Origin of the sequence: Halomonas salinarum (assembly GCF_012062845.1) — a bacterium.
Classification (GTDB): Bacteria; Pseudomonadota; Gammaproteobacteria; order Pseudomonadales; family Halomonadaceae; genus Onishia; species Onishia salinarum.
Genome location: NZ_WWNB01000005.1, coordinates 1 through 57305 on the forward strand (window position 1 = coordinate 1; position 57305 = coordinate 57305).

The 57305-nt window shown below is 59.3% G+C and carries 52 protein-coding genes and 1 tRNA gene (1 of these 53 running past the window's edge); 22 read left to right on the top strand and 31 right to left on the bottom strand.

Going from position 1 to position 57305, the window contains the following annotated elements; genetic code table 11:
* Positions 1-348 precede the first annotated feature (348 nt).
* The 4 genes from pepN to rimI form a co-directional block, all read right to left on the bottom strand.
* Positions 349-2988 carry an aminopeptidase N gene (gene pepN / locus HF027_RS05240; protein ID WP_168013573.1) on the bottom strand — a complete coding sequence of 880 codons (2640 nt, stop codon included), beginning with the start codon at positions 2986-2988 and terminating at the stop codon, positions 349-351.
* 58 nt (positions 2989-3046) lie between these two features.
* Positions 3047-3493: a YbaN family protein gene (locus HF027_RS05245; RefSeq protein WP_168013575.1), complete on the bottom strand. Its 447-nt coding sequence runs from the start codon at positions 3491-3493 to the stop codon at positions 3047-3049.
* 195 nt (positions 3494-3688) lie between these two features.
* Complete coding sequence (locus tag HF027_RS05250) at positions 3689-4174, bottom strand: YajQ family cyclic di-GMP-binding protein (protein ID WP_168013577.1); 486 nt, start codon at positions 4172-4174, stop codon at positions 3689-3691.
* Between the two features lie 85 nt (positions 4175-4259).
* Positions 4260-4742, bottom strand: coding sequence for a ribosomal protein S18-alanine N-acetyltransferase (gene rimI, locus HF027_RS05255; RefSeq protein WP_168013579.1), 483 nt, complete (start codon positions 4740-4742; stop codon positions 4260-4262).
* Between the two features lie 171 nt (positions 4743-4913).
* Between rimI and HF027_RS05260 the strand changes: the two genes are divergently transcribed.
* The 3 genes from HF027_RS05260 (at position 4914) to HF027_RS05270 (ending at position 8117) form a co-directional block, all read left to right on the top strand.
* Complete coding sequence (locus HF027_RS05260) at positions 4914-6416, top strand: RimK family protein (protein WP_168013581.1); 1503 nt, start codon at positions 4914-4916, stop codon at positions 6414-6416.
* An 87-nt stretch (positions 6417-6503) separates the two neighbouring features.
* A complete protein-coding gene (locus HF027_RS05265) occupies positions 6504-6920 on the top strand; it encodes a hypothetical protein (RefSeq protein WP_168013583.1) in 417 nt (138 codons plus the stop codon).
* 162 nt (positions 6921-7082) lie between these two features.
* Positions 7083-8117, top strand: coding sequence for a TAXI family TRAP transporter solute-binding subunit (locus tag HF027_RS05270; protein ID WP_168013585.1), 1035 nt, complete (start codon positions 7083-7085; stop codon positions 8115-8117).
* Positions 8118-8261: 144 nt separating this feature from the next.
* Here HF027_RS05270 and HF027_RS05275 read toward each other — a convergent pair whose 3' ends face one another.
* The 6 genes from HF027_RS05275 to HF027_RS05300 form a co-directional block, all read right to left on the bottom strand.
* On the bottom strand, positions 8262-9059 hold the full coding sequence (locus HF027_RS05275) for a DUF2797 domain-containing protein (RefSeq protein ID WP_168013848.1): 798 nt from the start codon (positions 9057-9059) through the stop codon (positions 8262-8264).
* Positions 9060-9091: 32 nt separating this feature from the next.
* Complete coding sequence (locus tag HF027_RS05280) at positions 9092-9358, bottom strand: YeaC family protein (RefSeq protein WP_168013587.1); 267 nt, start codon at positions 9356-9358, stop codon at positions 9092-9094.
* Positions 9359-9423: 65 nt separating this feature from the next.
* A complete protein-coding gene (locus tag HF027_RS05285) occupies positions 9424-10275 on the bottom strand; it encodes a rhomboid family intramembrane serine protease (RefSeq protein WP_168013588.1) in 852 nt (283 codons plus the stop codon).
* 241 nt (positions 10276-10516) lie between these two features.
* The gene (locus tag HF027_RS05290) at positions 10517-11512 is read right to left on the bottom strand and encodes a metallophosphoesterase (RefSeq protein WP_209316410.1); all 996 of its coding nucleotides are present in this window, start codon (positions 11510-11512) and stop codon (positions 10517-10519) included.
* A gap of 1 nt (position 11513) precedes the next feature.
* The gene (locus tag HF027_RS05295) at positions 11514-12395 is read right to left on the bottom strand and encodes an NAD(+) kinase (protein WP_168013590.1); all 882 of its coding nucleotides are present in this window, start codon (positions 12393-12395) and stop codon (positions 11514-11516) included.
* 73 nt (positions 12396-12468) lie between these two features.
* The gene (locus HF027_RS05300) at positions 12469-13347 is read right to left on the bottom strand and encodes a carboxylate/amino acid/amine transporter (RefSeq protein ID WP_168013592.1); all 879 of its coding nucleotides are present in this window, start codon (positions 13345-13347) and stop codon (positions 12469-12471) included.
* Between the two features lie 25 nt (positions 13348-13372).
* Between HF027_RS05300 and HF027_RS05305 the strand changes: the two genes are divergently transcribed.
* Entirely contained in the window at positions 13373-13834 is a 462-nt protein-coding gene (locus tag HF027_RS05305) for a DUF6314 family protein (RefSeq protein ID WP_168013594.1), read from the top strand.
* Between the two features lie 120 nt (positions 13835-13954).
* Here the strand turns inward: HF027_RS05305 and HF027_RS05310 are convergent, their stop codons facing one another.
* The 9 genes from HF027_RS05310 to HF027_RS05350 form a co-directional block, all read right to left on the bottom strand.
* On the bottom strand, positions 13955-15652 hold the full coding sequence (locus tag HF027_RS05310) for a glycerol-3-phosphate dehydrogenase/oxidase (RefSeq protein WP_168013596.1): 1698 nt from the start codon (positions 15650-15652) through the stop codon (positions 13955-13957).
* 148 nt (positions 15653-15800) lie between these two features.
* Entirely contained in the window at positions 15801-17309 is a 1509-nt protein-coding gene (gene glpK, locus HF027_RS05315; RefSeq protein ID WP_168013598.1) for a glycerol kinase GlpK, read from the bottom strand.
* A gap of 84 nt (positions 17310-17393) precedes the next feature.
* Positions 17394-19121, bottom strand: coding sequence for an ABC transporter substrate-binding protein (locus tag HF027_RS05320; protein ID WP_168013600.1), 1728 nt, complete (start codon positions 19119-19121; stop codon positions 17394-17396).
* Between the two features lie 55 nt (positions 19122-19176).
* Positions 19177-19449: a DUF2160 domain-containing protein gene (locus HF027_RS05325; protein WP_168013602.1), complete on the bottom strand. Its 273-nt coding sequence runs from the start codon at positions 19447-19449 to the stop codon at positions 19177-19179.
* Between the two features lie 12 nt (positions 19450-19461).
* The gene (locus HF027_RS05330) at positions 19462-20355 is read right to left on the bottom strand and encodes a carbohydrate ABC transporter permease (protein ID WP_168013604.1); all 894 of its coding nucleotides are present in this window, start codon (positions 20353-20355) and stop codon (positions 19462-19464) included.
* 1 nt (position 20356) lies between these two features.
* Positions 20357-21235 carry a carbohydrate ABC transporter permease gene (locus tag HF027_RS05335; protein ID WP_168013606.1) on the bottom strand — a complete coding sequence of 293 codons (879 nt, stop codon included), beginning with the start codon at positions 21233-21235 and terminating at the stop codon, positions 20357-20359.
* On the bottom strand, positions 21228-22328 hold the full coding sequence (locus HF027_RS05340; protein ID WP_168013608.1) for an ABC transporter ATP-binding protein: 1101 nt from the start codon (positions 22326-22328) through the stop codon (positions 21228-21230). Before HF027_RS05340 ends, HF027_RS05335 begins: the two co-directional genes overlap by 8 nt.
* A gap of 1 nt (position 22329) precedes the next feature.
* Positions 22330-23418, bottom strand: a complete 1089-nt coding sequence (locus HF027_RS05345; RefSeq protein ID WP_168013609.1) for an ABC transporter ATP-binding protein — start codon at positions 23416-23418, stop codon at positions 22330-22332.
* Positions 23419-23947: 529 nt separating this feature from the next.
* Positions 23948-24235, bottom strand: coding sequence for a hypothetical protein (locus HF027_RS05350; protein WP_168013611.1), 288 nt, complete (start codon positions 24233-24235; stop codon positions 23948-23950).
* Positions 24236-25074: 839 nt separating this feature from the next.
* Here HF027_RS05350 and HF027_RS05355 point away from each other — a divergent pair.
* On the top strand, positions 25075-25488 hold the full coding sequence (locus HF027_RS05355; protein WP_168013613.1) for a CBS domain-containing protein: 414 nt from the start codon (positions 25075-25077) through the stop codon (positions 25486-25488).
* 411 nt (positions 25489-25899) lie between these two features.
* On the opposite strand, the gene HF027_RS05360 is transcribed toward HF027_RS05355, so the two are convergent.
* Positions 25900-26607, bottom strand: a complete 708-nt coding sequence (locus HF027_RS05360; protein ID WP_245184535.1) for a metallophosphoesterase — start codon at positions 26605-26607, stop codon at positions 25900-25902.
* A gap of 476 nt (positions 26608-27083) precedes the next feature.
* On the opposite strand from HF027_RS05360, the gene HF027_RS05365 reads away from it, so the two are divergent.
* The 7 genes from HF027_RS05365 (at position 27084) to putP (ending at position 35844) form a co-directional block, all read left to right on the top strand.
* Positions 27084-28130 carry a calcium/sodium antiporter gene (locus HF027_RS05365; RefSeq protein WP_168013615.1) on the top strand — a complete coding sequence of 349 codons (1047 nt, stop codon included), beginning with the start codon at positions 27084-27086 and terminating at the stop codon, positions 28128-28130.
* A 104-nt stretch (positions 28131-28234) separates the two neighbouring features.
* Positions 28235-29089 (top strand): mechanosensitive ion channel family protein, encoded by an 855-nt coding sequence (locus HF027_RS05370; protein WP_168013617.1) that lies wholly within the window; start codon positions 28235-28237, stop codon positions 29087-29089.
* Between the two features lie 107 nt (positions 29090-29196).
* Positions 29197-29270, top strand: a tRNA-Gly gene (locus tag HF027_RS05375).
* Positions 29271-29320: 50 nt separating this feature from the next.
* Positions 29321-29695, top strand: a complete 375-nt coding sequence (locus HF027_RS05380; protein ID WP_168013619.1) for a hypothetical protein — start codon at positions 29321-29323, stop codon at positions 29693-29695.
* Between the two features lie 73 nt (positions 29696-29768).
* Positions 29769-30542: an AraC family transcriptional regulator gene (locus HF027_RS05385; RefSeq protein WP_168013620.1), complete on the top strand. Its 774-nt coding sequence runs from the start codon at positions 29769-29771 to the stop codon at positions 30540-30542.
* A 284-nt stretch (positions 30543-30826) separates the two neighbouring features.
* Complete coding sequence (gene putA / locus HF027_RS05390; RefSeq protein WP_168013622.1) at positions 30827-34018, top strand: bifunctional proline dehydrogenase/L-glutamate gamma-semialdehyde dehydrogenase PutA; 3192 nt, start codon at positions 30827-30829, stop codon at positions 34016-34018.
* Positions 34019-34353: 335 nt separating this feature from the next.
* Complete coding sequence (putP, locus tag HF027_RS05395) at positions 34354-35844, top strand: sodium/proline symporter PutP (protein ID WP_168013624.1); 1491 nt, start codon at positions 34354-34356, stop codon at positions 35842-35844.
* 179 nt (positions 35845-36023) lie between these two features.
* On the opposite strand, the gene HF027_RS15840 is transcribed toward putP, so the two are convergent.
* A complete protein-coding gene (locus HF027_RS15840) occupies positions 36024-36314 on the bottom strand; it encodes a cyd operon YbgE family protein (RefSeq protein ID WP_168013626.1) in 291 nt (96 codons plus the stop codon).
* 319 nt (positions 36315-36633) lie between these two features.
* Here HF027_RS15840 and HF027_RS05405 point away from each other — a divergent pair, with 319 nt between their 5' ends.
* Positions 36634-37242 (top strand): OmpW/AlkL family protein, encoded by a 609-nt coding sequence (locus tag HF027_RS05405; RefSeq protein WP_168013628.1) that lies wholly within the window; start codon positions 36634-36636, stop codon positions 37240-37242.
* A gap of 381 nt (positions 37243-37623) precedes the next feature.
* Here the strand turns inward: HF027_RS05405 and HF027_RS05410 are convergent, their stop codons facing one another.
* From HF027_RS05410 to HF027_RS05420, 3 genes are all read right to left on the bottom strand, one after another.
* Complete coding sequence (locus HF027_RS05410; RefSeq protein ID WP_168013630.1) at positions 37624-38262, bottom strand: OmpW/AlkL family protein; 639 nt, start codon at positions 38260-38262, stop codon at positions 37624-37626.
* Positions 38263-38480: 218 nt separating this feature from the next.
* The gene (locus HF027_RS05415) at positions 38481-38981 is read right to left on the bottom strand and encodes a gamma-glutamylcyclotransferase family protein (protein ID WP_168013632.1); all 501 of its coding nucleotides are present in this window, start codon (positions 38979-38981) and stop codon (positions 38481-38483) included.
* Between the two features lie 24 nt (positions 38982-39005).
* Positions 39006-39341: a YqcC family protein gene (locus tag HF027_RS05420; RefSeq protein ID WP_168013634.1), complete on the bottom strand. Its 336-nt coding sequence runs from the start codon at positions 39339-39341 to the stop codon at positions 39006-39008.
* A 419-nt stretch (positions 39342-39760) separates the two neighbouring features.
* On the opposite strand from HF027_RS05420, the gene HF027_RS05425 reads away from it, so the two are divergent.
* The 4 genes from HF027_RS05425 (at position 39761) to HF027_RS05440 (ending at position 42721) form a co-directional block, all read left to right on the top strand.
* The gene (locus tag HF027_RS05425) at positions 39761-40792 is read left to right on the top strand and encodes a DUF3549 family protein (protein ID WP_168013636.1); all 1032 of its coding nucleotides are present in this window, start codon (positions 39761-39763) and stop codon (positions 40790-40792) included.
* Positions 40793-40804: 12 nt separating this feature from the next.
* Entirely contained in the window at positions 40805-41242 is a 438-nt protein-coding gene (locus tag HF027_RS05430; RefSeq protein WP_168013638.1) for an ATP-dependent zinc protease family protein, read from the top strand.
* Positions 41243-41262: 20 nt separating this feature from the next.
* Positions 41263-42171, top strand: a complete 909-nt coding sequence (rimK, locus tag HF027_RS05435; protein WP_168013640.1) for a 30S ribosomal protein S6--L-glutamate ligase — start codon at positions 41263-41265, stop codon at positions 42169-42171.
* Positions 42172-42274: 103 nt separating this feature from the next.
* The gene (locus HF027_RS05440) at positions 42275-42721 is read left to right on the top strand and encodes a hypothetical protein (protein WP_168013642.1); all 447 of its coding nucleotides are present in this window, start codon (positions 42275-42277) and stop codon (positions 42719-42721) included.
* On the opposite strand, the gene HF027_RS05445 is transcribed toward HF027_RS05440, so the two are convergent.
* From HF027_RS05445 to HF027_RS05475, 7 genes are all read right to left on the bottom strand, one after another.
* The gene (locus HF027_RS05445; RefSeq protein WP_245184538.1) at positions 42642-43547 is read right to left on the bottom strand and encodes a SanA/YdcF family protein; all 906 of its coding nucleotides are present in this window, start codon (positions 43545-43547) and stop codon (positions 42642-42644) included. The genes HF027_RS05440 and HF027_RS05445 overlap by 80 nt on opposite strands.
* Before the next feature lie 228 nt (positions 43548-43775).
* Positions 43776-44339: a putative Fe-S cluster assembly protein SufT gene (gene sufT, locus HF027_RS05450; protein WP_168013644.1), complete on the bottom strand. Its 564-nt coding sequence runs from the start codon at positions 44337-44339 to the stop codon at positions 43776-43778.
* 27 nt (positions 44340-44366) lie between these two features.
* Positions 44367-45608: a cysteine desulfurase gene (locus HF027_RS05455; RefSeq protein WP_168013646.1), complete on the bottom strand. Its 1242-nt coding sequence runs from the start codon at positions 45606-45608 to the stop codon at positions 44367-44369.
* Positions 45609-45611: 3 nt separating this feature from the next.
* Complete coding sequence (gene sufD / locus HF027_RS05460) at positions 45612-46970, bottom strand: Fe-S cluster assembly protein SufD (RefSeq protein WP_168013648.1); 1359 nt, start codon at positions 46968-46970, stop codon at positions 45612-45614.
* Positions 46967-47719 carry a Fe-S cluster assembly ATPase SufC gene (gene sufC / locus HF027_RS05465; protein ID WP_136253057.1) on the bottom strand — a complete coding sequence of 251 codons (753 nt, stop codon included), beginning with the start codon at positions 47717-47719 and terminating at the stop codon, positions 46967-46969. Before sufC ends, sufD begins: the two co-directional genes overlap by 4 nt.
* An 81-nt stretch (positions 47720-47800) precedes the next feature.
* The gene (sufB, locus tag HF027_RS05470) at positions 47801-49243 is read right to left on the bottom strand and encodes a Fe-S cluster assembly protein SufB (protein ID WP_136253058.1); all 1443 of its coding nucleotides are present in this window, start codon (positions 49241-49243) and stop codon (positions 47801-47803) included.
* A gap of 50 nt (positions 49244-49293) precedes the next feature.
* Positions 49294-49761, bottom strand: coding sequence for an SUF system Fe-S cluster assembly regulator (locus HF027_RS05475; RefSeq protein ID WP_168013650.1), 468 nt, complete (start codon positions 49759-49761; stop codon positions 49294-49296).
* Between the two features lie 537 nt (positions 49762-50298).
* Here HF027_RS05475 and HF027_RS05480 point away from each other — a divergent pair.
* The 5 genes from HF027_RS05480 to HF027_RS05500 form a co-directional block, all read left to right on the top strand.
* Positions 50299-51645, top strand: a complete 1347-nt coding sequence (locus HF027_RS05480; RefSeq protein ID WP_168013652.1) for a UDP-glucose dehydrogenase family protein — start codon at positions 50299-50301, stop codon at positions 51643-51645.
* A gap of 8 nt (positions 51646-51653) precedes the next feature.
* Positions 51654-53573: a glycosyltransferase gene (locus HF027_RS05485; protein ID WP_168013653.1), complete on the top strand. Its 1920-nt coding sequence runs from the start codon at positions 51654-51656 to the stop codon at positions 53571-53573.
* A 45-nt stretch (positions 53574-53618) separates the two neighbouring features.
* Positions 53619-55172: a PilZ domain-containing protein gene (locus HF027_RS05490; RefSeq protein ID WP_168013655.1), complete on the top strand. Its 1554-nt coding sequence runs from the start codon at positions 53619-53621 to the stop codon at positions 55170-55172.
* Between the two features lie 70 nt (positions 55173-55242).
* Positions 55243-56133, top strand: a complete 891-nt coding sequence (locus tag HF027_RS05495; RefSeq protein WP_168013657.1) for a polysaccharide lyase — start codon at positions 55243-55245, stop codon at positions 56131-56133.
* Between the two features lie 40 nt (positions 56134-56173).
* Positions 56174-57305: the 5' portion of an alginate lyase family protein gene (locus HF027_RS05500; RefSeq protein WP_168013659.1), read on the top strand. Its footprint extends 116 nt past the window's final position; 1132 of the gene's 1248 nt are visible here — the first part of the coding sequence; it begins with the start codon at positions 56174-56176; its stop codon lies off the right edge, out of view.

The window sequence follows — 57305 nt, forward strand, 5'->3', positions numbered from 1 at the left end:
CAGGTGCGACAGCCTCGTATGCGGTTCCTGTTCGTCGGGCCAGGAGTTTGCCTACAGCTTCCTCCAGATTCCGCCTCGCGACGGACACCCTTGCTGTTCAGCTAACGGTTCCCGCTATCAGGGTCCGTAGGGGACTCTCACCCCCGAGTCATCCCGAGGCACCACCCTCGGGAACAGCACCTGTCCGGCGCTGCGCGCCATGCCTGGCGCACCAAGAAAGGGCCGCCCTGTGAGGGCGGCCCTTTTTGCCTCTTGAATAGCGCCGGTACTCGCTATCCGGCGGACCTTGATACGCACGCTAGACGCCAAGGCACGCCGACGACGGCTAAAGAATCGGCGCTCGATGCCTCAATTAGCCAGCGCCTTTTCCACCACTTCATAGACGTTGGGCGAGAGATCCTCTGCGCGGATGCGCTCAAGCTCGGCTTTCATCAATGCCTGACGCGCCTCATCGAAACGCTGCCAACGGGTCAGTGGCGTGACCATGCGCGCAGCAATTTCTGGATTGAGGCGATTGAGTTCGATCACCACGTCGGCCAGCAACTTGTAACCTTCACCATCAAGGCGGTGGAAGTTGACCCGATTGCCGGTGAAGGCGCCGATCAGCGCGCGAACCTTGTTGGGGTTCTTCAGCGAGAATTTCGGATGTTCCATGAGGAACTTGACGCGCTCCAGGGCGTCCGCCTGAGGCCTTGTGACCTGCAGGCTGAACCACTGATCCATCACCAACGGATCGCGGGCCCACTTCTCGCCGAAGGCTCGCAATGCCGGGTCGGCCAGGTCGCTGCGCGTGCTATGCGTCAACAGTGTCAGCGCCGTACGCACATCGGTCATATTGTGATCAGCGTCGAACTGCGCCTGAGCAAGCGCCAAGGCTTCCTCGTCCTCAATCGCCACAAGGTAGGACAGCGCCACGTTCTTGAGGCTGCGCGCGGCAATCTGCTCGGGCTCCGGCGCATAGGGCGCATCAAGCTGGTTGGCACGATACACCGACATGAACTCGTCACGCAGTGCTACCGCCAGCGACTGCTTGACGAAGGTGCGGGCCGAATGAATGGCATCGACATCGACCATCGGCTGCTGCTCGGCGATATAGGCTTCCGAGGGCAGCGTCAGCATCTCGGCGAGTACGGCTTTATCATCGGTCTCGCCGGTCAGCAGCGTGCGGAAGGCGTCGGTGACGCGGACATCCATGACCTTCTCGACACCGTTGCGATGCGCGGCGATCAGGTCGTCGAGTGCCAACATCGCTAACCGCTGGCCGGCATCCCAACGGTTGAATCCGTCGGAATCATGCTGCAACAGGAAGGCCAGCTCTTCGCGGCTGTAAGGATAGCGGAGCTTGACCGGCGCCGAGAAACCCCGCAGCAGCGATGGCACTGGCGCCTCGGCCAGGTCGGTAAAGACGAAATGCTGCTCGAACTCGCGCAGATGGATCACGGTGTCGGTTCCCACCGACTCGCCGTCGAGGGTCATCTTGAGATCCTGGCCGGACTTGGTGCCGACCAACCCCATGCGAATCGGAATATGCAGCGCTACCTTGTCCGGCTGGCCTGGGGTCGGCGCAGTGCGCTGGCGCAGGGTCAGGTGGTACTCGGAATTGGCGTAGTCGTACTCGCCATGGGCATCGATCTCCGGTGTCCCGGCCTGGGAATACCAGTGCATGAACTGTGTCAGGTCGAGACCCGATACGTCGCTCATGCAGCCAACGAAGTCCTCGATGGTGGCGGCCTGGCCGTCGAGGCGCTCGAAATACAGATCCGAGCCACGGCGGAATAGCTCCCAGCCCAGCAGGTTCCGCAACATGCGTACCACTTCTGCGCCCTTCTCATAGATGGTCAGGGTGTAGAAGTTGCCGATCTCGATGTAGTGATCCGGACGAATCGGATGAGCGGTCGGCCCGGCATCCTCGGCAAACTGAGCGGTACGGAACATCGAGACATCCTCGATGCGCTTGACCGGCGCCGAGTTGGTATCCGCCGAGAAGCTCTGGTCACGAAAGACCGTGAAGCCTTCCTTGAGCGACAGCTGGAACCAGTCGCGGCAGGTCACACGGTTACCCGACCAGTTATGGAAGTACTCGTGCGCAACGATGCTCTCGACGCGCTGGAACGCCGCATCGGTGGCGGTATGCGGATGGGTCAGCACCGCTGCCGAGTTGAAGATGTTGAGCCCTTTGTTCTCCATGGCGCCCATGTTGAAGTCATTGACGGCCACGATCATGAACAGATCAAGGTCGTACTCACGCCCATAGGTCTCTTCGTCCCACTTCATGGCGCGCTTCAACGACGCCATGGCGTGATCGGTCTTGGAAAGGTTCTCTTCTTCGACCCATACCTGCAGGGTGACATCACGGCCGCTCTGGGTGGTGAAGTGATCCTCGACCTTCTTCAGGTCACCGGCCACCAGGGCAAACAGGTAGCAGGGCTTGGGATGCGGATCTTCCCAGGTCACGAAGTGACGTCCACCAGGCAGTTCGCCGGATTCCACCGGGTTACCGTTGGACAGCAGTACCGGAGACGACTCCTGATCGCCAATCACTGTGGTCGAGAACGTCGCCATTACATCCGGGCGGTCCGGGTAGAAGGTGATCCGGCGAAAGCCTTCCGCCTCGCACTGAGTGCAGAACATGCCATTGGACTGGTAGAGGCCTGCCAGTGCGGTATTACCCGCCGGATTGATCTCAACCTCGGTGTCGAGGAGGAAACGCGCCGGCACACGATGAACGGTGAGGAAGCCATCGTCTTGCGAGTACTCATCAGCGTCGAGGTCCTGACCGTCGATCGCAATACGCTTCAGGTCAAGCTGTTCGCCATTGAGAACCAGCGGCTGCTCAACGGCATCCTGATGAGCTGGGTGACGTTCCACATGCAGACGAGCGCTGACACGGGTCGCCGACGACGACAGGTCGAACTTCAGCTCGGTATGCGTAACGCGATAGGCGGGTGGTTGATAATCATGCAGGTAGGTCGGCTGCATTGCAGACATCAAGGAAGGCTCCTGTTCTGAAATCGCCGATCATTGTACGGCGCCAGTGGCAGCCATCTCAAAGTCGGCGCTGAAACGAGTTCATGGCTCGGGGCGATAGAGCCTGGGAGGTAAAGGTAAATATCGGGAAAGCACGTGGCTCGGGGCGCGTGACGATCCAGGCCGCGATGCCCAGAAGCAACACGATAACGGCCAGCTTGACGATCGGTGAAACCGGACTAAATACCAACATCCCCATAGACAGACCCAGCATCAACACAGCCAGGCGCTTGGCATGACGGGGAATCGCCCGCTCCCGCTCCCAGGCTGCCAGAGGCGGACCAAAGCGCGGATGTTGCCGAATCCAGGCGGCGAAACGTGGTGAACTCTTGGAGGCCGCCCACACCGCGACCAGCATGAAGCAGGTGGTCGGCATCAGCGGCAGAAAGGCGCCGATCACCCCGAGCGCAAAGCTCACCAGCGCCAGCAGGCGGTAGGCGGTGCGGGTCGCGGTGGTTCGAAGCATATCCGCTCTCCTGATGACGACAGCATCTTGCTTAAGCTTAGCATCCATCAAGTGATTGAACCTGATTGAGGCCATGAACGGAAATCGCTTTGCACTATATCGTATCCAGTATCACTCAATGACGTGCCTGCATAGGTCGGCATCCTGCACTCCCCCTAATCGCCCAGATACGACCGTCATGACGAAATGGCCCGATCAATCGCGGAAGTTATCGTACTGCAGCGCCAAGTCCGGCCCCTGTTCACTCTTGAGCAGAGCAATGGCCTGTTGCAAGTCGTCACGCTTCTTGCCGGTCACACGTACCTTGTCGCCCTGAATCTGCGTCTGAACCTTGAGCTTGGCATCCTTGATCTGCTTGACGATCGCCTTGCAGTCCGCCTGCTCAAGCCCTTGTTTCAGTTTGACATCCTGACGAGCCTTGACGCCACTGAGCTCCGGGGCCTGTTCTTCCATACAGCGAGCATCGATACCACGAGCGATCAGTTTCGTCCGCAGGACATCAATCATCTGCTTGAGCTGGAAATCGGCATCGGCCTCGAGCGAGACAGTATCGTCATTGAGGGTGAAGCTGGCATCGACACCCCGAAAATCAAAACGTGTCGTTACTTCACGATTGGCCTGATCCACGGCATTCATGGCTTCGTGCTTGTCGAATTCTGAGACGATATCGAAGGAGGGCATGAGACAGTCCTGACGAAGAAGGTAAAGGAGTGCGATTCTAGAGCACAGTGACGGGCATTTCACCCGTCTCGACCGCCCTTTGGCGTCAACCGCTGGCCACTTGCGCCGTGTCGGAGGCGATAAGCGCCTTCTCCATCTGCCAGGCGGCGCAGCCATCCGCATAGTAATCGTCGAGCCAACGCCGCAACCCAAAGCCCATGCGCCGGTAAAGAGCCCTGGCGCGCCGGTTATCGGCACGCACTTCAAGGATCAGCCACTCACAGTCCCGTTCGCGCGCCTCACCCTCGAGGGTATCAAGCAGCCGCCGCCCGATTCCCAGACCCTGCATATCCGGATGTACGCAGAAGGAATAGAGCCTGGCCGCGCGACTATTGCGACGCAGCAGCAGGGTGGCATAGCCGACCAGACACTTGGCTTCATTCTCGGCCACCCAGGTGACGGCATGAGCGCGTTTCAGCAGATGTGCCAGCTGACGGCGATTGAAGTGATCGGTGGCGAAACAGCATTGTTCGAGCTGGCATAGCGCTGCAAGATCACCCGGCCGAGCCGGGCGCAACAGGGCGGTCATGACGTGATGCACCTTAGGTATGTGAGAAGGATTTTGCGATGCATGTAACCCCATGTCACCGCCTGGGATCATGAATTTATTTCACCATATCCGCATATTGTCTTGATCCTCCTGCACGTGCATGCTGACCGTCGATCACTGCCCCAGGCCGCGCTCAAGGAGAGCCTGTCCATGCCCCTGCAAATCGTCGTCGACCGCCTCACTGACTGGCGCCCCTACTTTCCAACCGAAGACCTGATTACCGCCGACGATTACCTGGCCGAGACGCGGCCGGCCCAGAATCTGGAGAAAGAAAAGGAACAGGATGCGGCTACCCATGTCATCAACCTGTCCGGCGATCTCGAATACCTGGAGAGTGGCTACTATGTCTCATTGCTCGCCCAGGCGCGCGGCCAGCGCGTGCTGCCTAGTGTCGAGACGCTCAATCAACTGTCGCGCAAGGCACTGGTGGATCTGCAGCTCGACGACCTGAACACCTTGCTCAATGATCTTGCTCGACGTGGCTCGTTGACCGGCAATAGCGTCACTCTGCGGGTGATGTTCGGCGAGTGTCTCGAGCCGGCACTGTCCAAGCTGGCCCGCAGACTCTTCGAACGCTTGCCCTGCCCGCTGCTCGAGGCTCGCTTCACGCGGCGCCAGGACATGTGGCGGCTATCAAGCCTCAAGCCCCTGCGACTTACCGCGCTCACACAAGACGAACAGGATCTGTTCGCGAGTGCCTTGAACCGGCATTCGCGCAAGGTCTGGCGCAGCCCCAAGGCACGCAGGCGTTATCGCTTCGATCTGGCCATGCTGGTCGATCCACTGGAAGACCTGCCCCCAAGCAACCGCGGTGCCCTCAAGGAATTCATCCGCGCCGGTCGCAAGCTGGGCATCGATGTATCGTTGATCACCAAGCGAGATGTGGGTCGCCTGGCTGAGTTCGATGGGCTTTTCATCCGCGAAACCACGAGCCTCGATCATCACACCTATCGCATGGCCCGTCGCGCCGAGCATGAGGGGCTGGTAGTCATTGACGACCCCAGATCCATCCTGCGCTGCACCAACAAGGTGTATCTGCACACTCTGTTGCGCACGCGCGGCATAGCGGCCCCGGAAGGCATGCTGCTGAATAGACATGACCTGCCCCGGTTGGCCGAAAAAGCGGCGGGACTCAATTTTCCCATGGTGCTCAAGGTCCCCGATGGCTCCTTCTCGCGGGGCATCGTCAAGATTGCCTCCGCCGAGGCGCTATTGACCGAGGCTGAGCGATTATTCAGCTCATCGGCCCTGTTGCTGCTTCAGGAATGGCTGCCCACTGACTTCGATTGGCGGGTCGGCGTGCTCAACGGCCAGCCGCTGTTCGCCAGTCGCTACTATATGGCTCGCGGGCACTGGCAGATTTATGATCACTCCAAGGGCAAGACCAGAAGCGGCGGGTTCAGCACGCACGCGCCCGAGGACGTCCCCGCTACCGTCATCAAGACAGCACTCAAGGCGACTCGCCTGATCGGCAATGGTCTCTATGGCGTCGACCTGAAACAGATCGGTGATCGGGTGGTGGTGATCGAGATCAACGATAATCCCAACATCGACACCGGCGTGGAAGATGCCTTCCTGGGACGGGCGCTCTATACGCGTATCCTCGAGGTATTTCTCGAGCGCATGGAGGCTAATCGCCGACTCGGTGGCTGAGGCGTCGACTGCTAGGATGAGCGGCTCAAACAACCATTGTCCCTAAGCGCTGCCAGCTAGGCACGACTCGATCAAGGATCGCCCCAGATGACCGATGATGCATCCGCCAAGCTCCTGCTGCGGGACTACCTGACCCGCATCGCTCGCCAGGGAGAGACTGTCACCTACCGCCAGGTCTGTGATGCCCTGGGGCTCGTCCCGCCGCGCATGATTCAAGCGCTGGCTCGCCTCCTTGAAGACAGCATGCTTGAGGATGCTGAAGCCGGGCGGCCTTTCCTGGCGGCGTTGGTGGTCAGCCAATCCAGGGAACGCCACGCCCTGCCGGCGCCGGGTTTTTTCGACACGGCAACCCGGTTGGGTCGCTTCGACAGCGACGCTACGAATGATGGGAAAAGGGAGGCGTCAACGCAGACGGAAAGCGCAGCAGTCAGTGGGCCAGAGGGTGAAGCAGCCAGACGCTTTCACGCACAGGAATTGGCAGCGGCGCTCGCCCACTACGGATGAGACCCACCGGCGCGGACCTAGCATCAACGGCGGCCCCACGCCACCTGATCCCCATCTGCGCCGACCGGAGGAGTCGACTCATATTGTGAGCGGCGTGCGGCTGGCTATACTCAAGCATGGGCTCCTGCCGGGCCCACCCCTTGTCCGTTACAGGTCGCCCCCATGCCGCTTGCTCCCTCGCTCCCCCTGACGACATCCCTGCTGAGCGCCGTCACCCAGCCGATTCGACACGTCAGGCGCCTCGGCGCCGTGCTGCTGGGGCCCTGGCTCACTGGCGCCATACTGGCTCTCGCCATCACGCCGGCCTCGGCTCAGACCGACGCGCCGACGCTGACCATCGGCACGGCGAGCCCCAGCGGAGTTTACTACCTCACCGGTCGCGCGCTGTGCCGCGTCGTGACCCTGCCCTGCCTGGCCGTGGGCACCGGCGGTTCGGTGGCCAACCTGGAGGCCGTGCGCGCGGGTCGCCTGCCGATGGCCCTGGCGCAGTCCGATACCCAGTATCGCGCCATCAATGGGCTGGAGGAATTTGCCGCGGCGGGCCCCGACCCCGACCTGCGGGCGCTGTTCTCGCTGCACAGCGAGCCCTTCACCCTGGTGGTGCGACGCAGGGCCAGCATCGAGCACTTCGATGACCTGCCCGGGCATGTCATCAACCTTGGCAACCCAGGCTCGGGGCAACGCGGCACCATGGAGGTGGTGATGAAGGCCGTCGGCTGGACACGGGACGACTTCGCCCAGGCCAGCGGCCTGCCCGCCGATCAGCAGGCCTTCGAGCTCTGCCACGGCAACATCGAGGCCATAGTCTACACCGTGGGCCACCCCAACCGCAGCGTCGACAAGGCGGTTCGCCTCTGCGATGCCCGCCTCATCGCCGTCGAGGGTGACGCCATCGCCGCCTTGCTGGCCGCTCATCCCTACTATTCGCGCGCCACCATCCCCGCCGGTCTCTACGGCCCCGGCCAACCGGCCATCGAGACCTTCGGGGTCCGCGCCACCCTGGTCGCCTCCAGCGACACCGCTCCCGAGCTGATCTACGACACGGTCAAGGCAGTCTTCGAGCACCTGCCCCGCTTCAAGGCGCATCACCCGGCCTTTGCCGAACTCACGCCCCAGACCATGATCCAGGAGGGGCTGAGTGCGCCGCTGCATGAGGGGGCACAGCGCTACTACCGCGAACGGGGCTGGATCGACTGACATGGTGGGGAGGTGTCGGTCGGGCCAGCCAGTCTCGAGGCGAACGATCACGCGTCTTCGAGGCAGTCGACCGTTGTGGCAAGCGCAGGATCACGGCCGCCGGATAGGGGATGGGGCGCGATCAGGGGTGGAGACCAGGCCCATTCAGCCGAACTCGACCTCGTAGCCGGTAAACTTGCGCAAGTTGATGACGCCACTGTCGAGAATCAGGTACTGCCCCTTGATGCCCATCAACGTACCTGAAACCTCGGACTTCTTATCGAAATTGTGCGAGACAATCTTGCGCGGAAACTCGAGTACCGGGTAATCAAGATGTACCGGCGCAGCATCCAGTTCGCGGATGGCATCAACACCGAAACGCTCGCGCAGGTTAGCAAGCCCGCCCTGCAGCTTGGCCAAGAGGCGGTCGCGTTCAGCGACAAGGTCCATGGGGTCGACCTCGCCCTTGAGCATGGCGCGCCAGTTGGTGCGATCACTGACCTCTTCCTTGAACAACATCTCGACGAAGCCGGACTGCTGGCGGGTATCAACCTCGAGAATCGGCAAGGCCTGGATGGCCCCCTGATCGAGCCAGCGGGTCGGCACTTGAGTGCCCCGGGTGATACCGACCTTGAGTCCCGATGAATTGGCGAGATAGATCACGTGGGGCTGGAAACAATGACGCTCGGCCCACTCCGGCTCGCGACAGGTGCCCGCGAAGAAGTGGCAGGTCTCTGGCTTCATGATGCAGGTATCGCAGCTCGCCAGGCGCTTGAAGCAAGGATAGCAGTGGCCCTGGGCGAAACTCTTCTTGGTGGCACGGCCACAGTGGGTGCATGCAATGGCACCGGTCCAGGTAAGCCGCAACGGCTGGCCCAGTCGCGCACCAAGCGGCAGGCGCGAATCATCCAGGCACATTGCATAGTCCGCCGCCTCTCCCGCTCTGCCGGGCGTGATGACCATCTTGCGCAGATGGCCGCGAGCGGCGGTATCGATCAGTTCACCCACGTGAGGCTTTCCTCGGCGTCGCTGTCACCATCGACACTCCCACAGCTGGTGCGATCCAGATAGCCGACCCGCTGGTCGGGGGATACGCCATGCTCGGCCTCGTACTTGATCACCGCCTCGAGACATAGCTCGACCTGCTCGGCGCTCAATACCCGTCCATCGGGCCATTTCCGCAGTGACACCGCCTGCTTGAGGCTATCGTAGATGGCCGGCGTCATCTGTTGCACCATCTTGTCGAAGGTCATTTCGCTCATTTCAATCTTCCTTTAGTGACATGGGAGTGTCATCGCCTGTGACCCAGGGTATCACCAGCGTCCCATCAGGCCCTGCGGGCACGGCGCGCATCATACCAGCCCCAAACGAGGCCCACGATCAAGCCGCCCACATGAGCCTCGTTGGCCACGTTGCCGAAACCGACCAAGCCGGCCATATCGGTCATGGTAAACACCATCCAACCGAGCATGAACACCACCAGCATCTGGGGCACGAAGAAGCCACTGCGAGGCGCTTGTCGTGACATCAGCCATACATAGCCGAGCAGCGCATAGACCACCCCCGACATACCGCCAAACAGCACCGTTCCAGTCGAATACTGCGCCAGGTTACCGGCGATGGCGCTGACAAGGCTCAGTGCCAGTATCAACTTGCCACCCCGAAGTTCCTCGATCTGGCGACCGAAATACCAGATCCAGAGCAGGTTAAATACCAGGTGCATCCAGCCGAAGTGCAAAAGGGCCGGCGAAAAGACGCGCCACACCTGTCCGGATCCGAAGGTATCGGCTAGTGTACCGAGGGTCAGGCTACCGCCGGACACCGCCACCGGCACGATGGCAAGCATGGCCACCACGATATCGCCAAGCAGCCACATCAGTGCGAACACCACCATGCAGGCCGCCAGCAGGCTCGCCGTCACCGGCGCCAGGGCGAAGGGGCGCAGCAACGATGAATCGTTGAGCTTGGCGCGGGCGGCGTGGCCATTGGGCATCAACGAATCGCCACGCTTCCATCTTTCCAAGAGATGGGTGAGCTCGTCGAACTGAGCGGGATCAGCCAACCACAGGGTGTAACCATCTTCGTCTTCAGTGAAGCGATGACCAATTCGATGCGCCCACAGGGCCTGACGCAGATCGCGGGTATCGGTGTCTCGGGGCAGCATGAGCACCTTCAACATGCGGGGTTCCTTTTCATGCCGATGGGGAATGGGGTGTTGGCCGTAACACGGCCAGCAGGCCCAGTGTAACGAATTCCACAAAGAAAAATCCGGCGGAGGGGGCCGCCGGATAAGAGCAAGGGATCATTCAAGGGAACACACTTGAGATGCGCCACGAGCTAGGAAGTTCATGCATAACGGCTAAAATAATGTAAAACTTTGTCATCATAGCGTAACCAAACGTTCATCCTGCCCAACTTGCTCAATCAAAGTCGATTTCCCAAGGCCTGGGCATCGCCTGCTCGTCGCGAGGCACCTTGAGCCAAACGAAATGATCGGCATCCAACCTAGCCTCACCACTCCAGCGATAGGCCACCAGACGACCGAATTTTACCGCGCTGTAATCGAGACAGGCCACGTTCGGCGCTGGTAGCGCCGGGATGCCCTCGCACCAGTAGTGGCCAATGAACAGGGGGGGCTCGTCAGGCCCGTAATAGCTAAGTCGGGCGCGCTCGTTGTCGGACAGCACGCGCAGCTCCAGGTCATCCGGCAGGTTGTCTGGCTGGAAGACCACATCGCCATAGGTGGCAGGGTGCTTGGCCCAGAAGTGAGTTCGGAAACTGCGGCGTCTGAAGCCGTCTCCGGAATGCACCTCCAGGTTATTGGGCAAGGTGAGATGGCTGCCGCGCGTGAGCCGATCCAGGATCGCAAATGCTTCGGTCCCGGGAATCGCCGACTCACGCAGGAAGGCCTCATCAATTCGTCCGTCAGGATGATCACGGCGGAAGGCGTCGATCAGCGCCTGATCCCAGCAGGCGTGAACCACCCGCAGACCATCAAGCTCGAGGAACAATGGGAGTTGCATGAACCAGGCCAGCGTATCATCCCACTCGTTCAGGTGACCGCTGTACTGCTCGAGGGTTTCTTTGATGATGCGATTGCGACGCGGCGTATGGGGCCTGAGGAAGCCACCGTCGGGATCGCGCCGGCAATACGCCAGGGCATTGTACTCGTGGTTGCCCATGACGATATGCGCTTCGCCAGCCTCGACCATGCGACGCGCAATGGTCACGGCCAGGCGAATTCTGGGACCTCGATCGATAAGATCCCCCAGAAAGATCACACGCCGTCGCGGATGACGATAGACACCCCGCCGACGATGATAGCCGAGCTTTTCGAGCAATGCTGCCAGGGTGGCGCCACAGCCGTGCACGTCACCGATCAGGTCATAGCCTTCAATGTTGTCCGTCATGGCCATGTCAATCCCCCAACCGGCTGCTCCAGCCGAGCTTGCTGCGACAAACCTCGTAGAAGTTGTGACCCAATGGATGGACCAGTTTCAGACGCTCTGGTTTCTGGCGAACGTAGAGGACATCGTCAGGCTTGGACACCACCCGTGTCTGGCCGTCACAGCTGACGTGGGGATAGGCTTCGTTGGTCTCACCGATATGAATACGGATCTCGGACCTGGCATCGATGACGATGGGCCGGCTCGACAGCGTATGGGGAAACATCGGTACCAGGGTAATGGCATCAATGCTTGGGTGAACGATGGGCCCCCCGCCGGAAAGCGAATAAGCGGTGGAGCCGGTGGGGGTCGCAATGATCAGACCATCGCTGCGCTGGCTATAGACGAACTGGTCATCGATAAAGAGCTCGAACTCGATCATGCGCACCGCCTTGCCCGGGTGCATCACCACATCATTGAGGGCTTCTGCGCTGCCGACCAGTGCATCATGGCGGTAGACCTCGGCATCAAGAAGAAAGCGCTCCTCAATCGTGTAGCGCCCGGCCAGCACCTCGCCGACCTTGTCCTCGAGTTCACTGGGCGATATATCCGTCAGAAAGCCCAGTCGACCACGGTTGACGCCAAGCACCGGGGTCCCGCTTCGACACAGCGCTCGGGCCGCCCCCAACAGACTGCCATCACCGCCGATCACGATCACCAGGTCACAGATCTCACCCAGCATCCGGCGACTGGCTTCCTGCTGGCCATGATCCAGCATCACGGTGGCGGTGCGGTCCTCGAGAATGACGTGATAGCCGCCATCATCAAGAAAGCGGATCAGTCGCTTCAGGGTTTCCACCACCTTGGCACTACCCATGCGGCCGATCAGGCCAATGTTCTTGAAGGTTGTCATGCACGCTCCCGCCTCAACAAGCCGCCATTATGCGGACTCCCGTCGGGAGCGGCAAACCGCCACTCATCAGATATCAGGCCAGCGGCGAGACGGGCAGGCGGCGACGACGGACCCACCATTCATTGATGGCAAGTGACGCCACGATGATGGCCCCGCCCAGCGCCAGGCGCGACAGGTCGGCCTCCCGGTTCCAGAGCACCAGATTGACCAGGAGACCCGCCGGCACCAGGGCGTTGTTCATGATGGCAAGCGCGCCGGCATCGACCCGGGTCGCCCCCTTGTTCCACAGAAAGTAGCCGAGGCCGGAGGCGATCAGGCCCAGCCACGCCAGCACCCCCCACTGCAGGCCGGTGGTGGGGAGTTTCGCCGGGTTGCCGAACAGCGCGAAGGCGACCACCACCAGCGCCAGCGCGCCGAGGTAGAACCAACCAAAGATGCTGTATTGCGGCACTTTCTCGTCAAGACGAACAGCCAGATGACGATAGGCGACCTGCCCCAGTGCAAAGCACAGGTTAGCGCCTTGCACCACCAGGAAACCCAACCAGAAACCGCTGTCCACGCCCTTGTAGCGAATCACCGCGGCGCCGGCCACGGCAAGCGCTGCCGTGAGCAGGTAGAATGGCGTGAACCGCCGGGCCAACGCATCATCGATCAGCGTGACATAGAGTGGCGTGAAGATAGTGAACAGCAGCACCTCAGGCACCGACAACAGCAGAAATGACTGATAGAAAAAGATATACATCAGCCCCAGTTGCACGGCACCGATCGCCATCAACGCCAGCTTGTGACGATTCGCCAGCAGCCGCGGCTTGAGAAATGGCAAAAACACCAGTGCGGCGAGCACGATACGCACCAGCACCGCGAAATAGCTGTCGACCTGACCGGACAGGTACGCGCCAATCAGTGAGAAAGAGAACGCCCACAGGGCCGTGACGCCCACCAGATAGCCCATTGGTTAACCTCATGAGGAGAGAAAGTTGACGAGCATTATACGCGTGCGCGCCCTGCTACCAACCATCCGTCGACTTGAATTTTCGTCGCGCTCGGGTGACGCCTCGCAGTGTGCCTGGTCCGGCGAGGGGCATGGCACCGTCTCGGTCAGCGAAGACGGGAATGTGCTGCGCTTTCATGAGCAGGGATACTTTGCGCTGTCAGGACAGCCGAAACCGATCGCGTTTCGCAATGTCTATCGCTGGGAGGTGCAAGAAGAACGCGTGCGTCTCTTCCATGAACGGCGTGGCCAGGCAGCCGCCGTCTGGCTGTTCGATCTGATCGCGTCTTCCGATGGCAATGGCCTGGTTGCCGCCGAGGCACACCTGTGCGGCGAGGATCGCTACACGGCAAACCTTGCAATGACCCCTGAGGGTTTTACGCTCGACTGGCGTATCCAGGGCCCCCGCAAGGACGAGTCGATCGCCTATCGCTATTTCGTTCAGTAAGCCACTGACGAAGGCTTTCGCCCGCGGCCGGCATGGGATGTCCGTATGACGATTGAGTCCCCGTCGCCCTGCCCTCAAAAACAGCGATCTACTTCACGCCTGGCGGCTTGCGGATGAGCGTTATCGCCACTTGAGTGTTTCTGAGTGCGCGGGATTATTCACCTGAGAATCAGCCACCTGAGCATCAGCACTCAGCATCTCCTCCACACTCTGGGCCTGGGCGCTGTCGAGATATTCTGCCAACTTGGCGTCAGCCTGGTCGCCGAACAGGATCTCGCAGGCCTCCCGGAGACCGGGCGCGTTGCGGATCTCTTCGGCCTTCACCACCAACGAAATCTTGGAACGCCGGCGCAGGAAATCTTCGAGACGGGTGATCATCTCGCGGCGCTGGGCCTGACGAATCTCGCAACGCAGGTATTCGGTGCCCTCGATCAGCACATCAGCCTGACGCGGGTCCTCGCGGATCTCCTCGAGCATGTCCAGCGCCTGAGCGCCATAACGCCGCCACAGCCGGGTGCTCAGGGCTTCATGGTGATGAGGCGCCAGGTCGTCCAGCCCCAACAGGCGCGCCTGATGGAAGAACTCCTCGCGGACCGCGCGGTGCGGCTCGCCATACCAGACGTAATCTCCATAGGGCACCTCGACGCCAAGTTCCTTGACCGCCGCCACGATCTCATCGCCAACGTTGAGACAATCGGTGAGTTTGCCGCCAAAGATACTCAGGTGGTGAGTGGCCGTATCGGTATCAATGACGTGCTTGCGCGACAGTTGCTGGAAGTCCCGATCGCCTCCCGAGCTCGCCTTGACGGCCAACGGACGCACACCACAACGGGTCGAAATAATGTCATCACGGGTGAGCGGCGTTTCAAGCGTGAGCCGCTTGTTGATGTTGTCGAGCACGAAGCGGATATCGTCATCGGTGACCTGGACTTCCGGACTGTCGACGCGGGTATCCGTGGTACCGATGCAGGTGCGTCGCCCCATGGGAATGACGAAGAATAGCCGACCATCATCGGCGAAAAAGGCCAATACCCGCTGGTGCTCGGTGAGCTGCGGCACGATCAGGTGGATCCCTTTGGAATAGACGTGCTGGTGCTCGGTGCGCTCACCGCTAAGGGCATTGTGCTGATCCACGTAAGGTCCGGCGGCATTGACCACCACCTTGGCGCGAATCTCGTAGGTGGTACCGGTCATCACGTCGCGGGCCTGGGTAATCCAGCGCTGCCCTTCCCGCTTGGCCCCCAGCGATTCGACGTAGTTGGCTGCCGCGCAACCGCGATCCATGGCACTGCGCACGAAGTTGAAGACAAAGCGCGCGTCATTGTCATGCAGATAGGCATCGGAATACTCGAAGCCCCCGACACTGCCGGCAATATCGATGATCGGTTCACGCCCCTTGATGTCTGCCGACGAGAGGTAATGCGGGATCCTGGTAAAACCGTTACCGATAAACCAGTAGAGCCAGCTGCCGGCCCAGAGGTAGCGAGGGTGGTAGCGAAATCCGCTGGCAATGGTCGTCAGGAAGCGAATCTCCTGCACCGTCGACGGAAAGTGCTTGATGAGATGATTGCGACTCTTGCATAGCTTTCTGACCAACGGGAAATCATGACTTTCCATGTACTTGATGCCGCCCCACACCAGGTTCGAGGAGTGCATGCTAGTACTGCTGGCGAAGTCGCCACGGTCAATCAATGCCACCTTGACGCCCTTGCCGGCCAACGCGGCCGCCGACGCCGCACCATTGATACCGCCCCCGATGACCAGGACGTCGAAATCCTCTTGCTGATGACGGTCAATATTGTGCTTACGCAATTGCATGATGCCGTGCCTTTTTGAAATGACCAAGCCACTACGACGCCCTGAGACACCGCCAAGAGTCCGGCGCAATGCCAGGCGACAGAACACGAATACCGCAGTCATGAAGGGCCCGCTGTCTGTCGCTCTTGCCCCCAATGAGCGCAGGAGGTTACTCGAGAGGTGAATCCCAGGCCCTGGAGAGCGCCACCGCCCGATGCCAGCGCTGATAAAGTGCCGCACGCTCAGCCTCGGGCATGGCCGGCTGATAGCGCTGGGCCAGCTGCCACTTGGCATCTATTTCGGCACGATCCTTCCAGAACCCGGTGGCCAGCCCGGCGAGATAGGCGGCACCGAGGGCCGTGGTTTCGGTAATACGTGGCACCTTGACCGGCACACCAAGAACATCGGCCTGAAACTGCATCAGAAAGGTATTCACGGCTCCCCCGCCGTCGGCGCGCAGTTCCCTTAAAGGAATGCCGGATTCATCGACCATGACCTCGACGATGTCGCGGGCCTGGTAGGCGATGCTCTCGAGTACCGCGCGTGCGATATGGGCCTTGGTGGTGCCCCGGGTCACGCCAAGCAGAGTACCTCTCGCGTAAGGGTCCCAGTAGGGCGCGCCCAGGCCGGTCAGCGCGGGGACAAAATAGACGTTGTCGTTGCCGGACAAGGAAAGTGCCATACGTTCGGTGTCGGCGGCATCCTCGATAATGCCAAGCTCATCACGCAGCCATTGCACGGCCGCACCGGTGACGAAGATCGCTCCTTCCAGGGCATATTCCACGGGTTCGTCGCCGATGCGCCAGGCGATGGTGGTGAGCAGGCCATGTTGGCTTGCCACCGGCTGAGTGCCGGTGTTCATCAGCAGGAAGGACCCCGTGCCATAGGTGTTCTTGGCCATCCCCTCGCCGTGGCAGGCCTCACCGAACAACGCCGCCTGCTGGTCGCCGGCAATGCCGGCGACAGGCACACGTGCGCCAAAGAAGGCGTCAGGGTCGGTCTCCCCAAAAAGCGATGATGATGCCTTGACCTCGGGCAGCAGAACCGCCGGCACCTTAAGCAGATCCAGCAACGCCTCATCCCACTCAAGGGTATGGATGTTGTACATCAGGGTGCGTGACGCATTGGAGACATCGGTCGCATGCACCCGGCCGCCAGTCAGCTTGTAGACCAGCCAGCTATCGATGGTGCCAAAGGCGAGTTCACCGCGCTCGGCGCGTTCCCGTAGGCCGCTGACATTGTCGAGCAACCAGCGCACTTTGGTACCGGAAAAATAGGGGTCGCAAACCAGCCCCGTCTTGTCGCGGAAGGTGGCTTCCAGCCCCTCCTCGCGTAGCGTCTCGCAGATCCCCGCCGCACGGCGGTCCTGCCAGACAATCGCGCGATGCACCGGCTCTCCGGTCTCGCGATCCCACAACACGGTAGTCTCGCGCTGATTGGTGATGCCGATACCCACGATCTGATCAGGAAGAATGTCAGCATGGGTGAGCGCTTCACTAACGACCTGGTGTGTCACGTTCCAGATCATCTCGGCATCGTGCTCGACCCAGCCAGGCTTCGGGTAATATTGCTGGAACTCCCGGTACGCCTTTCCCCGGGCAGTGCCGTCATGGTCAAAGACCAGCACCGTCGAGCCGGTGGTGCCCTGATCGATGGCCAGGATATAGCCCTTGTTCATGCAATCACCTCGGCACCCCCTCGCCCCGCGAACGGGACGAGGCGGCGTCATGCCGGTTGATGTTGGCCTCTTGGCCAGTGCTCCTTACTGCTGCCAGGACTGGATCAGCTGGTCGTAAGGCACCGTGGTTCCCTGCGGCATTTCGTTATCAAGCTCAGCTTTCGGTGCGCCGGGCTTGCTCAGCCAATACTCAGGATCACGCTCTTCGTTGAGCTTGGGCTCGAAGGTCTCGAACACCTTGGCACGCGCCAGTCGCGCCATGATGTTGTCGAGATCGCCCGCCAGGTTGTCCAGGGCTTCCTTGGGCGTCACATCACCACTGACCGCAGGGGCCAGGTTCTGCCACCACAGCGGTGCCATGCGCGGATAATCCGGCACGTTGGTGCTCGACGGGGTCCACTTGGACTGGTCCGGGCTACGATAGAACTCCACCAGGCCACCCAGCTTGGGCGCCATCTCGGTCATCTCCTCGGACATGATGTCGGAGCGACGAATCGGCGTCAGACCGGCGATCAGCTTCTCAAGCGACACCGTCTTGGCGGTAGTGAACTGCGCGTACAGCCAGGCCGCGGTGCGACGATCCTCAGGCGTGGAGTCGAAGAAGGTCCAGGAGCCAACGTCCTGATAGCCGACCTTCATGCCTTCTTGCCAGTAGGGGCCGGTCGGTGAAGGCGCCATCCGCCACTTGGGATTGCCCTCGTCATCGGTGACCGGCACATCGGGACTGGTCATGTCGGCGGTGAAGGCGGTGTACCAGAACATCTGCTGAGCGATCTGGCCCTGGGCGGGTACCGGGCCGGCTTCACCGAAGGTCATGCCCTGGGCTTCGGGCGGCGCATAGTCACGCAGCCAGTCGACCATCTTGGTAACCGCAAACACCGAGGCCGGCGAGTTGGTCGCCCCGCCGCGGCTGACGCTGGCGCCCACCGGGCGGCTCTGTTCATCGACGCGGATGCCCCAGTCATCGACCGGGTTGCCGAAGGGCACGCCAGTGCTACCCATACCGGCCATCGACAGCCAGGAGTCATGGAAGCGCCACCCAAGCGACGGATCGCGACGCCCGTAGTCCATGTGGCCATAGACTTGCTGCCCATCGATCTCGCCCACCTCGTTGGTGAAGAACTCGGCGATGTCCTGATAGGCGGTCCAGTTGGTCGGCACCCCAAGCTCATAGCCGTATTTCTCACGGAATTGCGCCTGCAGGTCCTCGCGCTGGAACCAGTCATAGCGGAACCAGTAAAGGTTGGCGAACTGCTGATCGGGCAGCTGGTAGATATCCCCATCAGGTCCGGTGGTGTACTGGATGCCAATAAAGTCATCCAGGTCCAGGGTCGGCAGGGTGTAATCGGACCACTCGTTCTCCATCGCCTTGGACAGGTTGACGGTGGTGCCATAACGAATATGGGTGCCGATGGCATCCGAATCGTTGACGTAGCCATCATAGATGTTGCGGCCCGACTGCATCTGGGTCTGCATGTTGTTGACCACATCACCCTCGCCGATGATGTTGTGGGTGACCTCGATGCCGGTCAGTTCGGAGAAGGCCTCGGCCAGCACGTCACGCTCGTAGACGTGGGTGGTCAATCCCTCGGAGACCACGTTGATCTCCATGCCGCGGAAGGGCTCGGCGGCCTTGGCAAACCACTGAAGCTCAGCGATCTGCTCATCCCGGCTCAGGGTCGATTGTTGGAAGTGTTCCTCCAGCAAACGGTCGATGACGGCCTGAGTGTCGTGATTGTCGGCGTGCAGCGAACCGCTGGCCAGCATCACGCCAGCCGCCAGCGCAGAGAGTCGCATTCTTGTCGGTATCATAATGACCTCTTCTTATTGAAGTACTTACTTGAAGGAGTGGCTCCTTCCACCCAGATCACCCCCAACGAATCAGCACCAGCAACCACAGTGCCGAGCCAGCAAGGGCCCACCAGATACTCAGGGGCGTGAAGCCCACCACCAGCAGATGCAGGTAGGCAGCAGACAACAACCCGATAAAGAGACGATCACCGCGTGTGGTCGAGATCGGCAAAAAGCCTTTCCGCTCAACCGTCGGCTGCACCAACTCCCAGACCGTCATCCCGGCGAGCATCACCCCGATGAAGGAAAAGAAGAGTGTGGTCGGCAGCGTCCAGACCATCCATTCCATGACGCGCCCTCCTCAGGTGCGGCCCAGGGCGAAGCCCTTGGCGATGTGATTACGAACGAAGTAGACCACCAGAATGCCGGGCAGGATGGTCAATACCCCTGCGGCTGCCAGCGTTCCCCAGTCAATGCCGGAGGCCGTTGAGGTACTGGTCATCACCGAGGCGATAGGCTGGGCATTGGTGGACGTCAACGTGCTGGCCAGCAGCAGCTCGACCCACGAGAACATGAACAGGAAGAACAGCGTCACGCCGATACCGGAGCGGATCATCGGGATGAAGATGCGCACGAAGAAGCGCGGGAAGCTATAGCCATCGATGAAGGCCGTCTCGTCGATCTCCTTGGGCACACTGCTCATGAAGCCTTCAAGAATCCAGATCGCCAGCGGAATATTGAACAGACAGTGCGCCAGTGCCACCGCGATATGGGTATCGAACAGGCCCACGGTGTAATAGAGCTGGAAGTACGGCAGCAGGAAGACGGCGGGTGGGGCCATCAGGTTGGTCAGCAGCCAGAAGAAGAGGTGCTTGTCGCCGATGAAATGATAGCGGCTGAACGCATAGGCCGCCGGCAGAGCAACCAGAATGCTGATCACCATGTTCATCACCACATAGGTGATGGAGTTCACATACCCCATGTACCACGTCTCGGTGGTGAATATCTTGGTGTAGTGCTCGAGAGTGAAGTTATCCGGCCACAGGGTTAAGCCACCGAGAATCTCGGTATTCGACTGGAACGACATGTTCATCAGCCAATAGATCGGCAGTAGCACGAACAGCAGATACAGCCCCAGCAAGAGCTTGGGCCGCAGGCGCCCCGGCACGGCGCGAGACTTATGGCGCCGCCGTTTGTCTTCGACAGCTGCCCGCTGGCGGACTTCAGCAGGCGTCGTGGGTTTGGACTGGCTCATGTCAGGCGCCCCCTTCTTTGTCTTTCTGCATGTTCATGATCGCCGTGTAGAACACCCAGCTGACCAGCAGAATGATCAGGAAGTAGATCAGCGAGAAGGCGGCGGAAGGACCAAGATCCTGCTGACCGATCGCCATGGTCGTGAGCGACTGACTCAGGAAGGTGGTGGAGCTGCCTGGCCCACCGCCGGTCAATACGAAGGGCTCGGCATAGATCATGAAAGAGTGCATGAAACGCAGCAGTACGCCGATCACCAGCACGTTGGTCAGCTTGGGCAACTGGATATAGCGGAACACCGCCCAGCGCGAGGCACGATCGATACGCGCTGCCTGATAGTAGGCTTCGGGAATCGAGCGTAGGCCGCTGTAGCACAACAGCGCGATCAGCGGCGTCCAGTGCCAGACATCCATGATGATGATGGTGCCCCAGGCATCCACCGTGCTGCGGGTGATGTTGTACTCGTAGCCCAGTTCGCGAAGCCCCCAGCCCATCAGGCCGATATCACCCCGGGTGAAGATCTGCCAGATGCTGCCCACCACGTTCCAGGGGATCAGCAGCGGTAGCGTCACCAGGATCAACACCGCCGAGGCCTGCCAGCCCTTCTTCGGCATCAGCAGAGCAATACCGATGCCCAGCGGGACCTGAATGAAGAGTACCGTCAGCGAGAAGGCAAACTGACGCAGCAACGCCGACTGCAGGGTCGGGTCGTTGAGCATCTGTACGAACCATTCTGTGCCGGTAAAGAAGCGGGTATTGGCATCGAAGACGTCCTGCACCGAGTAGTTGACGACGGTCATCAACGGGATGATCGCCGAAAAGGCCACCAGCGCCAGCATCGGCAGAATCAGTAACCATGCCTTGTTGTCATAGACCTTATTCATGGTCGGTCTCCACACGATATTCGTCGATATAGACGCCCAGACGCGCCTGAGGGAAGCGGATATAGGCCTTGCCCTTGGGCGTGGGTTGATCCTCGTCGATGCGCGCCTTGAGGGTGATGTCACCAAGCGAGAGCGTCAGGATCGAATAGGTGCCCAGATCCTGGGCATTCACCACATCGACCGCCAGCGAGTCATCCTCGGGGGTCTCGAAGACCTCGACGAAATCAGGACGGATGCCCAGACGAATATTGCTTGAGACGCTGTGGGCAATGAGATCCCGCATCCTCGGCGTGACCGGAATGACCACATTGCCACAACGCACCTGGTCGTCCCGCACCGAGATATCGAGCAGGTTCATGCCGGGGCTACCAATGAAATACCCAACGAAGGTGTGGGCCGGGCGCTCGAACAGTTCACGGGGCGAGCCGAACTGCACCACCTGACCTTGATACATGACCGCGATCTTGTCAGCGAACGTCGAGGCTTCCAGCTGGTCGTGGGTGACATACACCATGGTGATGTTGAAGCGCCGGTGGATCTCCTTGAGCTTGCGGCGCAACTTCCACTTGAGCTGCGGGTCGATCACGGTCAGCGGCTCGTCGAAAAGAATCGCCGAGACGTCTTCGCGAACCAGACCGCGGCCCATGGAGACCTTCTGCTTCTCATCGGCCGTCAGGTTCTTGGCCTTGCGCTTGAGTTGAGGCGTCAACTCAAGCACCTCGGCCACCTCGAGCACTTTCTCACGAATCTTCGTCTCGGCCATGCCGGTGTTGCGCAGCGGAAAGGCCAGGTTATCGAACACCGTCATGGTGTCGTACACCACGGGGAACTGAAAAACCTGGGCAATGTTGCGCAGCTCGGGTGCCAGGGAGTTCACTCGCTCGCCATCGAAAAGCACTTCACCGCTGGACGGTTCCAGCAGCCCGGAAATGATGTTGAGCAGTGTCGACTTCCCGCAGCCGGACGGCCCCAGCAGGGCGTAGGCGCCGCCCTGGTGCCAGATGTGATCCATCTCACGAATCGCATAGTCCTCCGGTCCGGCAGGCGACGGCAGGTAGGAATGAGCGAGATGTCGCAGGGTGATTTCCGCCATCTTATAGGCCTCCCAGATGCGCCGGAATGTGCACCACACCGCCTTGCTGATCGAAGGCATAGACCTTGTGGGTGGGCACGTAGAGGGTGACGGCGGCGTCAGGATCGAACTCGTGCACCCCCTCCAGCAGCACCGTCATCTCGAAGCGCTCGTTGTGCACATGGAGAAAGGTTTCCGAGCCGCTGAGCTCGGCCAGGTCGACCCGCATCTCAAGCGCCAGATCATCACTGGCCTGAGGGCTCAGCGCGATATGCGAGGCCCGAATGCCAAAACGGTAGTCCCCGGCCCCCAGTGGGCGTAGATCATCATTGAGAGGAAACTGAATGCCGCCGTCGAGATGCACTTCGCTATCGGTAATCTGGCCTCCGACAATATTGATCGGCGGCTCCGAGAACATCTCGGCAGCGAGAATGCCTTGCGGACGGTGATATACCTCTTCCGTCGGGCCGTACTGCAGCAGTCGCCCCTCATGCAACACGGCAGTGTTGCCACCCAATGCCAGCGCCTCGCCGGGCTCCGTGGTCGCATAGACCGCGATACAGTTACGCTCGCTGAAGAGCGCACGCAGCTCGTCGCGCAACTCCTCACGCAGTTTGTAATCCAGGTTGACCAAGGGTTCATCGAAGAGGATGACATCGGCCTCCTTGACCAACGCCCGGCCCATGGCCGTGCGCTGCTGCTGACCACCGGACAATTCCAGCGGGAAGCGATCCAGCAGATGATCGATGCGCAGCATCTCGGCCGTTTCGCGTACCCGACGGTCAATATCGGTGCCAGCCACCTTGGCCAACCTGAGCGGGGAAGCGATGTTCTCAAAGACGCTCAGCGCCGGATAATTGATGAACTGCTGATACACCATCGATACGTTGCGGCGGCGCACCGAGACACCTGTCACGTCACGGCCGTCCATCATCACGCAACCCCGGGTCGGCACTTCCAATCCGGCCATCAGGCGCATCAGTGTGGTCTTGCCTGCCAGGGTGCGACCCAGCAGGACATTGAAAGACCCCGGGGCCAATTCCATGTTCACGCCATCGATATGGGTGGCGCCGTTGACCACGTGGTCGATGTTCTCAAGGATCAGGGACATGTCGTTCTCATGAGCAGCTTGGATGAGGCAGCACGGGACATCCTGTCAGCAGGCGTCGCGAAGCATGACGGCGGAAGGAAAAGCACACTGGGCGAGCTCCTGTCTTGTGGTCACTGTCTTTTATTATCAGGAAGCGATTTAGGCGAGGATGAAAACGTCAAACCCCATTAATGTTCGATTTTAAACAAACGAACACCTGGAAGTGTTCGTTTGTGCACTCAGACTAGTGCAGGGGTGGCTCTGCAGCAACGCAAATGACCTGTTTGGCGCTTATACCTTGGTCTAAAAGCCCCTAAAAACCATCTAAATGTTTGAAAAATGGCTGTGTGCGCAATCCACGCATGCCATTTTCGCTTTCGATCATTACCAGGCATGCGAAGCCATATCGGACGGCACAGGGCTGTGCCGCCGAATGCCCCACGGTGGGAGCAGGGAGGAAAACAACGGGATCAGGGAAGGGAGAAAGGTTAAGGCACCAGATTACAAGGCACGGGGGTTGAGATGGGCTTTGAGAAAGTGCTTGGTCGTGTCAGGTGTCGTCGGTTTCTTTGTCACCGGCACCCTTGGCATTCTCACCGCGAGTCAATGCCTCGCCATGGGCCTTGGGGTCGATTTTCTGTTCGAGCCGGTCGGCATCTTCAGCCAGTGACTCGTGATAGCGCGACCAGTCTTCCCAATCGTGAGGCGTGCCCGTGCGCGGACGATGGCGCCCAGCCTCAATGGCTCTGGACCAAGCCAGTTCCTCGAGGGTGTGAGGTTTCTCCTCTTCTTTGTCCAACTCAATGCCTTTCTTGGCAAGATATTCGCGAGCATCCATATGGACTCTCCTTCATTTCTCGTTAAGGTGTTTCCTCTTTCAATGCCACCCTGACGCTGAGCTTTTAGACATCCTTGATGATAAGCGAAGCAGATACCGAGGCAGTACCGAGGGAAGGTCTGCAGTAGAACACGCGCAACCAACACCACAGGGCTTTACTTGTCAGGACCTGCAATCTGTCAAGAGCGTTTCATTATTAATGACTATTGAATAGCGACTATCAATTAATTTATTCATGCCCTGACCGAACAGGAGGCTTGCAGATGTTTTCGCCAGGCCGCCTAGCTCACCGACCTATTACCCTGCGCCCTGCCCTGCCGCACCCCCGGCAGTACCACCCGTCACGTCTTCATCGCCGTGTATACCGTTGGCAGGAGTGTTTAGCGACACTTAAATGGCAGGAGTAGAGCTCAGCTATGCTGAGGGGAGACGTGCTACGGTGGAGATAATGACGTGGCCAGCAGCGAGGTATCATGTAAAGACCCAGGCCGTTCGCAAGGGGGCAAGGCAACGAGGGCCAGATGCAGGCTCATGCCGAACAGCGCAGCAGACTTTTTCTCGGTCTGAGATCTTTGGCCCTATTGTGGAGACACGGGCGCGCTTGTATACCTGAGTTTTACCTTTGCAGACAAGGCACATCAGCCGCGCAGAGGCTTGAGATAGCCTCTATCATCCAAATCATCGAAGAAGGATCGCGAACCGCCCTTCGCCATCTGAATGCCAATCTGCAGCGCGGCTCTTGACTCGTTGAGCACTGCATGGAATGTGGATCGGGGACTGACGCAACCCGGCGCCAAGCGACACAAGATGCCATAACTGTTGAAGCAAGGAGACCGACGATGCCTCGAAACGCGCCCAGTATCATACGCGACATCATGTCCCGCGATTGCTATCGAGTAACCGGCGACACGTCGATCACCCAATTGGTGAAGGGCCTGGGGCTCCATCGATTGCCCGGTGTGCCAGTCGTCGATAACAGGGATCATCTGATTGGTTTCATCTCAGAGCAAGATGTGCTCGGCAAGCTGCTCCAGAGCGCCTATCTCAACGATGAACCACCACTGGTCAAGGAACTGATGCGCCATGAGGTACTATCAGTGACACCTGCCAAGAGCATCACCGACCTGGCTCAGGAAATGCTTGGTACTAAACCCAAGGTTTATCCCGTAGTGGAACAGGAGCGGCTAGTCGGCATCGTCACTCGCCGCGACATCCTCGGCGCCATTCTGAAAATGCGTGGTGGAAATCACTAGGCACCACCAATACTGCTTCTGAACTCCTGCCCAACACCGCACCAATGGACACGGCCCGGCCCAATGAAGGCCGGGCCGTGTCCATTGGCGTATCGCTTATCGCGGCACGCTTGAGACCAAGGCACCACAGGGCAAAGCCCTGCACGATAGAGACACCACTATCCACACAAAAAAAACGCCATGTGAAAACACATGGCGGTCAAGAATCGAAACCTGAGTAATCACTCCTATCGCGACTGCTATCACTTAGGAATATGTACTCAACTTCTGTGACCGCGAGCTGTCGAAAACTATCCATGACAGCTGAAAAAAATTTGTGCCCGATGTTTCTGGGCGTCAAAGGCTGGTGGCCTGTGCTCATGTGAAGGGATAGTAGCTGCCATCTTGGGGCACCCGGCTGACGACCATCACTCAGGGCTCGCGCTTGACCTGGTGCACAGTGTCCAGCACCTCCCGCGCATCGATCAGGGTCAGGCGTCCCGACATGAAGGCGCCGGTATCGATGTAATGCACATTACCCAGAATGGTCGGGGTGCCAACAATGGTGTGTCCCACCACTACGGCATCGATGCTCGCGACAGGTGTGGTATCTCCCTCCTTGATGCGAGACCGGCCCCACACCAGGCGCTCACGGCCGGCAGGATGGTCCTCAAGCTCAAGCAATGACCAGTCTTTGGGCGGCTCAGCGTGCACGATACCGATACGCTTGCCGCCCACGCTTATCTCGCGGGCGTAAGGCAGGTAACGCATTGCCGTCTTTAGCAGACTCTTCACGTCCTCGAGGTTCTCTCTCTGTGCCCAGGTGCCACCATTGTTCATCCAGAGCTCATGCTTGAACCAATCACCCTCGGCGTCGCTCTCGTTGAACAGGGCATCCTGCGCCAGCATCTCGTGGTTGCCACGTACCCCAAAGAACCAGGGCTCGAAAGGCAGAGCCAGGCAGTCAAACGATGCTCCTCCCCGATCGATTAAATCCCCCACGCTGAAGAGCCGATCCCGAGACCTGTCGAACGCCACCCGGGCCATGGCTTCCATCAGCAAGTCGTACTGGCCGTGAATGTCGCCGACCAGGAAGTCTCGCCCTTGTGTGTTGGTATCATGCTTCTCGATTATCGTCATAGTTCCAGCTCCATCGGCTCCGCCCAAAGCCATTCACAAGGCACAAGGTCACGAAACGCCGACCTGTACATCGTGCAGGTCGATACATCTCAGTAAGAATCCTCGGCCAATTGTCTTCAAGACGCCCCTGCTCTTCATGCTGACATCAAGTAGCCACGAGAGTGCAAGCCAAGCCAACCGCTTCACTCTACCTGCCGCCCATACTCGTTGTGGTTCTCGGATAATCCCCAGCGGCAAGGCTTTTCCTTCGAGCGCAAGAGGCGCGAGACCATAGCGACGGCTATCGAAAGTGACGTACGATCAGGCTAATTAAGTAGGCGAGTTAACGTGCTTCTTTCGCTTCAGTCCGAAGGGTGTCTTGAATGCCGATGATTGAGCTGAGCACTATAGCCGCCAACACACGCTAATAGAAAAATAAGCAACGGCTGATATGGCCAACACGCTGGATGCAGGCCTTTGCAAAGGAGAATTCGAGCATGATCATTGCTGCCTTCTTGGCTGGACTCATGTTGCTAATTGTGGGGGCAGAGGGGTTGGTCCGGGGAGCATCTCGGCTGGCTTCCCGCCTTGGTATCTCATCACTGATCATAGGCTTGACGGTCGTCGCCTTCGGTACCAGCGCGCCGGAATTAGCCGTCAGCCTCAAGGCCGCAACCAGCGACCAGGCCGGTATCGCTATAGGCAACGTAGTAGGCAGCAACATCTTCAACGTGTTGTTTATCCTTGGCCTTTCGGCGCTAATCGTGCCCCTCTCGGTCGCCCAGCAACTACTACGCTTCGACATCCCGCTGATGATCGCTCTCTCGGGGCTGATTCTGCTGATGGCACTAGATGGGAGTATTTCGCGCTTAGACGGGCTAGTGCTGGTGGCCGGACTCATCAGCTATACGACGTTCCTGTTGCTTCAGGGTATGCGGACTGCCAGCTCTAATGCCTCCAGCACACCCCAAACACCCTGGGGAATCGACCTGCTGCTGGTGGCAGGTGGCTTGGGACTGCTGGTGCTCGGTTCACGTTGGTTCGTTGAGGGAGCCGTCGTCTTTGCAGCTTACCTCGGCGTGAGCGAACAGGTGATCGGCCTGACCATCATCGCCGCAGGCACGTCCCTGCCCGAGGTGGTAACTTCGATCATCGCGGCCCTGCGCGGAGAACGCGACATAGCGGTGGGCAACGTGGTCGGCAGCAATATATTCAACCTGTTGGGCGTGCTGGGGCTAACCAGTCTTCTGGCCCCCTCAGGGATAGGCCTCTCGCCCGCCATGTCCGGTTTCGACTTGCCCGTAATGATCGCTGTCGCCCTGGCGTGCCTCCCGATCTGCTTCACGGGAGGCCAGATCAGCCGCTGGGAGGGAGGCGTGTTCTTTGGCTACTATCTCGTCTATACCCTCTATCTGATTCTGGCGGCGGCACACCACGATGCCCTACCCGGATTCGGAATGGTTATGCTTTACTTCGTCCTGCCGATCACGGTACTGACCTTAACTCTAATGACCTTTCGAGAGGCACAGAGCCGGGCACGCTGACGCAGTTCCCGACTCTCCCAGCTAGGATCGACGCCACAGAATGGCTATGCGATCGTCATGCCTTACCATTGACCAATACAAATACCGAGGGGAGCCGACTCACCATGCCCGAGGTGTCCTTCTGGGCGGAGTTACTGAGCAACCGTGTCGTGAGTTCGATCGCGCTGGTGGCCGTGATTGCCACGTTGCGCATTCTCGCGGTGCGCGTCATACGTGGCCACAAAGAAATTCTGTCTGATCACCGGCGAGCATGGCTGGCTCGCATTCGGAATGCCACTGTGATTTTTGCACTGGCTGGCCTGGTACTGATTTGGCTGCCCTCCCTTCATGCCTTCGCGTTGTCCATTACGGCCTTCGCCGTAGCCTTGGTGATCGCCACCAAGGAACTGATTCTCTGCCTGTCGGGCACCGTCCTGCGTATCGTCAATCAGCCCTTCGAGATCGGTGACTGGGTCGAGATCGGCAACCTGCGCGGCGAGGTAGTCGACGAGAACATGCTGGCGACGACGCTGCAGGAAATCGGGGGGCCCGTGGGCCGCTTCGAGTATTCTGGCAAGACTATCGTAGTGCCGAACAGCATTTTTCTGACCACCCCGGTGCAGAACCAGAACTTCTTCAAGAAATGGGTATATCTCGAAGTATGCGTCGTTCTGGAGAACGACGTGAACATGCGGCGGGAGCTGGCGGCGCTGGAACAGGAGATGGCGACGCTGCATGAGCCGCATGCCGATCTCGCCCAGCGCTACAGCGCGATGATCAGGAAACGAAGCGGAATAAACATCGCTGAACCCCATCCTCGCGTGACTCTTACCACGACGGACATCGGCAAGCAGCGTATCGACGTCACGCTGTTTTGTCCCACTCCCAACGCCTTTGAGCTCGAGCGAGCCATCAACGACGCCGTCCTGCGCCGTTACTGGTCACTGCGCACGCCGGAAAGCACATCAACAAAAGCATGACGAGCAAACGAAAAACGGCAAAACAAGCACTTACAGGGTAAAAGTTGAGAAAAAAGTGAGACGGCTTGCATCAGATAAGCTCTTGGATTTACTATCAAATTTGGCTCGCGGGTGTAGCTCAATGGTAGAGCAGAAGCTTCCCAAGCTTAAGACGAGGGTTCGATCCCCTTCACCCGCTCCATAAGATGCCACGCCCCTCTGCACGATTTCGTTCCTCATCGAGCCTTGAATATGGCGATTTTTCTGCTGATTTTTGCCATTTGCTTCCTGGTTATCGGTAGCATGGTCGGCATAATGATGCTGACTCGTACGCCGCGCTACCGCACAGAAGCTCATGATCTATTAACGCTTTTCGATAAAGCACTCGCCGGCACCCTAAGCGATACCGAGTGGCATACCGTGATTGGCTACCCTGTCCGTCATGACGAGTTCCTCGAAGGTGTACGCCGCCGCGCCCAGCACCTGATGGAAGAGCACGGGCGCCCTTGGCAGGCCGCTCAGGGGGGATCGCTTTTTTCCCGCAGCGGAAGGGAAGACCTCAAGGCGCTGCGTGACCACCTAGCCGCCAGGACCGCCCTGCGAGAAGCAAGAGAGCAAGAACACTGACACCAAAGCCTTCCTCGTTACGTCGGCGTAAACAGCATGCTTAGCGGTTTACTGTGCCGGGAGAACCGAACAGATGCCCAGCGCCCTTCACCTCGTCCCGCTCGATACCACGACCAAGCATCATCATCATGACTATCACCAGATCGTCATTGGCGTTGATGGCAATGCCGAGTTCGAGATCGAAGGGCTAGGCGGCTCCATCGCCCCCCTATCGGGATGCATCGTGCCGGCGAACCACGAGCATTATTACGAAGGGGTGGGAGTCAATCGCCACCTGATCTTGAACCTGCCATCCACGTCTTACCCTCTGGCAGACCAGCACTATGCGTTTGCTCGCCTGTTCGATGCCCCACACTTCTTCACCTTAGACGCAGCGCTCACGCGCTATCTGGAATTCCTGGTGCAGGAACTAGGCCGTCAGGAGAACGGAATGCCGCAGCCGCTGGCACATCACGAGCTGATGGTGGCCACCCTTCTATCGTCCTTGAACGTGCGACAGCCGTCTGCTCGAGCGACACCCAGCGGCCAGCAGCGCATCAACCTGGCCTCACTGGATCATTACATCCAGCAGCACCTTTCCCAGCGCCTAGGTGTCGCCGACTTGGCTCGCCATGCCTGCCTGAGCGAGGCACATTTCAATGACTGTTTCCGTCAACAGACCGGCATCACCCCCTATCAATATCTGTTGACCAAGCGCCTGCGCGCTGCCCAGCACCTCCTTCTTTCAACGCGCATTCCGTTGTCGCAAATTGCTGATAAAACTGGATTTTCTTCACAAAGCTCACTGTCGCATGCCTTTCGGCGCAGCTTTGGGCACCCCCCCAGCGCCTTGCGTCGTCAAGCGTAGCCGACCATTGTTGACGTTAAGCGTTAAGATATAACCCAAACTCTACGTCTGGATACCGGCCTGCAACCTTTCCCGTTTTTTGACAAATCAAGCCGGGAAATTCACAAGACGCATGCCGCCTGCATCACTACATTCATCCAGTCATGAAACGGCCACGAACAGCTCGCGCCTGCTTCTACGTTTCTTGGGCCACGCTTCACCAGCCGGGCTCCTGCTAGCAACGCAGGCCTCTGACGTCATGTCGGCAATCCCGCCCGGTCACGTATTGTTATGGGATATTCATAATGCTCAACGCTAACAACATGCTGGATAGCACCATTTGGAAGCAGGACCTGGATACGCTATTTGCCCGCATCAGCGATCATTACATTGTTGATGAAGACACCTTTGTGGGGGAACTCGTTGATTTCTTGTCCGCCGACGAAGCCGAATTCAAGCGAACGGCCGACCAAGCCGCCGAGCTTGTGCGCGAAGTCCGGGAGATGGATACAGCGGTAGACTCGATTGATGAGCTACTCCAGCAGTACAGCCTCGATACCCACGAGGGCCTGATGCTGATGTGTCTCGCCGAGGCCATGCTGCGCATTCCCGATAAGGCCACGGCAGATGCCCTGATCGACGACAAGCTTGGCCCGGCAGACTGGAAGGCCTACGTTGGCAAGAGTGAGTCCTGGTTCGTTAATGCGTCTACCTGGGGCCTTTTGATGACCGGCCGCGTCATTAACATGGATAAGTCCAAGGAAGGCAAGCCCGCTACCTTCATCAACAAGCTCGTCAACCGTATGGGTGAGCCGGTCATCCGCCGCGCCATGTACGAAGCGATGAAGATCATGGGCAAGCAGTTCGTGCTCGGCCGCGATATCGAAGAGGCCCTGAAGCGCTCCAGGCCGCTGCTCGACAAGGGGTACACTTACTCCTATGACATGCTGGGTGAAGCCGCCCGCACCCGCCAGGATGCCAAGCGCTATTACGAATCCTATGCCGATGCCATCAAGAGCGTCGGCAAGACCAGCAAGAAGCTGTCGCCCAAGACGCCGTCACCTTCGATCTCCATCAAACTCTCGGCCCTGCACCCACGCTATGAATTTGGCCGGCGTGAACAGGTACTCGAAGAGCTTGTAGGCACCGTGCGTGAACTGGCCGCCATGGCGCGCGAGCGTGATGTCGCCATGACCATCGATGCCGAGGAAGTCGACCGTCTGGAGCTGTCGCTGGAAGTCTTCCGTGCCATCTACGAAAGCGATACCTGCCGTGGCTGGGGCAAGTTTGGCCTGGTCGTACAGGCCTATTCCAAGCGGGCACTGCCGGTACTTCACTACCTTAATCGTCTGGCCGACGAACAGGGGGATGAAATCCCGATGCGTCTGGTCAAAGGCGCCTACTGGGATACCGAGGTCAAGGAATGCCAGCAGATTGGCGTCGAGGGCTATCCAGTCTATACCCGCAAGGCAAGCACTGATGTTGCTTACCTGGTCTGCGCTAACTTCCTTCTGTCGGAAAGCACGCGGGGACGTATCTTCCCTCAGTTTGCGACACACAATGCGCACACCATCAGCACCATCCTGGAACTGGCTAACGAAACCAACCGGCCCTTCGAATTCCAGCGCCTGCACGGCATGGGCGAGGCGCTATATGACGCAGCGCTCAAGCGTGCTCCCAACGGTACGTCCTGCCGCATCTATGCGCCGGTAGGCGCACACAAGGACCTGCTGCCCTACCTGGTTCGTCGTCTGCTGGAAAACGGGGCCAATTCTTCCTTCGTTCATCAGCTGGTAGACCCGCGGGTACCGGTCGAATCACTCTGCGTGCATCCCGTGGAAACGCTCAAGCAGTTCAAGACATTCAGCAACAACCGGATTCCCTTGCCCAAGAATATCTATGGTCCCAACCGTGAGAATTCCAAGGGCGTGAACTTGAACATCAAGAGCCAGTACCAGCCCCTCATGGATGAGATGGCCACCTTTATGGACAAGGCGTACCACGCAAAACCTCTACTGGCCTTTGATGTCGCCGATGACAGCGACGCTCGACATGATGTGCTGTGCCCCTTCGACCGCAAGGTCAAAGTGGGCAGCGTCCAATGGACCAGCAAGGATCAGGCATCCAAAGCCGTAGACGCCGCCTGGGCGGCTTTCCCTCGTTGGGACAACACCCCGGTCGCCGAACGTGCCGCCATCATTCGCCGCCTGGGCGACCTGATGGAAGAAAACCTCGCCGAATTGATGACCCTTTGCTCTCGCGAGGGGGGCAAGCTGCTGACCGACGGTGTCGACGAAATCCGTGAGGCCGTGGATTTCTGCCGCTACTATGCGACACGCGCCGAGGAGCTGTTTGGCACTGCCACACCTCTGCCGGGACCGACGGGCGAATCCAATGAGCTGCTGCTTTCAGGAAAGGGCGTTTTCGCCGCCATCAGCCCCTGGAACTTCCCGATCGCCATCTTCTGCGGTCAAGTCGTGGCGGCCGCCGTGGCAGGCAACCCGGTACTGGCAAAACCAGCAGAACAGACCTCGCTAGCGGCTAACCGCATCATCGAGCTGCTCCATGAGGCCGGCATGCCGCGCAACGTGGTCCAACTGCTGCCGGGCGACGGCCCCACCGTGGGCAGCGTGCTCAGCGGCGATCCGCGCATCACCGGCGTGGTCTTCACCGGCGGCACTGACACCGCCCAGACCATCAACCGAGCGCTGGCGGCCCGGGAAGGCGCCGCCCTGCCGACGCTAATCGCCGAGACGGGCGGCATGAACGCCATGATCGTCGACTCCACCGCCCTGCCCGAGCAGGTGGTGGCAGACGTCGTACAGTCCGCCTTCCAGAGTGCCGGTCAGCGCTGCTCCGCCCTGCGCGTGCTGTACCTGCAGGATGATGTGGCTGACCGTGTCATCGAGATCCTCAAGGGTGCCATGGATGAGCTGCATGTCGGCGATCCGCGCAACCTGGGAACCGACGTAGGCCCGGTGATCGACGAAGACGCGCGCAAGGGCCTGATGGCTCACATCGAGAAGCTCAAGGGCGAAGGCCGTCTGGTCGCCGAGACCCGCCTGGACTCGTCGCACACCGACCAGGGCACGTTTGTCGCGCCGGTCGCCTTCGAGATTGATGGCATTGATGCCCTGGACCGCGAGCAGTTCGGCCCAGTGCTGCATATCGTTCGCTACAAGGCCAGCGAGATCGATCAGGTGGTACAGTCCATCAACGATCGTCGTTATGGCCTGACCTTCGGCGTGCACAGCCGCAACGAAACCTTCGCCGAAGACATTGCGCAGAAAATTCGGGTAGGCAATGTATACGTAAATCGCAATATCATTGGCGCCGTCGTCGGCGTACAGCCCTTCGGTGGTCAGGGGCTATCAGGCACCGGCCCCAAGGCGGGTGGCCCGAACTATCTGTTGCGCTTCGCCACGGAGAAAACACTGACCATCAATACGGCCGCGCTCGGCGGCAACGCGTCGCTACTCGCAATGGGTGACGAGTAACCCGGACCGAGTAGTCTGCCTGACGGGATGGCGACACCCCGTCAGGCGGGTACGTACGAAAAGACCTTGCCGATCAGCGATAAGAAAAGCAGGGTCCTTTCGGCGTTTGACAACAATAACTGCAGAAGGACGACTCAACATGATGGAAAACAATCCGACCACCGGCATCACTTTCAGGCGCAAGCTGGTAACGATGCCCAGCATCGGCATCATCGCCTAGGTACGTGAAGGGAAGAAAGCTACAAAAACAATGCGTGCCACTACCGGATTCTTCACGGTAACCGCGCTAATTGGTCGGATTGAGTTCCGTCCTAATGCACTGGAGGAATGCCCCTATGGCTATTGGTGTCTGGATTAGTCTTTTTACTTACTTTGCGCTCATGGTTGCCATCGGCATCTATGCCATGCGCAAAGCCACGTCTTCTTCTGAGGATTATATGCTGGGTGGTCGCTCTCTCAGCCCCAAAGTGGCCGCCCTATCGGCCGGCGCTTCGGATATGAGCGGCTGGTTGCTGCTGGGCTTGCCCGGCGCGATGTTTGCGTCTGGTCTGGGATCGGCCTGGATCGGCATCGGCCTGCTGGTGGGTGCTTTCTTTAACTGGACGCTGGTGGCACCCCGCCTGCGTGAACAGACGGTTCATTATGGTAATGCGATCACCATTCCGTCTTTCCTGGCAAACCGGTTCCCGACGCGGGCGATGTCGCTGAGGACGGTATCGGCTATCGTCATCGTGATCTTCTTTGCGGTTTACACAGCTTCTGGCCTGGTGGCTGGCGGCAAGCTATTCGAAAGTGCGTTTGCCGGAATCTTCACTTTCGGTGGCCTGAGCGACTACGCCGCTGGCATCATCATCACCCTTGGCGTGGTGTTGGTCTATACGGTAGTCGGCGGCTTCCTGGCCGTTAGCATGACGGACTTCGTGCAAGGCTGCATCATGATGCTCGCACTGGTGATCATGCCGGCGGTGGTACTCTTCGGCGAAGGTGGCGGCGGTTTCGCCCAGGCGTCACAGACCCTGAATGACGTCGATCCCACGCTACTCTCGTGGACAGAGGGCCTGACCTTTATCGGCTGGCTGTCTGCCGTTACCTGGGGGCTGGGGTATTTCGGTCAGCCGCACATCATCGTGCGCTTCATGGCTATCCGGACGCTGCGGGAGGTTCCGGTCGCCCGTAACATTGGCATGAGCTGGATGCTGATCTCCCTGATCGGCGCGATTTCTCTGGGCATCTTTGGTCGGGCTTACGCAGTACGCAACGGCTTGAATGTTGAAGACCCAGAAACCATCTTCATCATCCTGGCGAACCTGCTGTTCCATCCGCTGATCACTGGCTTCCTCTTCGCGGCTCTTCTGGCGGCGATCATGAGCACCATCTCCAGTCAGTTGCTGGTGTCCTCTTCGTCACTGACCGAGGATTTCTACCGTCTTTTCCTGCGTAAGGAAGCGACCGAGCGTGAATGCGTCTTGGTAGGCCGTATCTCAGTCGTACTGGTGGGCCTGGTAGCCGTCGTCATTGCCTCCGATCCAGATTCTCAAGTACTGGGTCTGGTCAGTAACGCCTGGGCAGGCTTCGGCGCGGCCTTTGGTCCTCTGATCATTCTGTCACTGATGTGGCCACGCACTAATGGTGCTGGGGCTATCGCCGGAATGGTCGTGGGTGCCGCCACCGTCATGATCTGGATTACGCTGGGCTGGAACGCCTCGTTCATGGGTGGCCCGGGTGTCTACGAGATCATTCCTGGCTTCATCGCTTCCTTGATTGCCATCCTCGTGGTCAGCAGTGCGACTGCCGATGCCGGTGAATACCAGGTCATTGAGCGGTAACAGAACGCGCACCGCGCACATAACGTAGTAAACGCAGCAAAAGGGCTCCTTCGGGAGCCCTTTTTATTGCCGGCGTCATGAGGTGCTTTAATGCCACCGCAGACCAGTTCCCAAGAACCTTTTCACACGCATTACCACCAAGCGCTGCCACACCCTAGGATAGCTTTCGTTGGACTCTCTCAACCGACGACTAGCCTAGCCAGCACGAACATGGCGAAACCTAGAAGCACCCACCAACAAGTGGGCCCTGCCATCAACTTTTGCCCCCACCGCTGATGTGCCGTCAACCCCACGCCGTGCATGAAACCAGCGCCCAATGCCCAAACCCCCAATACCACCATCGGCAAGCGCCATCCCCAGGACAGACCACTAAGCACTTCAGGTCGCCATAGCAGCACAACCGAGATAATCGACGACAGTATCAATGCAGCAAAGGGCAACCAGACGTGACGTACGATGCGTGAATGCATATGCCCTCCTCACCGATGCGCGCAGTGCCGAACCGTTGACTCGTGCCTTCCAGTCAAGACCAACTCACCTCATTTGGCGAGCCGCCCATCATCACAAGCAGCTAATCCTCTACAAACCCTTTTCACCACCAGGCTCAGGATAAGCGCCTACTCACACCACAACACCGATAACGTAAAGCAATCATAACTATCAAGCTCATTGGTAAAATTTCAACGCCAAAGAAAACACTGTTTCCTATAATGGTCTTGTATAAAAAGACATCGATGTTGGACATAGAGCAGTAACCATCGATCCTTTATTAGCCATTAGGAGGCTCCCATGAGCAAGGTAACGTATCTTTCAGCCGCCATTATCGCGACCACCAGCCTGATCGCGACTCAAACGGCAATCGCCTATCAGGCCGGTGACATCTTCGTGCGCGGCGGTGTCGCCCAAGTCGAACCCTCTTCGGACAATGGCAACCTTGCTGGGGCTGAGCTCGATGTGTCCGACGAGAACGGTTTCACCTACGGCTTTGGGTACCTGTTCACGGACAAGGCTGGCGTTGAGCTCAACAGCAGCGAACCCTTTGAGCATGACCTGAGCCTGGGAGGGAACGGCATTGGCAGCGTGGACCGCACGCCGGTCAACCTGCTAGCCAACTACTACCCGCTCGGTGGCACCAGTGGCAAGGTGCAGCCGTATGTTGGCGTCGGAGTCAACTACACCACCTATTCGGATGAAGAATTGAGTGGTCTGGATATCGATGACTCCTGGGGTGCCATGGGTCAGGTCGGGGTCGATCTCGCCTTGACCGATTACCTGCTGCTCAACGGCTCTGTGAGCTATGCCGATGTCGAAGCGGACGCCAACCTGAACGGAAATGGCATTGGCACCGCAGACGTTGACCCTGTCACCATCGGTGGTGGCATCACGCTGCGCTTCTAACCACTACCCTCGACCATGTGCTGCAGATCTCGTGCATAATCAAACGAAGCAACATCTCACGCCGGGCCTTTTGGCCCGGCGTTTTTTGCTGAGCCTTTGAGCCTTGGATTTGCCACCAGTTTGCTGGACGACTTGACCACCGGGAGGTGTAGCTATGCGTCATGGCGGCGTCTAGGCACAGCCCCCGACGACAGGCAGCAGCCAGATGCTGAGTTCATCCAAGGGCAGTATGGCCGGCAGCCTACTCGCCAGTATCACCAGGAGCCCTCGCCGATTGAGGAAACATGTAGCTCAAAGGCTCATACAGCCTATCAAGGCGTTAGAACGCAAGACGCCCGCTTCGAAGGAAGCGGGCGTCGTCATTCAGGCGTATCGGTCGTCTCAGAAGCGGTAACTGATACCGCCCATTACCACCACCGGGTCAATCTCGACGGTACCTACATCGCTGCCACCCACCTTGGCATCTGCATCAATGTCCAGATACCAGGCCGCTGCGTTAAGGGCCCAATGCTCATCGATCAACAGATCGACACCCACCTGGCCGGCAGCGCCCCAGGAATTCTCGAGTTCCAGCGTGCCGATGTCGAGCTGTTCGTCGGAGAAGATGGTGTAGTTGACCCCGATGCCGGCATAAGGCTGCACTCGGGCCTGGGTGCCACCCAACGGATAGTATTGAAGCGTCAGAGTCGGCGGCAGGTGCTTGGTCGAAGCCAGATTAGCACCATTCAGCTCGATGTCATGCTCGAAGCGCTCGGAAGCCAGCAGCTCGACGCCCAGCTTGTCGGTGAACCGATACCCCAAAGTGAAGGCGCCAGCAGTCTTGCTCTGTACATCCACCTCATAAGCGCCATTCGCAATAGTACCGTTGTCGCTCTTGGGCGAGACCTTGGCAACGCCAAGGCGAGTGAAGATGTCTCCGGCCCCATAACTGGCATCCGCCGCGAGCACGTCGCTTGACGAAAGGGCACTGGCAGCCACCAGACCAGAGGCGAGAACGGCGGCGAAGGCAGAATAACGCATGACTCGATTCCTTATGCTGTCGGGGGCAACCATGGCTGCCGAAAAAGACATCACGAGTCTACTCAACGAGAGCAAGGCCAATATTGACGCAGCGCAAGACCCGGCGGCACGAACCCAAGGGTGCGACAATGCGCCCCACTGCTTCTACACCACAAAACGCCAACCGGGGTATCAAAAAAAGCGAAAAACAAGAAGGAATGGGCTGGAACAACAAAAGATCAGCGCGGCGTATGTCGATGCAGCCCCAGTGCAACGAGGCTTTGCTCGTCCAAGTCATCCACGGCGTCGACCCGCGCCAGTGCGGCATGATACTCCACCGACAGAAAGGGCTGCCCCGCCAGCAAGTGCGCAAGGTACTCGCGCGCCGGCCGCAATGCGTCTCCGGTTCGCTCCGGCTGGGCAACGTACACCCAGGCCTCAATAGCACCTTCATCGGTGAGCACCGGCGCACGCACTCGGGTGTAATCATGGGGATGCCCTTCGAAGGGATCCATCAAGGTGATCTGATCAGGATGGGTCAACTCGAAGAGGGCTCCCTCGACCCGGCACCTCTTTGCCGGATGGACATTGGCATGGGCAATGCCGGGGACTTTGGACGCCTTGTCGAAGCTCAACCGGTAGCCTTCCAACACGCCGGCCAGCGCACGACGGGGCTCACCGATTCGGGCATCGACCCGCGCCACGTTCATGTTGCTGCCATAGGCAAAGTAATAGGGCATGCCGTTCTCCTGATGTTGGCGACCTCAGGAGGCCTCGTTGATCACCTGATCGACTTCCTCTATGGCCTTGACGACCAGCAGACGATCACCGGCGCGAGACTGATCCTGCTTGAGATACATGTCGGCTGCCGGCGCCACGCTGCAGCTCGCGGGGAGTACCGCTTCTTCTGCAATCATGGTATCGAGGCGAGCGATAAATACGAAGCGTAGCCATTGCGGCAATGACATGGAATCAACACAGAACGGTTGCTCGCTGGCCAATGCCTCGGCCGAGGGTTCTTCCACCCTCCAAAGATCCGTTGCCTTGAGGGTCGCTTCCAGGCGGCGAACCGCTTCGTCTAGTTGTTGATGAACACTCATAACCTCTCCCGATTCAACACCAAAACCCGCCATTATCCCGGGCAAACCTTGCCTTGGCCAGTCGTCAGGCCTCTAAGTCTCCAATAGCGCCTGACTCGACAGCACCGTGCGAAGAAAATCTCGGGTGCGTGGCTTGCGAAGCGTAGAGAAAAGCGCTGCTGTAAACCCGGCTCGAAAACGACCGGCAACGCAGGTCAGGCATTCCACCGTGCTGGCCTGTTATCACCAAGGGCTCGTCATGCACAGAAACCCTGCAAAGAACTGTGGATAACCATTGGACAAGCATGGCTTGCCGGGATGTCATGGGCGCCCAGGAGAGCTGGGTGATTTTTATACAACACCCCCCTTCTCCACTGGGCCGGGCTGCCAAGGGTCCTACCAAAAGTGATACAGTGAGCGCTTGATTAAGGGAAGGTGCCATGCAGCCAATTTTTACGCTTCACGACTTCTTCACGCGCAGCGGCGCCCAGGTACGGCTCTATCATCTCGGTCGGCGTCTGGCGCCCTGCTCGCTAGACGAGCTCGCCGCCTTCGAGGCTCAACGCCAGCCCTGGTCGATGCCGTGGCAAGGGCAGGCGCGATTCGCCTGCATCTTCACCATGGGCGATGCCGACGAACCACTTACCTGGTTCCTGTCGCTGCCGCTGGATGAGCAGGGATTCTTGATGGCGGCCCCTCGAGACGCCTTTATCCAACGCCTCCTTGAGACGCTTGGCCACAGCGTAGCGACACTTGGCGAAGAGAGCCGAGTGGACAACCTGATGAAAGACAATCCGCTGGCCTTTACCCCCTCTTTGCCATTGCAAGCGATGCTGCATGCCCGCGCCAGCCACGACCTGGACCGGCCGGCAAGCGAGCATTTGGAGCTTGTCGAAAATTACCTGACCGGCGCGCAAGACACTGCGTCAGAAAGCCAATGGCAGGCACTCGGCCTTCAGGGGCTCGCAGACTTCGCAACACGCCACGATGCCGACCAGGCTCATGCGCTTGCCAAACGTTTGCCAGCCCTACCCAAGGAAGTGTTGCACTCACTGTGCTACTGCCTTGAACATATTGAACTGGACGTCGAATTGATCATGAGCCTACGTGCACGTGGCGAGAAGGCGGCCCGCGAAGGTGATATCGAGACCTTCTGTGCTTGCGTGCGCGCGATAGGCGCCAGCCAGGACGACAGTGTCGGCCACTGGTATGGCGAGTTACTCGACGACCCTGCCGCCTGTGGCCCTGACCTGCTCGCGGCCATTGCCGCACGAGGCTGGGAGCATCTGGAAGATGCTCAGCGGCTGCCGCGCTATCTTGAACGCCTGGCTGAGCAACCATCGGTAGACTTCACGGCGATGGTGCGGGACCTGGCGCTGATTCCGAGGCTACGCCTGCCACTGCTGATGCAATTGCGCGATGCAGCGACCAACTCGCCGGTTGGACAACGGCTCGCCCACCTGCACCGCTGACCCGGAGGGATCATGAAAGCACTGCCCTATCAGGCCAAGGCGGTCATCGGCCGCCGCGAGATGGTGACGCTTCCAGACCTGGGGTTGACCCTTTGCTGCAAGGCCGACACTGGAGCACGCACATCGGCACTTCATGCCGAGGAAATCGAGACGTTCGAAGAGGACGGCCATCCTTGGGTCAGCTTCGTGACCCGCAGTGGTGGGCCAGAAAGCCCGCCCCACCCAGTGCGCCTTCACCTGCATGATCGACGACTGGTCACCAGTTCCAACGGCCAGGCCGAATGGCGATACGTAGTGCGCACACGCCTGCAAATCGGTGAGCTCGACTTCATGGCGGAGCTAAGCCTGTCTCACCGCGGCGATATGCGACATCCCATGCTGCTTGGACGCCGCGCCATGCGTCGCCTGCTAGTCGCCCCTGGCGCCGCCTTTCTTCATGGCGAGCCCTGACCCCTACAAGGATCCGATGTATGCATATCGCCCTGCTTTCCCGTAATCGCCATCTTTATTCAACTCGCCGTCTGATCGAGGCGGCAGAGCAGCGCGGCCACACTGCTCGGGTCATCGACACGCTGCGCTGTTACATGAACATCACATCGCACCGACCCTCTATCCACTATAAAGGGGAAGAACTCGAGCCCTTCGATGCGGTGATTCCGCGCATCGGCTCATCAGTGACCTTCTATGGATGTGCCGTACTACGACAGTTCGAGATGATGGGCACGTATGTGCTCAACGACAACGTGTCAATAACCCGCTCTCGGGATAAACTGCGTTCCCTGCAACTGCTATCGCGCAAGGGCGTGGGCCTGCCCGTGACCGGCTTCGCCCACTCGCCCGATGACATCCCCGACCTGATCACCATGGTCAAGGGGGCCCCCTTGGTCATCAAGCTGCTGGAAGGCACTCAAGGTATCGGCGTGGTGCTTGCCGAGACCAACCAGGCGGCGGAAAGCGTGATCCAGGCTTTCATGGGCATGAAGGCCAACATCATGGTTCAGGAGTACATCAAGGAAGCCAAAGGCGCAGACATTCGCTGCCTGGTGATTGGTGACAAGGTGGTGGCCTCAATGAAACGACAGGCCGCCGAAGGCGAGTTTCGCTCCAACTTGCACCGTGGCGGCAGCGCCAGTGTGATTCGCATCACACCGGAAGAGCGCTCCACGGCGATCCGTGCCGCCAAGGCCATGGGGCTGCGCGTGGCAGGGGTTGACCTGTTGCGCTCGAATCACGGTCCGGTGATCATGGAGGTCAACTCCTCGCCAGGCCTACAAGGCATCGAGATGGCCACCGGCAAGGACATCGCCGGTCTGATCGTCGAAAACCTGGAAAAACACGCTGCCCCCAAACGCAAGGCTCCGCCGAAGCCCAAGGGCTAGTGCGTCGCTCTCGAGCCGGGTGGCTCGAGAGTTTTCTCGCCGCGGGGTAGCAAAACACCGTTTCCCCGCGCACAATCTGCGTCACCGGAGGAGGTGACTGCTCATGTTTCTCGATAATCGCCAAGTGGCGATGGACAGCTTGCTCGAAGCGCTGGCCGATAGCCTCGACTACTTCCAAGACAACATCGAACGCCTGCGTCCGGCGTTGCGTGAAGTGCTGAAACCGCACTATGAAGCACGCCACAAAGAGATGCAGAAACTGCAGACGCTGGCCAAGCGTCATCTCAATCTGCTTCCTCGGGATGCAGATGTCGAACGTGACGACTACATGTGGCTGTGGAGTCGGCTGAAGAGCTTTGTCGGCAACGACAGTCAGGTACTTATCGGCGAACTACTCGAACAGGAGCGGGTGTTGATGCAAGCACTCGCCACGCTTCACACACACCCGCTGCCCGACTCTATCGAGCCGGTCATTGAGCGTTGCTGGAAGGGCTGCCGTAAGCTGATTCGCGAGCTTTATCAACTTCAGAAACAGAACCAGAACCGCTAGCCTCTCCTCTGGCAGGCTGCGCAGGGCTATCGCCGGAGCTCGCTGCAGGCAAGCTCCCCTCCCCACCCATATCAAGGGCCTGTGGCGAGTCTTTTCCCTCTTGCAACGCCCCTTGCAGCCGCAAGGATACGGCCACGGCCACCGGCGATACCCGCGGTGGTTTAGCGATCACCAGCGGCTCCTTGGGGCCCAGGAAGTAAGGTTCTCGCCCCCAGAGATAGAGATCGCCAAGCGTCGCCAGTCTTGCCAACCATTCCCTGGCACGCAGTCGCCAGATACCGTCAGCCGCCTCGGCTTGAACCGCACAGCCCCCGATTTTCAGACCTAACGCATCGGCAATGAACATGGCTCTGGGTAGATGCCAGGCCTGACTGATCAGTAGCGCACGCTCAACATCGAACACCGCCTGGGCACGAACCAGCGTATCGAAAGTGCTGAAACCCGCGTAATCCAGGGTCATGTCGACGTCGCGCACACGGCGATTCCTCAGCTCTCGCCACATGCTCACGGGTTCGTTGTAGTAACGCGTGCGATTGTCACCGGACAGCAGCAAATGGTCGACGCGCCGCTCGCGCATCAGATCAGCGGCTGCGTCGATACGCGCCGCAAAGTACGGGTTACGCCCCCCTTGGCGACTCCATAGGGAAGTCCCGAAAACGATGCCAACCGGCGCCTGGACACACTGCGCCAACTGATGCTCGATACGGCCACGGGTTCTCTCTACCATCCAAAGATTAGCGGCTACTCCCAGCATCACCAGGCATACCACCAAGGCGCCGAGCGCCATCAGGATGGCTCTGAGACCTCTCCCCCATTTCCGGTACATGCAAGAATACCCTTTGCTGTCCAGCGGCCCTTGGGCGCATGTCGATCGTTAAATGCCCCGATCCTGTCTCCAGAAACGGGGCATTGTCTGCGCTTCTAACAAGATGTTCTCAGCCGCTCGACATGCATGCATCTATGTCAATCGCTTCAAGGTACGCGACCCCCAACTCCCAATAGCGACAGTCGGCGAAAAACTGTCAATAGCCAGTCTCAGAAGTAGAAGATAACCTCAGAACATCCCCAGTTCGAGTCGAGCTTCCTCGCTCATCATCTCGCGACTCCAGGGTGGATCGAAGACAATTTCGACGTGCACCTTGCTGATCTGTGGAGCACCGAGAATCTTGTTGCGGGCGTCAGCAGCAATGACATCCCCCATGCCGCAGCCAGGGGCCGTAAGGGTCATGCGAATGGTGACGATGCGATCGCCATTCAGCAATCGATCGATGCGACAGCCATAGACCAAGCCCAACTCGACAATATCAACCGGAATCTCCGGATCAAAACAGGTGCGCAACTGGTCCCAGACAAACTGTTCGATCTGCTCTTCGCTAGCATCCTCGGGCAAGGTGGGACGAGGCAGTGACTCAAGACCCAAGGCATCAAGGTTAGCACCCTCGACCAAGTACAAGCGCCCATCGAAGGCCACACTGACGGTACTGCCCTTAGCCTGCATCACCGACACGATACTGTCTTCGGTCAACTTCACCGTCTTGCCGAAGGGAATGGAGATGACTTCCACATCCCGTTGCAAGGGCATTTCCTGGCCCTTATAGAGCGCTTCAACTTGTTCCATTGCCGACATTGTCTCCTCCGGGATCAGTTAGCGCACCATGCCAATCACACGCTCCAGGGATTCGACGAAGATGTCGATCTCCTCGGGGGTGTTATAGGCGGCGAAAGACGCGCGACAGGTGGCATCAACGCCGAAGTGAGAAAGTAGCGGCTGAGCGCAGTGATGGCCGGTGCGTATCGCCACGCCGAGCTGATCAATCAGCAACCCGATGTCCTGACTGTGTGCACCATCGACCACGAAGGACATGACAGCGGCCTTGCCTGGCGCGGTACCCAGAATCCGCAGGCCATCGATACGCGAAAGCTCCCTGGTGGCATGCTCGGTCAGACGGTGTTCCCAGGACCGGATCAATGGCAGACCGATGCCCGTCACCCAGTCAAGCGCCGCGCCAAGGGCGATCACTTCGGCGATCGCCGGAGTTCCGGCTTCAAACTTGTGAGGGATGTCAGCAAAGGTGCTGCCAGCCTCGAAGGAAACCGTCTTGATCATTTCGCCACCGCCCTGCCAGGGCGGCATGGCATTCAGTAGCTCTGCCTTGCCATAGAGCGCTCCGACACCGGTGGGCCCATAGACTTTGTGCCCCGAGAAGGCGTAGAAGTCGGCGTCCATGGCCACGACGTCGATCTGCTCATGCGGTGCTGCCTGAGCGCCATCGACCAGAATCAGGGCGTCATGTGCATGGGCCACTCGCGCCATTTCCGAGATCGGATTGACGGTACCAAAGGCATTGGAGACATGATTCACTGCCACCAGACGTGTCCGCTCATTAAACAGATCGCGATAAGCGTCCTGGTCGAGCACGCCACGCTCATCCACCGGGATCACCTTGATGCTGAAACCGATCTCAGCGGCCAGCAATTGCCAGGGCACGATGTTGGAATGGTGCTCGAGCTGGGAGATCAGCACCTCGTCGCCAGCCTTGAGGTTGGCACGCCCCCAGGAGTTAGCGACCAGGTTAATGGCCTCGGTAGTGCCTCGTGTGAAAATTACCTCACGGATCTCACGGGCATTGATGAAGGCTCGCACCTTGTCACGCGTGCGCTCGAAGGCCGCGGTCGCTTCATCAGCCAAGGTATGCAGGCCACGATGGATATTGGCGTTGTAGCGCCCATAGTAGTCATCGAAGACCTCAATCACCTGCCGTGGCGTCTGACAGGTGGCGGCGTTATCGAGATACACCAGCGGTTTGCCATGCACCTCCCGATCGAGGATCGGGAAGTCATTGCGCACCTTGGCCACGTCCAGCATCAGGTCACTGAAGTCGGTCATGACTCACTCCTCATCCAGGGCAGCAGCCGCTTCGACCAGTCCGGCCAGGTTGAAGCGCTCCGGCAGCTTGCCTGCCACCGTCCGCTCGACCCGCTCGGCGATGGCATCCAGGGCTACCTGGTCCATGACCTCGCCGGCAAAGGCCAGGGTCAAGAGGCCGCGTGCGGTCTCGTCACTGATCCCCCGGGCACGCAGTGCGAAGATGGCTTCTTCATCGAGCTGGCCGGTGGTTGCCCCGTGGGAGCACTTGACGTCATCCGCGTAAATCTCGAGCTCAGGCTTGGTATCAATCTCGGCGCGATCAGAGAGCAGCAGGTTGGCGTTGCTCTGGTGAGCCTCGATCTTCTGACTGTCGCGGCGCACCACCACCCGGCCATTGAAGACACCGTGGGCGCGGTCGCCGAGAATGCCCTTGTAGTTCTCGTTGGAGAAGGTGTGGGGCGCGTTATGATTGACCAGCGTATGGTTATCGACGTGCTGACGCCCCTGAGCGAAGAAGAGCCCAAAGTAGTTGGCCTCAGCGCCCTGGGCATTCATCTCGGCAACGATATCATTGCGTACCAGCGACCCACCCAGGTTCAGATTGAAGGACGTGAAGCGGCTGTCGCGCCCCTGATCGACATGCAGGCTCGAGACATGCAGGTCCGTGAGCGCGGCTTCCTGAAGCTTGTAATGCGTAAGGATCGCACCACGCTCGAGCATGACCTCGGAGACCAGATTGGAGAAGTTGGCAGCGCCCTCTTCGCCCACCTGGTGCTCGATCACCGTGGCCTGACTGCGCGAGCCAGCCTCGATCAGTACCCGCGGGTGACTCATCAAGGGCGCCTGGTTGGCGCGGGAGAGGAACTGTACCAAGATCGGCTTTTCGACCACCGTCCCCGGTGACAGCCGAATCACCGCGCCCTCTTCGGCAAAGGCGGTGTTCAGTGCCGTGAACGGCGAAAAGTCGACACCCGCGAGACGCCCAAGGGCGCCGCCCACGGCTTCATGGTTATCGGCCAGTGCTTGAGACAGCGGTTCCACGCTGACGCCTGCCGGCAGGGCCGCCAGATCAGAGAGCTCGGGGGCAAAGATACCGTCGACGAAGGTCAGCCGCAGAGCCTCGAGGGGCAGGGTCAGCGCAGCCGCCGTGGCGGGCGACAGCGGCGTCACATCCTGCGCATCCTGAGACAGGGTGAAATCGCCGCGGGCGATCGCCCGCACGTCGGTGTACTTGAACGCCTCGTCACGGCGAGTCGGGAAACCCATTGCTTCGAAGCGTGCCGCACCGGCCTGGCGACGGGCAGCAACCCAAGTGGGCTCGGCGCCTCGGCGATCGGCGCGTGCGCTCAATGCATCGAGAAAGGTCTGTTCGTCGCTCATGCCGCGGATTCCTCCAGGACCCATTCATAGCCCCGCGATTCGAGTTCATGGGCCAGCGCCTTGTCGCCGGTCTTGACGATGCGACCATCAACCAGCACGTGCACCACATCCGGCACGATATGATCAAGAAGGCGCTGGTAGTGAGTGACCATCAGGATGGCGCGATTGGCATCACGCAGCGAGTTGACGCCATCGGCGACGACCTTCATGGCGTCGATATCGAGGCCGGAGTCGATCTCATCAAGCATCGCCAGCTTCGGCTGGAGCAACAGCATCTGCAGGATCTCGTTGCGCTTCTTCTCGCCACCAGAGAAGCCTTCATTGACGGCGCGTTGCAAAAAGCTCGAATCCATCTTCATGAAGTTGATCTTTTCACGGACCAGCTTCATGAACTCCGGCGCAGGGATCTCATCTTCGCCACGCGCCGCGCGCTGAGCATTCAGTGCTGCCTTGAGCAGATAGATGTTCTTCACGCCGGGGATCTCGACCGGATACTGGAAGCCGAGCAGCATGCCGGCACAAGCACGCTCCTCAATCTCCATCTCCAGCACATCCCGACCTTCAAAAGTGATCGAGCCGCTGGTCACCTCATAGCCATCCTTGCCCGCGATCACTGCCGACAGGGTCGACTTTCCGGCGCCGTTAGGCCCCATGATGGCATGGACCTCACCCGGGTTGACCGAGAGCGAAAGGCCCTTGAGGATTTCCTTGCCTTCCACCGTGACGTGCAGATCCTTGACTTCGAGCATGTTGACACCTTGATTCGGTTCGGGCCGCCGCGCGGCCTTGTAAGATTCGATGACGGAGACGGTAATAGAGCCAGGCGGCGCTTAGCCGACAGCCCCTTCCAATGTCACATTGAGCAGCGCCTCGGCTTCGACGGCGAACTCCATGGGCAACTCCTGGAAGACGTCCTTGCAGAAGCCATTGACGATCATGCTGACCGCGTCTTCCTCGGAGATACCCCGGCTCTGGCAATAGAACAGCTGGTCCTCGCCGATTTTCGAGGTGGTCGCCTCGTGCTCGACGGTCGCTGTACTGTTACCGATCTCCTGATACGGGAAAGTGTGAGCGCCACACTGGTCACCGATCAGCAGCGAATCGCACTGAGTAAAGTTGCGCGCGCCCTTGGCCCTAGGCCCGATCTTGACCAGGCCGCGATAGGACTGGTTACTGCGACCGGCGGAGATGCCCTTGGAGATGATGCTGGAACGGGTGCCCTCACCGATGTGAATCATCTTGGTGCCGGTATCGGCCTGCTGACGACCGTTGGTCACGGCGACCGAGTAGAACTCACCGATGCTGTCTTTGCCGCGCAGCACGCAGGACGGATACTTCCAGGTGATCGCCGAGCCGGTCTCGACCTGAGTCCAGCTGATCCGCGAACGATCACCCCGGCAGTCACCGCGCTTGGTCACGAAGTTGTAGATACCGCCCTTGCCATCTTCGTCACCCGGGTACCAGTTCTGGACCGTGGAGTACTTGATATAGGCGTCTTCCAAGGCCACCAACTCGACCACTGCCGCGTGCAGCTGGTTCTCGTCACGTTGCGGCGCGGTGCAGCCTTCCAGATAGGAGACCTGAGCCTGCTTCTCGCAGATGATCAGGGTGCGCTCAAACTGCCCGGTATTGGCGGCATTGATGCGGAAATAGGTGGAGAGCTCCATCGGGCAGGTCACGCCTTCCGGCACGAAGACGAAGGAGCCATCGGTGAACACTGCCGAGTTTAGCGCCGCGAAATAGTTATCGGCAGACGGCACCACCGTGCCCAGATACTGCTTGATCAGCTCCGGATAATCGCGGATGGCTTCCGAGATAGAGCAGAAGATCACGCCTGCCTCGGCGAGCTTGTCCTTGAATGTCGTAGTCACGGACACCGAGTCGAAAACCGCGTCCACGGCCACGCCAGCAAGGGCGGCACGCTCATGCAGCGGAATGCCCAGCTTCTCGTAGGTCTCGAGCAGCTTGGGGTCGACCTCATCGAGGCTCTGCGGACGATCCTCGTCCTTCTTCGGCGCGCTGTAGTAAGAGATCGCCTGGTAGTCGATCGGCGGATAGTCCAGGTGCGCCCAGGACGGCGAGGTCATCTTCAGCCACTGATGATAGGCCTTGAGACGCCATTCGAGCATCCATTCAGGCTCGCCTTTCTTCTTCGAGATGAAGGCGATGGTGTTCTCATCGAGGCCAGGCGGCATCGTGTCGCTTTCAATGTCAGTCACGAACCCTTGGGTGTATTCGCGACGGACAAGCTGCTCCATTTCTTCACTTGCCATGGTCTATCTCCTCCCGGTCAGTTGGAATCGAGGAATCCGGGCGTTGTACGTTAGCAACCGGCCTCGCTGGCCAGGGTCACGGATTGAATGGGTAGCCTGACCGGCAACTTGATTGGCGTGGTTTCGGCTAGATGCGCGAGCGTCACGCTGTCGAGCAGCGTGCGCACGGCCAGCGACACTCGCTGCCAGTTGTCGGACACACCGCAGGTTGCCGCCAAATCACAGTCACCGTCATCTTGGCTGCACTCGGTCATCGCTACTGGGCCTTCAATGGCCGTAATAATGTCAACGGCACTGATCTGGGAGGCTGGGCGCGCCAGGCGATAACCGCCTTGGGCACCACGCTGCGACGTCAAAAGGCCAGCGCGCACCAGCATCTTCAACGTCTTGCTCACCGTGGGTTGAGGCAGCTGAACCTCCTCGGCCAAGTCCGCGGCGGCATGCGGCTGCTCCGGGTGACGAGCGATCTGCGCCATGACCACGGCAGCGTAATCGGTCAAACGGGACAGTTTCAGCATGGTGCCACTCCTTACTGAGCGCAGTGCGCATCGCGCGGTGACGGCTTGCTTGGCGAAGCGACCTCGGATTGAGGACCATTTTAGTCCTGTATAAGGACGATGTGAAGCCTTCACACCTTCCCCGACAGGCTTATCGACAAATGACGGCATAATCGATGCCAATGTCATCACAAATAGCAATCAATCGCATTGACTGCCCTCCCCTCAACCTCTTTCTCTCGAAGAATGATCTGACGACAGACCACACCCCCTCCCAAAACTAAAAAAGCATATATATATCAGAAACATAAGAATACGCAAGGATAAGGACGTCTGCTTTAGACGACACCGTAAGCCATTGAATAAAAAGATTTTTTAAAAATCCATCATTCAGCGTTGCCAACTCGCAACGCAAGCTCGCCAATCTCACACCGGCCGCCTGCCTCCATAACGACCAGAGAGACTCAAGCTATTGAAATATATGCATTAATATATAAATGGCCTTTTATTTGCTATCGCCAGAAGGATATCCAACGCAGAACAGGGAGCCATGCTGCAATGCACATTACGATTTTTGGATCTGGCTATGTCGGCCTTGTCACCGGTGCCTGCCTTGCCGAGGTCGGCCACAAGGTCACCTGTGTCGACATCGATGCCGACAAGGTCGAGCGCCTCCAGGCGGGTGAGATTCCTATCTACGAACCGGGCCTGTCACCGATCATTCAGCAGAATGTGGCAGCGGGTCGCCTGCACTTCACCACCGATGCGGCCGAAGGGGTGGCCTTCGGCACGCTGCAGTTCATCGCCGTTGGCACCCCATCGGACGAAGACGGTAGTGCCGATCTCAAGTACGTGCTGGAAGTCGCGCGGACCATCGGCCGGCATATGGACAAGTACAAGATCGTCGTCGACAAGTCTACGGTTCCCGTCGGCACTGGTTCGCTAGTGCATGAAGCGGTGGCCGAGACACTCGCCGAACGAGGCATCAGCCTCGACTTCGATGTCTGCTCCAACCCGGAATTCCTCAAGGAAGGCGCTGCAGTTGAAGACTTCAGCCGTGGGGCACGCATCGTGGTAGGTACCGAGTCGGAAAAAGTGCGCAGCTTCATGCGTGAATGCTACGCGCCCTACAACCGGCAAAAAGACAAATTGATGTTCATGGACGTGCGCAGCGCGGAGCTGACCAAGTACGCCGCGAACGCCATGCTGGCTACCAAGATCAGCTTCATCAACGAGATCGCCAATCTTGCCGAACGCCTGGGTGCCGATATCGAACACGTCCGCCACGGCATCGGTAGCGATCCACGTATTGGCTATAGCTTTATCTATCCAGGTTGCGGCTATGGTGGCTCCTGCTTCCCCAAAGACGTCAAGGCACTGGCCCTCACCGCCAAGCAAGTCGGCGAGCCGGCCAGCATGCTCAATGCCGTTGAACAAGTGAATGCGGGACAGAAGACCCGCTTGTTCGACAAGTTGGTACAGGCCTTCGATGGCGATCTGGTCGGCAAAACGATCGCCGTCTGGGGGCTGGCCTTCAAGCCAAACACCGACGATATGCGTGAGGCGCCGAGTCGTGCACTCATGGAATCTCTGTGGCAGGCCGGTGCCAAGGTTCAGGCCTTTGATCCCGAAGCCGCTGACGAATGTCGCCGTATTTATGGCGTGCGCGACGACCTGACACTCGCCACACGGCGTGACGACACCCTGGAAGGTGCCCATGCGCTGGTGATCTGCACGGAATGGAAGGCCTTCCGCACCGTCGATTTCGAGCAGCTGCATGAGTCACTTCTCACACCCACCCTGGTCGATGGGCGCAACCTCTTCGATCCCCAGACTGTCGCTTCAGCTGGTCTGGCCTACTACGCCATTGGCCGGGGCAACTCGCTTAAGCCCGCACTGGCCTAGGAGCCGAGATGTCGAAACTGCCTGCCAACACCTCCGTTGCCAGCAAGGTGACGGAGTTGACCACGCTATTGCTGGGGCTCGCCCTGCTGGTGGTACTGCTGGTTGAGCTGCCTGCCGATGTCTTTTCTCCCGAATCGAAGAGCTTCTTCTTTGCTATCGGGGCAATCGGCATCTGGCGCTATTCCTGGTGGTTCCTCCAGGCGGTGCGTTCTGTCTGGTTCAACCGCCGGGTATTCCCGCGCATGCGTGCCGAGGCCGACGCCGCCGACCAGGTCGCTCGTGCCAATGAGCTCTTCGTGCTGTGCACCTCGTTTCGCATTGAGCCCGAAGTCAGCTTTCCGGTTTATGAGCGCCTGGTTCGTGAAGTCAGCAACTATGGCGTACCGACGACGATTTTTGCCTCCATCTCGGATCGTAGCGACGTCGATGTGATCACGCATGTCATGGATGAACATGGCTGGCCTGAAAATATCGAGATCCGCTATATGTTCCAGAAAGGCGATGGCAAGCGCTCCGCCATGGCCGAGGTGCTTCGAGCAATTTCACGCCGCCAGCCGGCACCAGGCGCCCTTCTGGTCTCCATGGATGGCGATATTCTGCTCGAACCGGGAACACTCGAGCGCTCGTTGTCGTTCTTTCAGACGCGCGACGATATCGGCGCCCTGACCACCAATAACAACGCCATCGTGACCGGCAACGATGCCACCAAGGAGTGGTACGACCTGCGTTATGCACAACGCCACCTGGTCATGAGCTCAATGGCCGTGTCTGGGCGTCTGCTGGTACTGACGGGGCGCTACAGCGCCTTTCGCGCTGACCTGGCCACCCACCGGGACTTCATCGACCTGGTCGAGAATGACCACGTCGAGCACTGGCGCTTCGGTAATTTCAAGTTCCTTTCCGGGGATGATAAATCGACCTGGTACTGGCTGCTCAAGAACGGCTGGAAGATGCTTTATGTGCCGGACGTCTATGTGACCGGCTTTGAGGAACTGCCGAACCGTAAGCGCTTCTTCGCCTCGACCACCGACCTGATGCGTCGCTGGTACGGCAATATGCTGCGTACCAGCGACCGAGCCATCAAGCTCGGACCGCGGCCAATGGGCATCTTCACCTGGTGGAGCCTGGTGGATCAGCGCCTATCGATGTGGACCACGTTAATCGGTCCCATTGTCGCCATCCTAGTGACGCTTTTCATAAGACCGTCGTTTATCTTCGCCTATCTACTGTGGATCTTGTTCACACGCAGCGTCTCGACTCTGATCCTTGCCTGGCAGCGAGGCCGCTTCAGCCTGCTGTGGATACCGATGATTTACTACAACCAGGTATTTGGCGCCCTGCTGAAGACCTTTGTCAGCTTTCGTTTCAATCGTCAGAAGTGGTCGCGCCAGGGAATTTCGGCCGGCGAACCGTCGGATGCTATCGCCGTGCGCCGCCAGCGCCGCATGGGCCACGTTCTGCATGCCTTTTTCGTCGGCGTGATGGTTTATGTATTGGTGCTCTCTACCGGCGTAATGCGGATACCCGATTCGACCGCCATGAACATCCTCGGCGACACCACCCAGGAAAGCGAAAGCGGGGCCGCTCAGGGCGCTGACAATCGTTGGCTGGCCACCCTGCTTAATGACGGCAACCGCGACGACATTCAGCTGCCGCCCGGGGTGCTGCGCCTTGATGCCGCGCTACTGGATCAGCTTAAAGAGACACCCTCGCCGGCAATGCGACTACACGGCGCCGACGGGGCGCTGCCGACCACGCTGGAAATGTCATCGCGCCTGGCAAAACACCTGCACGATGCCGAGGGGCAGCCGATCACCGATCCCGATACACAAGAATGCCGTTCACCCAACAGCTGTGAGCTAAAGCTCGGCGACGACACAGTGACCCTTGTCGATATGCGCCTAAGCGTGCAAACGGGCCAGTCATAGCGTCCGCCTCACGAGCCAGGTGACCATTCAAGGAGACAATTCCACATGACCGACTATTTCGCCGACAACGACAGCGACAAGCGCAGTGAGCCCACCCTTGGTAGTGGGCACCAGACGCCGCAGCCATCACGAAAGCCCACGGCTCAGCAGAAAACCACGCCCCCTGGAGAGGCGGTGGAACATGAGCGCCGTGACGAACGTCGACACTTCCGTGTCTCGCCGCCCTTCACGGTCAAGCTGGACGACGGCAATAGCTTCACCGGCAGCGACGTGTCCCAGGGCGGCTTCGCTCTCTACAGCGAGCGCCCCTTCCGCCCCGAGGCTCGCATCAAGGCCTCGTTGCTGATCATGGCCGGCAACACGGAACTCATCGTGCCGGTGGCCGCCGAATGTCGCCGTTGTACTGAAGAAGCTTCCGGTAACGGCTATAAAGCGGCTTTCGAGATCATCGACATGGAGACCTCTCACCATGAGCTGCTGCGTCGCATCATTCGTGCCTGTCTGAGCGGTCGCCAGATCAGTGTCGAAGGACTTCTCGAGGGCGAGGATGCCCAGACACCACGGCGCCGTCAGAAAAGCCAGGGCGGCACGCAGGCAGAGGCCGCCCAGCGTCCGCCCAAGCCGATGGGGCGGTATATCGCGCTATTCGTGGCCTTCGGGGTGCTGATGCTGGCGCTCGCGGCCACCGCATATCGTAACTTCATGCTGATCGAGCCTAGCTTTGCCGCCGTCACGGCACCACGCATCGACATTCGCGCACCGGGTCCCGGCATTCTAATGGAGCATGGCCTCACCGCGGGCGACCGCGTCGAGCGCGACGAGAAGCTCACCCGCGTCAAGAACACCGACCTGGAGTCGGACCTGATCCTCGCCAAGGCGGCGCAAAGCTACAACAGTCAGCTGATCGATAACCTGGATGAAAGTCTCGCCTCGGCGGCCCAAGAGGTCAGCGTGGCTAATGCCTCTCAGCCTTCCAGTGGCGAGACATCGAGCTTCGAGACAGTGTCTCCGGCGGTAGCCAAGACGCGTATTCAGCAGTTCAAGACGGCCCGCGACTTCCAGAGTTCGAGGATCACTGCCCTGGAATCACGCCAGTCCAAGAATGATATCTACAGCCCCTGCAACTGCCTCGTGGCCTGGGCCTTGAGTAGCGCCGATGGCACCTACATCAATGAAAGCGAGCGCATCATGACGCTGATCCGCACCGGAGAGGACGAAATCATGGTCGAGGCGCTGGTACACATGGACGATATCGATCGCATCGAACCCAACCAGCAGGCCTACATTTCGCTGCCGAACGTTTCGGGTCCGGTCAATGCTCGGGTTCGCAGCGTTGCGCTGGATATCGAACGCCAGCCGCGCGCCGGCTTCCCGAGCTGGGTACGTCAGCAACAGAACGTCGCGAGTGTGCTGCTGGTGCCTGAAGAACCACTGCCAGCCACTCGCGTCGGCACCCCTGTCGACGTGCGCTTCACCGAAGACCCCTTCCTGGGGGCCACGGCTGAATGGGTATGGCAAGGCGCTCGCTCGGTCATCCAGCTCGGCGAAGGCATCTACGACTCTCTCGCCGGGGATTCGGATACCGCACAGGCTGGCTGAAGCCGTTCCCCAACGACCGATTCATCTCGCGTGCTCCGCCCTGACGGAGCACTGCTGCAAGGAGCCCGTCATGTCCAACGCGACCCTTCTTTGCGCGCAGCGCCCACTTACCGCCGCGATCACCGCGGTGGTCCTGTGCCTGCTACCGTTGTCTGCCTCAATGGCCGACGAAGGCACGGCCTTGGGTACACCAACCCAGAGTGCCTGCTCGCAACGCTACCCGCTGGTGGCAGCGACAAGCCCTGAAGTCGATGCAAAGGATCCCCAGGCTGCCATTCGCCAGGGCTTCACGACCCATAAAGACTGGGGCACCGACCAGAATGCCGAGGTGCTCGGCGCTCACCAGACGGGCCTCGGCGAAGCCGGTCTGCGCGTGCACTATCCGGCAAATACCTCATCCCCCGGGGATACCGATATCGGTGGAGCCGGTTTCTATGCGGCCCCGGCCTCACTGGCTGGTGCCGAGACGGCCTGCCTTTCATACCAGGTACGCTTCGCGCCGGACTTCAATTTTGTCAAAGGCGGCAAGCTGCCGGGACTGTTCGGTGGCGAGGCGCCTAGCGGTGGGGAAGAGGCCAACGGCAAGAATGGCTTCTCGATGCGCTACATGTGGCGCAAGAACGGTCAGGGTGAGCTCTATGAGTACGCGGTCGACCAAGATAAGGAATATGGCAAATCGGTCGGCCGGGGGCTGTGGTCCTTCCCCACCGGACGCTGGGTGACCCTCGAGCAGGAAATCGTGCTCAACGACCCGGGCCAAGCCAATGGCATCGCCCGTGTCTGGGTGGATGGGCGCCCGATCCTCGAGCAGCGGGACATCATCTATCGCACCACCAGCGACGTAACCATCGATGGCCTAATGTTCTCCACCTTCTTCGGTGGGCACGGCAAGGACTGGCGGACGCCCAGCGACCAGCATGCCGACTTTGCCGCCTTCCGTTTCTATGCGCCCACGTCATGACCAATGCGCATGGTCACCCTTTCACAGGAGCCCTGAGTCCATGATCCTGCCATTTAAGCACTGTTGCCTTTCGAGGCAGCTGCTCGCAGGCCTCTGTGCCCTGCTGGCCGGCCTCGTGGCAAGCCTGCCCGCGACGGCCATGACCCTCGAACAACGCGCGGAACTTGATCTGTCTGAGTACAAGGTCACGGACCCGCAAGCCTCGTATTTTGAGGTCGACGAACGCCTGGCAATGCTCGAGCAGACCGATAACCCGATACTGATTCAGGAAATCGACCAGTTGGCGACTGGCAAAAGCTGTAAGCAGCTGATGGCCATTGATCCCATTACCACACGCCTGCGAATTCCCGGTTACTACCCAAGCCCGGAGGCATGGAAGCTCGCCTCCGAACCCCTGTTCGAATTCTCCGACAGTGTCTCGGGACTGGCCGGCGCGTATATGGCCACCGGCGATGACTACTATGGCGAGTGCCTGGTGCGCTTTCTCGACCAATGGGCCAACGATGAGGCCCTCACCAACTTTTTCTATGATTCGAAGGAACCACAAGCCTGGTTTGCCACCGAGTCGATGATCTTCGCCGCGGCCATGGCCTACTCGACGGTGGAGCCGCGGATCGGCGGGATGGAGAAGGAAAAGGAAAGGATCGAGGCCTGGCTCAATGATCTGGCCCACCAGCATGCCGATATCCAGGGGCAGCCGGGCAATAGCTGCTGTAACAACCACTTCTACCGCCGCGCCCTCTACGCCAGCATGGTCGGCGTCCTTACCGAGGACAACGAGCTGTTCCGTTTCGGCGTCAGTGCTATCTATTCGGCCCTGCACGACATCACCAAAGAGGGCGCCTTGCCGATGGAGGTCGCTCGTGGCCGGCGCGCCACCCACTACCAGAACTACGCCTTGCTCTACCTGATAACCAACATGCAGGTCATCAGTCGCCAAGGCTACGAGATCTTCGATCTGCGCGTTGAAGGCAACAGCATCCATGAGGCCGTCGACTTTGCCCTTGCGGCCTTCAAGGATCCAAGCGTACTTGGCGATATGGCCCCGCACGAGCAGTACACCGGGTTTCTCAAGGACAGTCAGTATTTCGCCTGGATGGAGATCTACCAGTCACGTTTCGACAACCCGGCAATCGCCACCTTTCTCAAGCAGGTCCGTCCCGTCTACAACC

What these genes read in the sequence shown, in the direction of transcription:
- pepN (WP_168013573.1), bottom strand. Translation starts at nt 2,988, where the DNA reads ATGTCTGCAATGCAGCCGACCTACCTGCATGATTATCAACCACCCGCC.
- HF027_RS05245 (WP_168013575.1), bottom strand. Translation starts at nt 3,493, where the DNA reads ATGCTTCGAACCACCGCGACCCGCACCGCCTACCGCCTGCTGGCGCTG.
- HF027_RS05250 (WP_168013577.1), bottom strand. Translation starts at nt 4,174, where the DNA reads ATGCCCTCCTTCGATATCGTCTCAGAATTCGACAAGCACGAAGCCATG.
- rimI (WP_168013579.1), bottom strand. Translation starts at nt 4,742, where the DNA reads ATGACCGCCCTGTTGCGCCCGGCTCGGCCGGGTGATCTTGCAGCGCTA.
- HF027_RS05260 (WP_168013581.1), top strand. Translation starts at nt 4,914, where the DNA reads ATGCCCCTGCAAATCGTCGTCGACCGCCTCACTGACTGGCGCCCCTAC.
- HF027_RS05265 (WP_168013583.1), top strand. Translation starts at nt 6,504, where the DNA reads ATGACCGATGATGCATCCGCCAAGCTCCTGCTGCGGGACTACCTGACC.
- HF027_RS05270 (WP_168013585.1), top strand. Translation starts at nt 7,083, where the DNA reads ATGCCGCTTGCTCCCTCGCTCCCCCTGACGACATCCCTGCTGAGCGCC.
- HF027_RS05275 (WP_168013848.1), bottom strand. Translation starts at nt 9,059, where the DNA reads ATGGTCATCACGCCCGGCAGAGCGGGAGAGGCGGCGGACTATGCAATG.
- HF027_RS05280 (WP_168013587.1), bottom strand. Translation starts at nt 9,358, where the DNA reads ATGAGCGAAATGACCTTCGACAAGATGGTGCAACAGATGACGCCGGCC.
- HF027_RS05285 (WP_168013588.1), bottom strand. Translation starts at nt 10,275, where the DNA reads ATGTTGAAGGTGCTCATGCTGCCCCGAGACACCGATACCCGCGATCTG.
- HF027_RS05290 (WP_209316410.1), bottom strand. Translation starts at nt 11,512, where the DNA reads ATGGCCATGACGGACAACATTGAAGGCTATGACCTGATCGGTGACGTG.
- HF027_RS05295 (WP_168013590.1), bottom strand. Translation starts at nt 12,395, where the DNA reads ATGACAACCTTCAAGAACATTGGCCTGATCGGCCGCATGGGTAGTGCC.
- HF027_RS05300 (WP_168013592.1), bottom strand. Translation starts at nt 13,347, where the DNA reads ATGGGCTATCTGGTGGGCGTCACGGCCCTGTGGGCGTTCTCTTTCTCA.
- HF027_RS05310 (WP_168013596.1), bottom strand. Translation starts at nt 15,652, where the DNA reads ATGCAATTGCGTAAGCACAATATTGACCGTCATCAGCAAGAGGATTTC.
- glpK (WP_168013598.1), bottom strand. Translation starts at nt 17,309, where the DNA reads ATGAACAAGGGCTATATCCTGGCCATCGATCAGGGCACCACCGGCTCG.
- HF027_RS05320 (WP_168013600.1), bottom strand. Translation starts at nt 19,121, where the DNA reads ATGATACCGACAAGAATGCGACTCTCTGCGCTGGCGGCTGGCGTGATG.
- HF027_RS05325 (WP_168013602.1), bottom strand. Translation starts at nt 19,449, where the DNA reads ATGGAATGGATGGTCTGGACGCTGCCGACCACACTCTTCTTTTCCTTC.
- HF027_RS05330 (WP_168013604.1), bottom strand. Translation starts at nt 20,355, where the DNA reads ATGAGCCAGTCCAAACCCACGACGCCTGCTGAAGTCCGCCAGCGGGCA.
- HF027_RS05335 (WP_168013606.1), bottom strand. Translation starts at nt 21,235, where the DNA reads ATGAATAAGGTCTATGACAACAAGGCATGGTTACTGATTCTGCCGATG.
- HF027_RS05340 (WP_168013608.1), bottom strand. Translation starts at nt 22,328, where the DNA reads ATGGCGGAAATCACCCTGCGACATCTCGCTCATTCCTACCTGCCGTCG.
- HF027_RS05345 (WP_168013609.1), bottom strand. Translation starts at nt 23,418, where the DNA reads ATGTCCCTGATCCTTGAGAACATCGACCACGTGGTCAACGGCGCCACC.
- HF027_RS05350 (WP_168013611.1), bottom strand. Translation starts at nt 24,235, where the DNA reads ATGGATGCTCGCGAATATCTTGCCAAGAAAGGCATTGAGTTGGACAAA.
- HF027_RS05355 (WP_168013613.1), top strand. Translation starts at nt 25,075, where the DNA reads ATGCCTCGAAACGCGCCCAGTATCATACGCGACATCATGTCCCGCGAT.
- HF027_RS05360 (WP_245184535.1), bottom strand. Translation starts at nt 26,607, where the DNA reads ATGACGATAATCGAGAAGCATGATACCAACACACAAGGGCGAGACTTC.
- HF027_RS05365 (WP_168013615.1), top strand. Translation starts at nt 27,084, where the DNA reads ATGATCATTGCTGCCTTCTTGGCTGGACTCATGTTGCTAATTGTGGGG.
- HF027_RS05370 (WP_168013617.1), top strand. Translation starts at nt 28,235, where the DNA reads ATGCCCGAGGTGTCCTTCTGGGCGGAGTTACTGAGCAACCGTGTCGTG.
- HF027_RS05380 (WP_168013619.1), top strand. Translation starts at nt 29,321, where the DNA reads ATGGCGATTTTTCTGCTGATTTTTGCCATTTGCTTCCTGGTTATCGGT.
- HF027_RS05385 (WP_168013620.1), top strand. Translation starts at nt 29,769, where the DNA reads ATGCCCAGCGCCCTTCACCTCGTCCCGCTCGATACCACGACCAAGCAT.
- putA (WP_168013622.1), top strand. Translation starts at nt 30,827, where the DNA reads ATGCTCAACGCTAACAACATGCTGGATAGCACCATTTGGAAGCAGGAC.
- putP (WP_168013624.1), top strand. Translation starts at nt 34,354, where the DNA reads ATGGCTATTGGTGTCTGGATTAGTCTTTTTACTTACTTTGCGCTCATG.
- HF027_RS15840 (WP_168013626.1), bottom strand. Translation starts at nt 36,314, where the DNA reads ATGCATTCACGCATCGTACGTCACGTCTGGTTGCCCTTTGCTGCATTG.
- HF027_RS05405 (WP_168013628.1), top strand. Translation starts at nt 36,634, where the DNA reads ATGAGCAAGGTAACGTATCTTTCAGCCGCCATTATCGCGACCACCAGC.
- HF027_RS05410 (WP_168013630.1), bottom strand. Translation starts at nt 38,262, where the DNA reads ATGCGTTATTCTGCCTTCGCCGCCGTTCTCGCCTCTGGTCTGGTGGCT.
- HF027_RS05415 (WP_168013632.1), bottom strand. Translation starts at nt 38,981, where the DNA reads ATGCCCTATTACTTTGCCTATGGCAGCAACATGAACGTGGCGCGGGTC.
- HF027_RS05420 (WP_168013634.1), bottom strand. Translation starts at nt 39,341, where the DNA reads ATGAGTGTTCATCAACAACTAGACGAAGCGGTTCGCCGCCTGGAAGCG.
- HF027_RS05425 (WP_168013636.1), top strand. Translation starts at nt 39,761, where the DNA reads ATGCAGCCAATTTTTACGCTTCACGACTTCTTCACGCGCAGCGGCGCC.
- HF027_RS05430 (WP_168013638.1), top strand. Translation starts at nt 40,805, where the DNA reads ATGAAAGCACTGCCCTATCAGGCCAAGGCGGTCATCGGCCGCCGCGAG.
- rimK (WP_168013640.1), top strand. Translation starts at nt 41,263, where the DNA reads ATGCATATCGCCCTGCTTTCCCGTAATCGCCATCTTTATTCAACTCGC.
- HF027_RS05440 (WP_168013642.1), top strand. Translation starts at nt 42,275, where the DNA reads ATGTTTCTCGATAATCGCCAAGTGGCGATGGACAGCTTGCTCGAAGCG.
- HF027_RS05445 (WP_245184538.1), bottom strand. Translation starts at nt 43,547, where the DNA reads ATGTACCGGAAATGGGGGAGAGGTCTCAGAGCCATCCTGATGGCGCTC.
- sufT (WP_168013644.1), bottom strand. Translation starts at nt 44,339, where the DNA reads ATGGAACAAGTTGAAGCGCTCTATAAGGGCCAGGAAATGCCCTTGCAA.
- HF027_RS05455 (WP_168013646.1), bottom strand. Translation starts at nt 45,608, where the DNA reads ATGACCGACTTCAGTGACCTGATGCTGGACGTGGCCAAGGTGCGCAAT.
- sufD (WP_168013648.1), bottom strand. Translation starts at nt 46,970, where the DNA reads ATGAGCGACGAACAGACCTTTCTCGATGCATTGAGCGCACGCGCCGAT.
- sufC (WP_136253057.1), bottom strand. Translation starts at nt 47,719, where the DNA reads ATGCTCGAAGTCAAGGATCTGCACGTCACGGTGGAAGGCAAGGAAATC.
- sufB (WP_136253058.1), bottom strand. Translation starts at nt 49,243, where the DNA reads ATGGCAAGTGAAGAAATGGAGCAGCTTGTCCGTCGCGAATACACCCAA.
- HF027_RS05475 (WP_168013650.1), bottom strand. Translation starts at nt 49,761, where the DNA reads ATGCTGAAACTGTCCCGTTTGACCGATTACGCTGCCGTGGTCATGGCG.
- HF027_RS05480 (WP_168013652.1), top strand. Translation starts at nt 50,299, where the DNA reads ATGCACATTACGATTTTTGGATCTGGCTATGTCGGCCTTGTCACCGGT.
- HF027_RS05485 (WP_168013653.1), top strand. Translation starts at nt 51,654, where the DNA reads ATGTCGAAACTGCCTGCCAACACCTCCGTTGCCAGCAAGGTGACGGAG.
- HF027_RS05490 (WP_168013655.1), top strand. Translation starts at nt 53,619, where the DNA reads ATGACCGACTATTTCGCCGACAACGACAGCGACAAGCGCAGTGAGCCC.
- HF027_RS05495 (WP_168013657.1), top strand. Translation starts at nt 55,243, where the DNA reads ATGTCCAACGCGACCCTTCTTTGCGCGCAGCGCCCACTTACCGCCGCG.